Origin of the sequence: Endozoicomonas elysicola (genome assembly GCF_000710775.1) — a bacterium.
Taxonomy (GTDB): Bacteria; Pseudomonadota; Gammaproteobacteria; order Pseudomonadales; family Endozoicomonadaceae; genus Endozoicomonas; species Endozoicomonas elysicola.
Map to the genome: position 1 here is coordinate 2,341,729 of NZ_JOJP01000001.1, position 57,671 is coordinate 2,399,399.

At 46.9% G+C, this 57,671-nt stretch carries 49 protein-coding genes and 2 rRNA genes (2 of these 51 only partly in view); 32 read left to right on the forward strand and 19 right to left on the reverse strand.

Annotated elements, in window-relative coordinates; genetic code table 11:
- The 5 genes from GV64_RS10040 to putP form a co-directional block, all read left to right on the forward strand.
- A 23S ribosomal RNA gene (locus GV64_RS10040) occupies nt 1–1,736 on the forward strand; it begins 1,154 nt to the left of the window's first position.
- 123 nt (nt 1,737–1,859) lie between these two features.
- A 5S ribosomal RNA gene (gene rrf / locus GV64_RS10045) occupies nt 1,860–1,975 on the forward strand.
- Nucleotides 1,976–2,332: 357 nt separating this feature from the next.
- Nucleotides 2,333–3,037, forward strand: a complete 705-nt coding sequence (locus GV64_RS10050; RefSeq protein WP_020582680.1) for a hypothetical protein — start codon at nt 2,333–2,335, stop codon at nt 3,035–3,037.
- 5 nt (nt 3,038–3,042) lie between these two features.
- Nucleotides 3,043–3,441, forward strand: coding sequence for a hypothetical protein (locus tag GV64_RS10055; RefSeq protein WP_020582681.1), 399 nt, complete (start codon nt 3,043–3,045; stop codon nt 3,439–3,441).
- A gap of 167 nt (nt 3,442–3,608) precedes the next feature.
- A complete protein-coding gene (gene putP / locus GV64_RS10060; RefSeq protein ID WP_020582682.1) occupies nt 3,609–5,132 on the forward strand; it encodes a sodium/proline symporter PutP in 1,524 nt (507 codons plus the stop codon).
- Nucleotides 5,133–5,156: 24 nt separating this feature from the next.
- Here the strand turns inward: putP and GV64_RS10065 are convergent, their stop codons facing one another.
- Nucleotides 5,157–5,705: an MFS transporter gene (locus GV64_RS10065; protein WP_020582683.1), complete on the reverse strand. Its 549-nt coding sequence runs from the start codon at nt 5,703–5,705 to the stop codon at nt 5,157–5,159.
- A gap of 85 nt (nt 5,706–5,790) precedes the next feature.
- Between GV64_RS10065 and GV64_RS10070 the strand changes: the two genes are divergently transcribed.
- Complete coding sequence (locus tag GV64_RS10070; RefSeq protein ID WP_020582684.1) at nt 5,791–6,015, forward strand: hypothetical protein; 225 nt, start codon at nt 5,791–5,793, stop codon at nt 6,013–6,015.
- 239 nt (nt 6,016–6,254) lie between these two features.
- On the opposite strand, the gene GV64_RS10075 is transcribed toward GV64_RS10070, so the two are convergent.
- Nucleotides 6,255–6,599 carry a hypothetical protein gene (locus GV64_RS10075; RefSeq protein WP_020582685.1) on the reverse strand — a complete coding sequence of 115 codons (345 nt, stop codon included), beginning with the start codon at nt 6,597–6,599 and terminating at the stop codon, nt 6,255–6,257.
- A 270-nt stretch (nt 6,600–6,869) separates the two neighbouring features.
- On the opposite strand from GV64_RS10075, the gene GV64_RS10080 reads away from it, so the two are divergent.
- The 9 genes from GV64_RS10080 (at nt 6,870) to GV64_RS10120 (ending at nt 17,619) form a co-directional block, all read left to right on the forward strand.
- A complete protein-coding gene (locus GV64_RS10080; RefSeq protein WP_020582686.1) occupies nt 6,870–8,318 on the forward strand; it encodes an isochorismate synthase in 1,449 nt (482 codons plus the stop codon).
- Nucleotides 8,319–8,438: 120 nt separating this feature from the next.
- On the forward strand, nt 8,439–10,235 hold the full coding sequence (gene menD, locus GV64_RS10085; protein ID WP_020582687.1) for a 2-succinyl-5-enolpyruvyl-6-hydroxy-3-cyclohexene-1-carboxylic-acid synthase: 1,797 nt from the start codon (nt 8,439–8,441) through the stop codon (nt 10,233–10,235).
- Entirely contained in the window at nt 10,232–11,083 is an 852-nt protein-coding gene (menH, locus tag GV64_RS10090; protein ID WP_020582688.1) for a 2-succinyl-6-hydroxy-2,4-cyclohexadiene-1-carboxylate synthase, read from the forward strand. The genes menD and menH overlap by 4 nt, the downstream gene beginning before the upstream one ends.
- 143 nt (nt 11,084–11,226) lie before the next feature.
- On the forward strand, nt 11,227–12,066 hold the full coding sequence (menB, locus tag GV64_RS10095) for a 1,4-dihydroxy-2-naphthoyl-CoA synthase (RefSeq protein WP_020582689.1): 840 nt from the start codon (nt 11,227–11,229) through the stop codon (nt 12,064–12,066).
- Nucleotides 12,011–13,117, forward strand: a complete 1,107-nt coding sequence (menC, locus tag GV64_RS10100; RefSeq protein WP_020582690.1) for an o-succinylbenzoate synthase — start codon at nt 12,011–12,013, stop codon at nt 13,115–13,117. The genes menB and menC overlap by 56 nt, the downstream gene beginning before the upstream one ends.
- Before the next feature lie 23 nt (nt 13,118–13,140).
- Nucleotides 13,141–14,559, forward strand: coding sequence for an o-succinylbenzoate--CoA ligase (gene menE, locus GV64_RS10105; RefSeq protein WP_020582691.1), 1,419 nt, complete (start codon nt 13,141–13,143; stop codon nt 14,557–14,559).
- A gap of 121 nt (nt 14,560–14,680) precedes the next feature.
- Entirely contained in the window at nt 14,681–15,322 is a 642-nt protein-coding gene (gene thpR, locus GV64_RS23735; RefSeq protein ID WP_020582692.1) for an RNA 2',3'-cyclic phosphodiesterase, read from the forward strand.
- 270 nt (nt 15,323–15,592) lie between these two features.
- A complete protein-coding gene (gene ubiU, locus GV64_RS10115; RefSeq protein WP_020582693.1) occupies nt 15,593–16,600 on the forward strand; it encodes a ubiquinone anaerobic biosynthesis protein UbiU in 1,008 nt (335 codons plus the stop codon).
- Between the two features lie 149 nt (nt 16,601–16,749).
- Nucleotides 16,750–17,619, forward strand: coding sequence for a U32 family peptidase (locus GV64_RS10120; RefSeq protein ID WP_020582694.1), 870 nt, complete (start codon nt 16,750–16,752; stop codon nt 17,617–17,619).
- A 574-nt stretch (nt 17,620–18,193) separates the two neighbouring features.
- On the opposite strand, the gene GV64_RS10125 is transcribed toward GV64_RS10120, so the two are convergent.
- From GV64_RS10125 to thiM, 11 genes are all read right to left on the reverse strand, one after another.
- On the reverse strand, nt 18,194–19,339 hold the full coding sequence (locus tag GV64_RS10125; RefSeq protein ID WP_026258274.1) for a glycosyltransferase family 4 protein: 1,146 nt from the start codon (nt 19,337–19,339) through the stop codon (nt 18,194–18,196).
- 340 nt (nt 19,340–19,679) lie between these two features.
- Nucleotides 19,680–21,719, reverse strand: a complete 2,040-nt coding sequence (locus GV64_RS10130; protein WP_026258275.1) for an HAD hydrolase-like protein — start codon at nt 21,717–21,719, stop codon at nt 19,680–19,682.
- A gap of 6 nt (nt 21,720–21,725) precedes the next feature.
- Nucleotides 21,726–22,934, reverse strand: a complete 1,209-nt coding sequence (locus GV64_RS10135) for a rhamnosyltransferase WsaF family glycosyltransferase (protein ID WP_020582697.1) — start codon at nt 22,932–22,934, stop codon at nt 21,726–21,728.
- Nucleotides 22,935–22,984: 50 nt separating this feature from the next.
- On the reverse strand, nt 22,985–25,345 hold the full coding sequence (locus GV64_RS10140; protein ID WP_020582698.1) for a class I SAM-dependent methyltransferase: 2,361 nt from the start codon (nt 25,343–25,345) through the stop codon (nt 22,985–22,987).
- Nucleotides 25,339–26,745 (reverse strand): ABC transporter ATP-binding protein, encoded by a 1,407-nt coding sequence (locus GV64_RS10145; RefSeq protein ID WP_020582699.1) that lies wholly within the window; start codon nt 26,743–26,745, stop codon nt 25,339–25,341. The genes GV64_RS10140 and GV64_RS10145 overlap by 7 nt, the downstream gene beginning before the upstream one ends.
- Entirely contained in the window at nt 26,735–27,553 is an 819-nt protein-coding gene (locus GV64_RS10150) for an ABC transporter permease (protein ID WP_026258276.1), read from the reverse strand. Before GV64_RS10150 ends, GV64_RS10145 begins: the two co-directional genes overlap by 11 nt.
- 324 nt (nt 27,554–27,877) lie before the next feature.
- A complete protein-coding gene (locus tag GV64_RS26245) occupies nt 27,878–28,039 on the reverse strand; it encodes a hypothetical protein (protein WP_020582701.1) in 162 nt (53 codons plus the stop codon).
- A 50-nt stretch (nt 28,040–28,089) separates the two neighbouring features.
- Entirely contained in the window at nt 28,090–28,419 is a 330-nt protein-coding gene (locus GV64_RS26250; protein WP_033403065.1) for an ISAs1 family transposase, read from the reverse strand.
- A gap of 1 nt (nt 28,420) precedes the next feature.
- On the reverse strand, nt 28,421–28,630 hold the full coding sequence (locus GV64_RS26255; RefSeq protein ID WP_407919918.1) for a transposase family protein: 210 nt from the start codon (nt 28,628–28,630) through the stop codon (nt 28,421–28,423).
- A 555-nt stretch (nt 28,631–29,185) separates the two neighbouring features.
- Nucleotides 29,186–29,713 carry a ubiquinone anaerobic biosynthesis accessory factor UbiT gene (gene ubiT / locus GV64_RS10165; RefSeq protein ID WP_020582704.1) on the reverse strand — a complete coding sequence of 176 codons (528 nt, stop codon included), beginning with the start codon at nt 29,711–29,713 and terminating at the stop codon, nt 29,186–29,188.
- On the reverse strand, nt 29,710–30,519 hold the full coding sequence (thiM, locus tag GV64_RS10170) for a hydroxyethylthiazole kinase (protein WP_152554000.1): 810 nt from the start codon (nt 30,517–30,519) through the stop codon (nt 29,710–29,712). Before thiM ends, ubiT begins: the two co-directional genes overlap by 4 nt.
- 740 nt (nt 30,520–31,259) lie before the next feature.
- On the opposite strand from thiM, the gene alaE reads away from it, so the two are divergent.
- From alaE to GV64_RS10205, 5 genes are all read left to right on the forward strand, one after another.
- Nucleotides 31,260–31,688 carry an L-alanine exporter AlaE gene (gene alaE / locus GV64_RS10185; RefSeq protein ID WP_020582708.1) on the forward strand — a complete coding sequence of 143 codons (429 nt, stop codon included), beginning with the start codon at nt 31,260–31,262 and terminating at the stop codon, nt 31,686–31,688.
- Nucleotides 31,689–32,253: 565 nt separating this feature from the next.
- Nucleotides 32,254–34,002, forward strand: a complete 1,749-nt coding sequence (locus GV64_RS10190) for a dipeptide ABC transporter ATP-binding protein (protein ID WP_020582710.1) — start codon at nt 32,254–32,256, stop codon at nt 34,000–34,002.
- 121 nt (nt 34,003–34,123) lie between these two features.
- The gene (locus GV64_RS10195; RefSeq protein WP_020582711.1) at nt 34,124–35,692 is read left to right on the forward strand and encodes an ABC transporter substrate-binding protein; all 1,569 of its coding nucleotides are present in this window, start codon (nt 34,124–34,126) and stop codon (nt 35,690–35,692) included.
- A gap of 212 nt (nt 35,693–35,904) precedes the next feature.
- On the forward strand, nt 35,905–36,885 hold the full coding sequence (locus GV64_RS10200; RefSeq protein WP_020582712.1) for an ABC transporter permease: 981 nt from the start codon (nt 35,905–35,907) through the stop codon (nt 36,883–36,885).
- Nucleotides 36,882–37,871, forward strand: a complete 990-nt coding sequence (locus GV64_RS10205; RefSeq protein WP_020582713.1) for an ABC transporter permease — start codon at nt 36,882–36,884, stop codon at nt 37,869–37,871. Before GV64_RS10200 ends, GV64_RS10205 begins: the two co-directional genes overlap by 4 nt.
- A gap of 265 nt (nt 37,872–38,136) precedes the next feature.
- On the opposite strand, the gene dps is transcribed toward GV64_RS10205, so the two are convergent.
- Nucleotides 38,137–38,619, reverse strand: coding sequence for a DNA starvation/stationary phase protection protein Dps (dps, locus tag GV64_RS10210; RefSeq protein ID WP_020582714.1), 483 nt, complete (start codon nt 38,617–38,619; stop codon nt 38,137–38,139).
- A gap of 337 nt (nt 38,620–38,956) precedes the next feature.
- Here dps and GV64_RS10215 point away from each other — a divergent pair, with 337 nt between their 5' ends.
- From GV64_RS10215 to msrA, 4 genes are all read left to right on the forward strand, one after another.
- A complete protein-coding gene (locus GV64_RS10215) occupies nt 38,957–39,559 on the forward strand; it encodes a DJ-1/PfpI family protein (protein ID WP_020582715.1) in 603 nt (200 codons plus the stop codon).
- A gap of 195 nt (nt 39,560–39,754) precedes the next feature.
- On the forward strand, nt 39,755–40,360 hold the full coding sequence (gene hemG, locus GV64_RS10220) for a menaquinone-dependent protoporphyrinogen IX dehydrogenase (protein ID WP_020582716.1): 606 nt from the start codon (nt 39,755–39,757) through the stop codon (nt 40,358–40,360).
- A gap of 352 nt (nt 40,361–40,712) precedes the next feature.
- Nucleotides 40,713–41,513, forward strand: a complete 801-nt coding sequence (locus tag GV64_RS10225) for a M23 family metallopeptidase (RefSeq protein ID WP_020582718.1) — start codon at nt 40,713–40,715, stop codon at nt 41,511–41,513.
- A 69-nt stretch (nt 41,514–41,582) separates the two neighbouring features.
- Nucleotides 41,583–42,227, forward strand: coding sequence for a peptide-methionine (S)-S-oxide reductase MsrA (msrA, locus tag GV64_RS10230; RefSeq protein ID WP_026258282.1), 645 nt, complete (start codon nt 41,583–41,585; stop codon nt 42,225–42,227).
- 393 nt (nt 42,228–42,620) lie between these two features.
- Here the strand turns inward: msrA and mnmC are convergent, their stop codons facing one another.
- Nucleotides 42,621–44,672, reverse strand: coding sequence for a bifunctional tRNA (5-methylaminomethyl-2-thiouridine)(34)-methyltransferase MnmD/FAD-dependent 5-carboxymethylaminomethyl-2-thiouridine(34) oxidoreductase MnmC (gene mnmC, locus GV64_RS10235; RefSeq protein WP_157237003.1), 2,052 nt, complete (start codon nt 44,670–44,672; stop codon nt 42,621–42,623).
- A gap of 152 nt (nt 44,673–44,824) precedes the next feature.
- On the opposite strand from mnmC, the gene GV64_RS10240 reads away from it, so the two are divergent.
- From GV64_RS10240 to GV64_RS10260, 5 genes are all read left to right on the forward strand, one after another.
- On the forward strand, nt 44,825–45,769 hold the full coding sequence (locus GV64_RS10240; protein WP_020582721.1) for a tRNA-dihydrouridine synthase: 945 nt from the start codon (nt 44,825–44,827) through the stop codon (nt 45,767–45,769).
- A gap of 571 nt (nt 45,770–46,340) precedes the next feature.
- The gene (locus GV64_RS10245; RefSeq protein ID WP_020582722.1) at nt 46,341–46,625 is read left to right on the forward strand and encodes an OadG family protein; all 285 of its coding nucleotides are present in this window, start codon (nt 46,341–46,343) and stop codon (nt 46,623–46,625) included.
- 20 nt (nt 46,626–46,645) lie between these two features.
- Nucleotides 46,646–48,451: a sodium-extruding oxaloacetate decarboxylase subunit alpha gene (gene oadA / locus GV64_RS10250; RefSeq protein WP_020582723.1), complete on the forward strand. Its 1,806-nt coding sequence runs from the start codon at nt 46,646–46,648 to the stop codon at nt 48,449–48,451.
- A 28-nt stretch (nt 48,452–48,479) separates the two neighbouring features.
- Entirely contained in the window at nt 48,480–49,778 is a 1,299-nt protein-coding gene (locus GV64_RS10255) for a sodium ion-translocating decarboxylase subunit beta (protein WP_020582724.1), read from the forward strand.
- A 231-nt stretch (nt 49,779–50,009) separates the two neighbouring features.
- Nucleotides 50,010–50,468 (forward strand): methylglyoxal synthase, encoded by a 459-nt coding sequence (locus tag GV64_RS10260; protein WP_020582725.1) that lies wholly within the window; start codon nt 50,010–50,012, stop codon nt 50,466–50,468.
- A 158-nt stretch (nt 50,469–50,626) separates the two neighbouring features.
- On the opposite strand, the gene GV64_RS10265 is transcribed toward GV64_RS10260, so the two are convergent.
- Nucleotides 50,627–51,070, reverse strand: a complete 444-nt coding sequence (locus GV64_RS10265; protein WP_020582726.1) for a hypothetical protein — start codon at nt 51,068–51,070, stop codon at nt 50,627–50,629.
- 662 nt (nt 51,071–51,732) lie between these two features.
- On the opposite strand from GV64_RS10265, the gene pflB reads away from it, so the two are divergent.
- Together pflB and pflA are read left to right on the forward strand one after the other, a co-directional pair.
- Entirely contained in the window at nt 51,733–54,015 is a 2,283-nt protein-coding gene (pflB, locus tag GV64_RS10270) for a formate C-acetyltransferase (RefSeq protein WP_020582727.1), read from the forward strand.
- Between the two features lie 127 nt (nt 54,016–54,142).
- Nucleotides 54,143–54,874, forward strand: a complete 732-nt coding sequence (pflA, locus tag GV64_RS10275) for a pyruvate formate-lyase-activating protein (protein WP_026258284.1) — start codon at nt 54,143–54,145, stop codon at nt 54,872–54,874.
- A gap of 66 nt (nt 54,875–54,940) precedes the next feature.
- Here the strand turns inward: pflA and GV64_RS10280 are convergent, their stop codons facing one another.
- From GV64_RS10280 to yciA, 3 genes are all read right to left on the reverse strand, one after another.
- Nucleotides 54,941–55,978: a GMP reductase gene (locus GV64_RS10280; protein WP_020582730.1), complete on the reverse strand. Its 1,038-nt coding sequence runs from the start codon at nt 55,976–55,978 to the stop codon at nt 54,941–54,943.
- A 465-nt stretch (nt 55,979–56,443) separates the two neighbouring features.
- The gene (gene udk, locus GV64_RS10285; protein WP_020582732.1) at nt 56,444–57,064 is read right to left on the reverse strand and encodes a uridine kinase; all 621 of its coding nucleotides are present in this window, start codon (nt 57,062–57,064) and stop codon (nt 56,444–56,446) included.
- A 16-nt stretch (nt 57,065–57,080) separates the two neighbouring features.
- On the reverse strand, nt 57,081–57,464 hold the full coding sequence (gene yciA / locus GV64_RS10290; protein ID WP_020582733.1) for an acyl-CoA thioester hydrolase YciA: 384 nt from the start codon (nt 57,462–57,464) through the stop codon (nt 57,081–57,083).
- A 178-nt stretch (nt 57,465–57,642) separates the two neighbouring features.
- Here yciA and GV64_RS10295 point away from each other — a divergent pair, with 178 nt between their 5' ends.
- On the forward strand, nt 57,643–57,671 hold the start of the coding sequence (locus GV64_RS10295; RefSeq protein ID WP_020582734.1) for a class I SAM-dependent methyltransferase. It continues 1,039 nt past the right edge of the window; 29 of the gene's 1,068 nt are visible here — the first part of the coding sequence; its start codon is at nt 57,643–57,645; its stop codon lies beyond the right edge, outside the window.

Consider the following 57,671-nt stretch of genomic DNA (forward strand, 5'->3'; position numbering starts at 1 on the left):
TACGTAATTTATTACGTGCGGTAGAGGAGCGTTCTGTAAGCCGTTGAAGGTGTATCGGGAGGTATGCTGGAGGTATCAGAAGTGCGAATGCTGACATGAGTAACGACAAGGGGAGTGAGAAGCTCCCCCGCCGGAAGACCAAGGGTTCCTGCGCAACGTTAATCGGCGCAGGGTGAGTCGGCCCCTAAGGTGAGGTCGAAAGACGTAATCGATGGGAAACAGGTCAATATTCCTGTACCCCTTTTGACTGCGACGGAGTGACGGAGAAGGCTAGGTCAGCGCAGCGTTGGTTGTCTGCGTTTAAGATCGTAGGCTGGGGACCCAGGCAAATCCGGGTCCTCAAGGCCGAGAATTGATGACGAGGTTCTAAGGAACTGAAGTGATTGATGCCATGCTTCCAGGAAAAACTTCTAAGCTTCAGGTCAGAAGGGACCGTACCCCAAACCGACACAGGTGGTCAGGTAGAGAATACCAAGGCGCTTGAGAGAACTCGGGTGAAGGAACTAGGCAAAATGGCACCGTAACTTCGGGAGAAGGTGCGCCGGCTTTGGTGATCGGACTTGCTCCGTAAGCTGAGGCTGGTCGAAGATACCAGGTGGCTGCGACTGTTTATTAAAAACACAGCACTGTGCAAACACGAAAGTGGACGTATACGGTGTGACGCCTGCCCGGTGCCGGAAGGTTAATTGATGGGGTTATCTTCGGAGAAGCTCTTGATCGAAGCCCCGGTAAACGGCGGCCGTAACTATAACGGTCCTAAGGTAGCGAAATTCCTTGTCGGGTAAGTTCCGACCTGCACGAATGGCGTAACGATGGCCACGCTGTCTCCACCCGAGACTCAGTGAAATTGAAATCGCTGTTAAGATGCAGCGTATCCGCGGCTAGACGGAAAGACCCCGTGAACCTTTACTACAGCTTCACAGTGGATCTTGATGTTGCTTGTGTAGGATAGGTGGGAGGCTTTGAAGCGTGAACGCCAGTTTGCGTGGAGCCATCCTTGAAATACCACCCTGGCAATATTGAGGTTCTAACCCAGGTCCTGAAACGGGATCGGGGACATTGTGTGGTGGGTAGTTTGACTGGGGCGGTCTCCTCCCAAAGAGTAACGGAGGAGCACGAAGGTTGGCTAAGTACGGTCGGACATCGTACGGTTAGTGTAATGGCACAAGCCAGCTTGACTGCGAGAGGTACATCTCGAGCAGGTACGAAAGTAGGTCATAGTGATCCGGTGGTTCTGAATGGAAGGGCCATCGCTCAACGGATAAAAGGTACTCCGGGGATAACAGGCTGATACCGCCCAAGAGTTCACATCGACGGCGGTGTTTGGCACCTCGATGTCGGCTCATCACATCCTGGGGCTGAAGCCGGTCCCAAGGGTATGGCTGTTCGCCATTTAAAGTGGTACGCGAGCTGGGTTTAGAACGTCGTGAGACAGTTCGGTCCCTATCTGCCGTGGACGTTGGAAGTTTGAGAAGAGCTGCTCCTAGTACGAGAGGACCGGAGTGGACGGACCACTGGTGTTCGGGTTGTGTCGCCAGACGCATTGCCCGGTAGCTATGTTCGGACGGGATAACCGCTGAAAGCATCTAAGCGGGAAGCCCCCTTCAAGATGAGACTTCCCTGGGCACCAGATGCCCCTGAAGAGCCGTTAAAGACTATGACGTTGATAGGTTGGGTGTGTAAGTGCTGTGAGGCATTGAGCTAACCAATACTAATGACTCGTGCGGCTTGACCATATAACGCCAAAGCGATTTAGAGTGTAGAGATACACAGCCATACGCAAGAGTGTGAAGCAAGAAGCAGCTTAAGACAGGATTCCGGAACTGAGAGCCGATAGGCTTTGAGTTCAACCAGTTAAGCCTGGCGACCATAGAAGGTTAGAACCACCTGATCCCATCCCGAACTCAGCAGTGAAATGACCGATCGCCGATGGTAGTGTGGGGCTTCCCCATGTGAGAGTAGGTCATCGCCAGGCAACAAATAGAAAAACCCGATAGCATTGCTGTCGGGTTTTTTGCTATGTGCGAGAAAAATGGAACCCCTGGTTCTATCCTTCTTCCATTACTGCGATGCAACTGCTTCTGAGTTGCTCTACCTTACAGCATTCAGGTAGTCGTGCATGAATGATGCTTTCTACCAACCCTGATGGGCACCTCTGCAGTGGAAAAGAGTAAGTCATTACAGCCATCAATTAGAAAAACCCGCTAATTATACTGTTGGTTTCTTTGTGATGATAAATCGTAGAAGAGTTGCTTGCTCGGAATGTTTCTTCTTGCGAGGTTCTATTTTCTTAACTATGGTCAAGGGTTTGATTGATTAGGAGGTTGTAATAATGGAACAAGTTTCTCTGCTTGGCAGAGTTGCTCAAAGTGTAAGTCAGGACGTTGGTCAATTAGATAAAGCTGTTTATGGATCGAGAGGAGTGAAAACTAATTCCACCGTGGAAAGAAATTTAGATAACCTGAATACGACATTTTTTACTGACCCTTTGGTTTGGACGGATAGATTGGTAAAACCTTTAAACTGGGTTTGGTCATGTCCACCGAGTTTAGGTGATAGTTGTTCTGATAACAGTGAAACAGAAACTCTAAGACCTGCTTTAGAATTGGTTAATAGTGAATCAGAAGCCTTAGAGCCTGCTTCAGAACTATCAATGTGTGTTTCCGATCATGATAGTGAGCGAAATGATGAGAAAATGGAGCTGCAAAAAAAATCACTTCAGTTAGAAGTACACATGCCTCCAAAGCTTTATTCTCAACTGCAGTTGCGGGCAGGCTTATCATCTACGAAATGTAACTCAGGTCTAGAGTTAGCACTGCCTACGGGTATTCCCATAAATGCCCAATTACTCATTGGTATGTTTGAAGCTTCTTTAAAAATGATACCAAGTTTAAACCAATATAGGGTTGGTGATGATAATAGAAAAGATATTCTGCTTCGTCATAGTGTGGTGACAGCTGTAATCATTAATGCTTTTGAAGGGTTGTTGCCTTTTAATAATGACTACTCAACATTATCAGTTTATTTGAGAAAATAGGCCAGTTGGGTATTTCTAATGATGAGATTAAAAGTTATTTAAGTCAGCAGGATAGCTTAGCTGAGCCGATCAAGACAGTTATTGGTTATCTAAAGGCTTTTATAAAACTTCAATCATTTCCGCTGGCTGAGATAGATAGTTTTTTGACAAACCCATTGGGTTTTCTGAAAGGTAATGAGGTTTATTTAACCTTTTTTGTTGGTGAGAAAATAGTCATTATTCAACTTATACCTGTCATTAATACAAATCGTGAAGTGACAGAATTCATTATTGCAACAAATTCACAGGAAATGAATACATTGCCAGCAGAGGATATTGGAGTGCTTGTAGAAAAGGTTGCAGAATTAAAAAAGTTTTCTTCTGGGTATGAGAAGGTTATTGCATTTATGAGACCATTTCGATGAGGTTTTGAGCTATTTTAAATCGAGTGATATAGGTTTTGGATTTTAGCCGGTTTTTTGACAGTTTATTTTTGATTTATTGTTTTTTCTATTAAGGAAATTAGATGGCAATTGATGATATGCCTATGAACTAACGTTGAAGATATAGCCCTTTAAAGAGTCATGTCTTCGTGGATAATCAAATACAAATAACAATAACATTTCTCATTTATTTCATCGCCATGCTGGGTATTGGCTATATTGCCTGGCTGAGAACAAAAAATTCTTCGGACTATTTTCTGGGAGGCCGCTCTTTGGGGCCATGGTCGGCAGCATTAAGTGCCGGTGCTTCCGATATGAGTGGCTGGTTACTGTTGGGGCTTCCTGGTTATGCATTTGCTGCAGGGCTTGAAGCTGTCTGGCTTGGTTTAGGTCTATTGGGGGGTACGTGGCTAAACTGGCTTCTGGTTGCCCGACGTTTAAGAATATACAGTGCTATTGCTAATGATTCGCTGACCCTTCCTGAGTTTTTTTCAAACCGCTTTTCCGATTTGAAATACATTTTACAGCCGGTAAGTGCTGCATTTATTTTGATTTTCTTTCTTTTTTATACCAGCTCTGGTTTGGTTGCCGGAGGTAAGTTGTTTGAGTCTGTTTTTGGCTTTGATTACGAGCTGGCTGTGATCCTTGGCATGCTGAGCGTTGTTTCCTATACACTTTTTGGTGGTTTTCTGGCGGTCTGCTGGACAGACCTGGTTCAGGGGTTGCTGATGTCCGCTGCACTGTTGATTGTTCCTGTTACGGTGCTTGAAGTGACTGGCGGAGCGGAACAGGTATTTACAGAGATTGAGCAACTCAACCCTCATCTGACTAATATGCTCACGGATGTTCAAGGTGAAGCGCTCTCTATTATCAGCGTATTGTCTTTGCTGGGTTGGGGGCTAGGCTACTTTGGCCAGCCACATATTATGGCGCGCTTTAAGGCAGTTCAGTCCAGCAGCCAGCTAACGCTAGCCCGCCGTATTGCTGTTTCATGGACTGGAATCTGCATGTTGGGTGCTTTGTTGGTAGGCCTTACCGGAATTATTTATACCCAGAGGCAGGGCTTGGTTCTTGATGACCCTGAAGCGATCTTTATGCTGATGGTTAATACCCTGTTTCATCCGGTGATTGCCGGTATTCTGCTTGCGGCTATTCTTGCGGCGATCATGAGTACTGCTGACTCTCAGCTACTGGTCTGTTCCACCGCTGTAGCTGAAGACTTTTATCGGAATATGCTCCGTCCTAATGCCAGTCAGGGTGAAATGCTGATGGTTGGTCGTATCGCTGTAGTTGGAATTGCAGTGCTTGCCACGTTGCTGGCATTAAACCCTGAGAGTTCGGTGCTGGATATGGTCTCCTATGCCTGGGCAGGCTTCGGAGCTGCTTTTGGTCCTGCGTTACTCTTTTCTCTTTACTGGAAGCGGATGAATGGCCTTGGTGCTCTTGCTGGAATAGTCACAGGTGGTGTTACAGTGGTGGTTTGGCGTTCCATGAGTGGTGGTTTTTTCGATATTTATGAAATCATTCCGGGTTTCGTTGCAGCATCGTTAGCGGTCGTTGTATTCAGCCTAATGGGCAAGGCACCTTCTGATGAGGATTCAGAAACCTTTCAGAAAGTGCACTCGCTGTTGAAGTCGCCATCTGTTGGTAATTTAGAAGAAGAGCTCCGTTAAAGATCAGGGTGAGCCGGTTAACTCTTAATTATGCCGGGGGTAGTGCCAGAAGTTGGGGCTAAAAGGGAGTGTTAATGTAGTATCTTCACCGGCAAGGCAGGCTTCAGGATGATATCGGCTGATATGATACCGTACTTTATGTTCCTGCTGCTTTGATACATCGACCATAATCAGATGTTTGCCTTTTACCAGGTCATCGTGAAAGCGGGCAGTCTTATAGTTTTCACGGGTGACGCCTGCTAGACCTCCACTCCAGGCTCCAAACAGAGTAAAAACCCCTGCAATAATTATCAGTGTGGGTAAAGGTGCTGTGATACCAAAGGGATTCCACCACTCAATTAGCGTTGCAAACAATAAACCAATAACCCCACCAATGAGAGCCCCGAGTTCTCCCGAGTGAAGGACATCATTTTCCTGTAACATATTGGCACTATGGACTTGCTTGTGAAACAGGCCTGCTTCATTCCGGCTTAAAACGTGAAGATGCCAATCGGTGATACCATCGTGGTGAAGATCTTCAGTGATTTTGGTTACACTGTCGAGCGAGCCAGTCAGGTAGTAGAGACGTTTCATAGTTAACTCCTGCTTTACTGCGCGCAGAATCTATGAATAGAGTATAGATTATGACAGGCCTCAGGTTGTTTTAGGTGAATTGACGATGAAACAAATAAAAGTTGCAGTCAGAAAGAAAGGCTCCAAGAGTACTCAGGCACTCAGTGACGTGGATAACGAGTTGAAGCAAACGCTGGAGCGTCTGGCAAAAAAGGGGCTGAACCCTATGCAGATGTGCCAGAAGCTTATTGAGCATGGTGTAGAGCACCCTGGTGGTGGGGATTGGACCTACGACAGGGTGGTTGAGGAGTGTGAAAGGCTGAAAGTATAAATCAAAAATTGGCCTCAGAAGGGTGAGGTTGCAACGTATCTATGTAATACCATTTCCACCTTCTAACTATGGGTATGTGCTGCGCAGCCATTATGAACTACTGGCCTGCGTTGACGCTCTTTGCCATAGTACGGCGATGACTCGTCGCTTCGCCTTACCCGGTAGCTCGAAATAGCTTGTTCGCTCTCATAGTTAGAAAGCGGAAATGGTATAAGCAATCTCTCAGTTTTACTGTATAGCTATTTTTTACTGGATTTCAGCAGATTCTGGAAGCGTCGGAGTTTTTCTTCCTGAGTAAGCTGGGGAGCTGGCTCGGAGGGGGGCTGGATGAGCGGGCTGTAGTCCAGTTCAGATGATTCTATTGGAATTTCCTGAGGGACGGTACGTTCCTGAAGCCATCCATCCATCACATCAAGTGCTTCTAAAAGTCCTTGGTGTTCATCCGATACATCCAGGTTATCGGATTCTGCCATTTGGTTAACCTTCTTCACCAGGTTACTGCGTATTTGTAGGATTCGCTCTTCCGTGATCTGTTCCCTGTTCTCTTCAAGCCATTTTCTGGCTGATTCTCCATTGGTGGCCATGGTGAATAGTTACCTGTGCTGATGAGCAAGATTACCTGTTGAAACTGACATTGGGTCTGTTTTGAAAGGTATGAGTTTCAAAATTAAACGGAAGGCAATGATAAAAAGTTAAATCAAAAAATTCATCTACTATTACACAGGGTTGGCTATACCCCTAATACTCACATGGTTTTTCTCGGTAAATACGGTCCAGATACCGGTGGCCAATCTACGTACAATTACGTTATCTTAGCGCGTTTAATTTTTACCAATTTTTAGTGGCAGGATGTCTTGATCAGCTTATTCCAGGCTCAGTTTTCGTTTATGGTGGAACAGTTGGAGAAACTGGTATCTCTGCCTGTGCCTGAAAAGCAGCTTGTCAGAATTGAGCTACCACTGCCTGCTATTCACCTGCAAGGTTTTCTGGCTGCGCAGGCTTGCTCTGAAAAAGCCTTCTGGAGAGATCGGGAAGGAGATCATGCCATTGCGGTATTGGGTTATAGCTGGTCAGAAAAGCTGACCTGCCGTCAGGACATTCCATCTGCGTTTTCCCGTGCCCGTAGCCTTTTGCAAGGCTTGCCGTCGCCTGTCAGTAGCCACTGTCTATGTTACCTGTCTTTTGCGGATAGGGACTCTTCAGTCTGGCCTGCGTTCGGTTATGGTATGGTGCTTCTGCCACTGCTGGAATTAGTTCAGACCCGTAAGGGGCTGATGCTGGGGGTGAACCTCAGGGCGTCCAATGCTTCAGAGTACCTGGAACATATTCGCAAGGCTCTTGAGATTATTGCATCCCTTAAATACAGCCAGCAGCTCCCGGAAAATGATTTTAGTTTTCAGCCTGAAGGCTATAAGCCTGACATAAATACCTGGCGTCAGATGGTCAGTAAGGCTAAACAGGCCTTTTCATCCGGAAAGCTGGACAAGGTTGTGTTGTCGAGGGGGGCGAGGCTGAAACTTGATGGGGAATTCTCCCCATGGGCATTGCTTTATGCTTGGCAGCAGGCAAACCCACACTCCTATCAGTTTTTATTTCAGGGACAGGGTCAGACCTTTTTCGGTTGTTCTCCAGAGAGGCTGGTGAAACGGCTGGAGAATATTATTTCTACCGAGGCGTTGGCAGGCACAATCGTACGCGGGACAAGTCAGCTGGAAGACTCTCAGCTTGAAAGCCTGCTGATGAACGACAGAAAAAATATTCATGAGAATCGTCTGGTGCTGGATGATATCTGCCATAAGCTGCAGCCTTTGTGTCAGTCCCTGGAAGCGGATCGCAGTCACTCTATTGTTAAGCTCCGCCATATCCAGCACTTGCGCTATCAGATTCGTGGTGTGTTGAAGCAGGGTGTTTGTGACGAAGAGTTGCTGAGAGTTCTCCACCCAACGCCTGCCGTGGGCGGGGTTCCGAGAGAAGAAGCTCTGTCGTTTATTGAAACCCATGAGCCATACGCTCGTGGTATCTATGCCGGCGTATGTGGTGTGGTTGGTATTCGAAAGAGTGATTTCAGTGTGGCGATTCGCAGTGCACGTCTGGCTGATGGATCTTTGATGCTCTACTCTGGTGCCGGAATTGTGAAAGACTCTGTCGCTGACGATGAGTGGACTGAGTTGAATAACAAAATCACCACAGTACTGGATATTCTGGACGATCAACAAAACCGTCGGAATGACATTTCGCCATTCCCGGGACAGCCCGGGTTACACACCGAAAACAACATTGAGATGACTGCGCCATTGTCGTAAAGAGTTTAACGGTCCTGCTTGAGAATTCTGAGCACAGAATGCAAAAGAGCAGCAAATGGCTGCAACACTTCACTTAAGACTGGCTGTTTGGGCTGGTATATTTGTTCAACGAGTTAGTTCATGACGTTTAAAACCGACTACGCAAATATCAATGGCATCTGGTCTTCTGTGCTGATTGAAGAGTTGTGGAGGCTGGGTGTCCGGCATTGCTGTATTGCCCCGGGGTCACGTTCAGCGCCATTAACGTTTGCAGTGGCAGAACACGATGGGATGAAGCGTCATGTTCATTTCGATGAACGCGGGCTTGGTTTTTTTGCCTTGGGGTTGGCTAAAGCTACCGGTGAACCTGTTGCCTTGATCACTACCTCAGGCACCGCGGTGGCTAATCTCTTTCCGGCGATTATAGAGGCTCATCAGTCGGGCATACCGTTGGTGGTGATTACGGCAGACCGTCCACCAGAATTGATTGATTGCGGAGCCAATCAGGCCATTAATCAGCTTGGCATTTTTGGTGCCTATACGGGGGCAGCGCTGGATTTGCCAACACCTGATAGATCCATCTCTCTTCGATGGTTACTGGGAAGTGTTGATCAGGCATTTGCCCGTTCCTGTGCTCGGGGGTTGCCATTGCATATCAACTGCATGTTCCGGGAGCCACTCTACCCATTCCAAAAAGAACATTCACGTCAGCCAGAAGAAACGGCTTTGCTTGAAAATAATGTTTATTTTTCGAACATTGAAAAATGGATAGCTTCTCAGAAACCGTATACTGAATACTTTCTACCAGAGCTAACTCGGTTGCCAGAAGTCGAGCAGTGGCAGAACTTTGCTGATGGCAAAGGATTGATTGTAGTAGGGCGAGTGCCTCTCAATGCCGATGTGAAGGTGATCGCGGAACTGTCTGAGCGTCTGGGTTGGCCACTCATCACTGATGTTCAGTCGCAGATGCACGGGCATCCCGCAGCTGTGAAGCATGCTGACCTGCTACTGGCCAGTAAGACAGGCGAAAGTCTTTTCAAACAGACAGAGCGGGTTCTTCAGATTGGAGGCTACCTGACGTCCAAGCGGCTGGACCAGTTTATTGGCAGTCACCACTGGGAAGCGTACTGGATGGTTGACCCAGCCCCGAGAAGGGTGGATACCGGGCAGCGGCAGAGTGTGCGCCTAGTTGGTGATGTAGACACTATTTGTCGTCAGTTGTTGCAACGAAGTGAAGACCTGTCGTCTCGTCAACGATTCCAACAGCAATGGGCTCTACCATTTTGCAATCAGGGAGAAAAGTTGGCTCAGCAGTTGGATGAATATCTCCCAACTGAGCTGAATGAGCAGTGGCTGGGTGCTTCGTTAGGTGAGCTTTTACCATCAGGGAGCAGCCTGTTCCTTGGAAATAGCCTGCCCATTCGCATGGTGGAGATTTTCTCTAAACAGCATCTGTGCAGAGTTTATACGAATCGTGGCGTCAGTGGCATTGATGGCCTGATGGCGACCACTGCAGGGTGTGTTGAGGGTGATCAGCGCCCTATGGTTTTACTGATTGGAGACATCTCTTTTCTCCATGACCTCAACTCCCTGCAGCTGGCAAAGCAGAGTAAAGTTCCATTGGTGATTGTCCTGATCAATAACGATGGTGGTGGTATTTTCTATGTGACCACCAAAGGGTGTACCGGCGATAATGTACAGGTGGCTCACGATTATTTTGTCACGCCCCATGGTCTTTCAGCACAACATGCTGCTGAACTCTTTGGTATTGACTATTTTAGTATTGACCAGTGTGGACCTGAGTCTATTGATGAATTTAAAACTGAATTCAGTCAGGCATGTTCAAAGGCTGGTTGTACCATCATTGAAGTCATGACACCGTCTGGCCAGGGAGCAAAAAGTATTGAGCAGGCAGTGGCCATGGCCAGAGAACTGTGAGTCTTTCTTACCCCGGCCTTGCATACCACACGGATGGTAATGCAGGTGCTCCAGCCCTGCTGTTTCTGCATGGGTTCCTGGGCAATGCCGATGACTGGCAGGCATTGAAAACATTACTGAAAGACGACTATTACCTTATCGTTATTGACCTGCCTGGGCATGGTTCAAGCCAGTGGTATGAAGAGGATGCTCGGGGGCTTGACTATTTCTGTCATCGGCTTGAGCAGACCGTTCAAACTATTGAACAGGTGAAAGGGATTAACCTGGAAAAGTTCAACCTGCTTGGTTATTCACTGGGTGGACGCCTGGCCATGGCGTATACCGTTGCTTTCCCGAACCGAATTGAAAAGTTATTTCTGGAGGGGGCGCACCCGGGTTTAGTCTCTGAGCAGGAAAGGAATCAGCGTTACCAGTCAGATCTTCAATGGGCCCGACGTTTTAAACTGGAGCCGGTGGCTGAGGTACTTCATGACTGGTACAAGCAGCCGGTTTTTTCTGATCTGGATGATCACCAGATACAGTCTCTGATCCATGAGCGTGCTAATGGGAAAGGTCAGCTGTTGGCAGAAGCTTTAATGGCGTTCAGTTTATCAAAGCAACCGGATTACCGTCGGGCGCTGTGTCGGCTCAAGGCTGATTGTCAGCTCAGGGCCGGTTCACCGCCATTCACCTCTGTTCATTATTTTTACGGTGAAAATGATCATAAGTTTGGACAGCTTGGCCAGCATTTGCTGGCAGAGCATGTGATACACAGTACTCACCCTGTGGCAGGGTGCGGACACAATATTCATCGGGAGCAACCCGAGGCTATGGCCCGGTTGCTCAGAGAGTTACAGAGGTCGCCTTAAAAGGGCTGCGCTTGGCAATACAGCGTTAAAAAATGACTCAAAATGCTCATTTACTGACTGTAAACTGCGCTTTTTCGCCATTTTTGCCTTGTCTTGCCTTCGCTCGCTGCCTTTTTCGACAACCTCTGATTAAGGAGTTGGATATGAGCAAACAGCTGGATTCTGGTGTTATCTGGGAAAACCTTGGCGGAGAGTTCGAAGATATTCTGTATCACCGGGCTGAAGGGATGGCCAAAATTACCATTAACCGTCCTGAAAAACGCAATGCGTTTCGGCCACAGACGATAATAGAAATTCAAAAGGCTTTGGAGTCTGCACGGTTTGATGAGTCGGTGGGTGTTGTGATTCTGACTGGCGCCGGAGACCTTGCGTTCTGTTCCGGCGGTGATCAGAGTGTTCGTGGTGACTCTGGTTACAAGGATGATAAAGGTACTCATCACTTGAATGTTCTTGATCTGCAACGTCAGATCAGAACCTGTCCAAAACCAGTGGTTGCCATGGTTGCTGGGTATGCCATTGGTGGAGGCCATGTTCTGCACCTGGTATGCGACCTGACTATCGCCGCAGATAATGCCCGTTTTGGTCAGACGGGGCCAAAGGTGGGTTCATTTGATGGTGGTTTTGGTGCCAGTTATCTGGCTCGGATCGTTGGTCAGAAAAAAGCCCGCGAGATTTGGTTCCTTTGCCGGCAGTATGATGCTAAACAGGCAGAAGACATGGGGCTGGTCAATACAGTTGTGCCTCTGGAAGAACTGGAGCGTACCACGGTTGAATGGTGTCGTGAGATTCTGCAGCACTCTCCACTTGCACTTCGCTGTCTGAAGTCGGCCATGAATGCAGATTGCGATGGCCAGACCGGGCTGCAGGAGTTGGCTGGTAATGCAACACTGCTCTTCTATATGAGCGAAGAAGCTCAGGAAGGGCGTGATGCTTATCTGGAAAAACGTCAGCCAGATTTCAGCCGTTTTGGCCGTAATCCCTGACGCTGTTTTCCATAAGAACTCTATGAAAGAATGTAAGGCCGATATCCTGAGGTATCGGCTGCCTCTAAAGCGCCCACTGCATTTAAAACAGTTCAACCTGAATGAGCGGGAAGGACTGATTTTGCGTTTGAATTTAGGTGGTCGGTTCGGCTATGGCGAAATAGCGCCCTTGCCAGGCTTTAGCTGTGAGAGCCTTTTTGAGGCTGAAACACAACTTCAGGAATTCTGTCGAGCAGTGAATGATGGGCATTTTAAGCCTTTTCCTACCGATGACTCTGAGAGAAGAGCCTCTTACGAGACAGTCTTTGCCTCCTTGCCAGTGCCGTCTGTGTTGTTTGGTATTGAATCCGCACTGTGGTGGCTAAGGCAGGGTGGCTGGCTTTCCCCACCAGTAATGGCACCTCTTTTGCAGGGAGCCACTGAACATATTCTCCTTCGACTTGAGCAGTGGCAGGGCAGTTGGCCAAAAGAGTTCAAGCTGAAGATAGGACGAGACTCAATTGAAGAAGACTGCGTAAGAATTAATAAGGTTCTTGAAGCTTTACCGGAATCTGTCAGCATCAAGCTGGATGCCAATCAGCAATGGACATTGGGTCAAGCCTTGAGTGTGGCCCGCTCAATTGATGTCAATCGGATCGCTTTTGTTGAGGAACCGACTGCCAGCGTAGGCGATTTTTCAGAACTCTATGAGAAAACCGGACTCCACTTTGCCCTGGATGAGACAGTGCAACAACCCGGTTATTTACTGCAAACCATGCATGGGCTGGCAGCTATTGTCATAAAGCCAATGCTGGTGGGCGGTTTATGCCGCTGTCAGCAGCTGGTGACGGCTGCCAGAGCCCAGGGGATAAGAGTCATCTTCAGTTCTTCTTATGAGTCGTCTATCGGGTTACATATTCTGGAGCAGCTCAGTGCGCAGTGGACTCCGGAAGAGTTGCCAGGTCTTGATACGTCTTCTGCCTTTGTCAACAGACTGGCTTGTGAAGACATTATTGCCGGACATCCGGTTTCTATTAACCCTGCTTTTGTCAGCTTGGGAGAGAAGAGCTGAAAAAGCGTTGAAGAAAGCAGTCGATGAAGACGATTTTCCCTGAACTGCAACACTGTCCTTTGCGTCATCGAGCCATTCGGCAATCAACTTGTACCGCGATTCAGCTGGAAGAGGGCAGTGTCACTTTTCGCCTGCTTGATGAGTGGGTTGATGAGTGTTGTCGTAACTATCGGGGTAAGGGTCTGAAAGCAGGTAACCGCCTTCTATTTGTCACCAGTAAGCCATTAGATACTGTGGTGGTTGCTCTCGCCTGCCTCCGCTCCCAGTGGATTTTCTGTCCCGTAAATCCGGCGTTTCCAGACGAACAGCGAAAAGGGTATCGAGCGCGGATAGGGGCAACGCTGGAGGCAGACAGTGCAGGTATCAATTTTTATCAGCGGCTTTTCCAACCGGAAAAAAGGCCTCAGCCAGAGAGCAGTCTTAAGCCCATTGAGATTTCTCCGGAAGATATTTACGACCTGATAGCAACGTCCGGAACGACGGGAATACCAAAGGCAGTAGCGCACAGTTATAAAAATCATTATTTCAGTGCGTTGGGCTCGATGCATACGTTGCCATTAAGTTATGGCGATACCTGGCTATTATCTTTGCCTCTGTTTCATGTGGGCGGGCTGGCTATTGTTATGCGCTGTCTTCTTGCTGGCGCAACCATGACACTCTTTGATAGTAGGCAGGAACGCAAGCTCCCTCTGGAAGAAATGCTGGCCAGGCAGCGATTAACGCACCTTTCACTGGTTAATACCCAGCTGTTCCGGCTGATTCAGTCCGGGTTATCACTCTATGAGGCGGGTGTACGATATATCCTGCTGGGTGGTGGCGTTGCGTCTCCACGGCTGGTGGAGGAGGTGAAAGCACAGGGAATCACCGTGCTGACAACTTATGGTATGACCGAGATGTCATCGCAGATTTGTACCGGGGAGCCATTGTTTACGGACAGTGGTGTTACCTCTGGAAGCGTGTTGCCCTGGCGTGAAGTCAGATTGTCTGAACAGGGTGAGATTCTGGTTCGAGGGGAAACCCTGGCAAAGGGGTACTATGCAGATGGAGCAGTGACTTCTCTGGGCGACTCTCGAGGCTGGTTCCATACCGGAGATAAAGGGCTATGGTTTAATGGCCAGATACAGATATGTGGCCGCATGGATAATATGTTGATATCTGGAGGGGAGAATATTCATCCGGAAGAGATTGAGCAGGCTCTGCTGACACTTCCGGAAATTGTTCAGGCGGTTGTGGTATCTATGACTGATTCTGAGTTTGGAATGAGACCCGTTGCCTACGTTCAGACGGTAGACGGTACCCTGAATGAACCATTTACAAAAGAGAGGCTGGCAGGCAAGATAGCTAAGTTCAAAGTGCCAGTACATGTTCGTTTATTTCCTGAGCAGATAGCAGAATCAGGCATCAAGATTAATCGCCGCTTTTTTCAGGCACTTTTGGAATAATGCTGTCATCGAGGCAGCTTTCTGCTATCAATGTACTAGACTAAACAAACTGAGCCAAACTGAACAGTTGCAGGGTGCAGCCGGTTTGAATTTAGCAGTCAGACGTTGAAGTTAGAATAATATGAAAAATAATCACATTAGCTACAACGCCCCCAGTGAACTGACCTCCCTAGAGGAGCCGCTGTCGCAGAACTCTTCAATCAGAACATTCCTTGCGGTAAAGCTTCCTCTTGAGTTGGCCGCAACGCTTCATAAGAAAGCGATTCATCGGGCAGGAGAAGGCCACGTTCATGACTTGAAATGGGTGGTTCCCCAGCAGCAACACATTACGCTGAAATTCCTTGGAAACAGTTACCCCCATCAGTTACACCAGTTAATTAACTGTCTCCAGAATGATCTTGCTGATTACCATACTTTTGACAGTATGACAGGCTGCTTTCGTTTCTTTCCAACTGGGCGAAAGCCCAGAGTACTTGCCCTGGAAATGCATTCAGGACAGGAGCTGAAGCGCCTTGCCGATATTTGTGAGCGGGCGGCGGTGCAATCCGGTTTCAGTGCTGAAACCCGGCATTTCCGGCCCCACGTTACCCTTGGCAGGTTCAAACACCCTCGGCATGTAACCCATAGCCAGTATTTTAACCTTCCCAGTTTCCGCATGACGGTCGGTGAAGTGGTCTTGCTTGAAAGTGAGAGTAGCTCAGTTGGCACACGCTATAAAACGCTCCATGTTTTCCCACTGCAACCTATCGCCATCAGCGCATAAAAACAGTGCTGGTGGCATCTCAGGCTCTTTCATGAATAAGTAACTAACCATATGAAATCATATATTTCTGATTCCTTGTTCAGACACTCTGATTCGTTACAACTCCGGTCACATAGCTACGGCTATGCTCCCTCCGTTGTGCCTCGCATAGTAACTGCCTAAGTAGCCAGAAATATCCGATTCCATATGGCCAGCTACTTATCTTGATAAGTATCAAGTTGGTTTTTTGTTCAGCATGGTATGCTGCGGAAAAAACTATGGGATAATTCTATGGAATTGGTGTGTCCTGCCGGTAATCTTCCTTCTCTTAAAGCTGCTGTTGATAATGGTGCTGATGCTGTCTATATCGGCTTCCGGGATGAAACGAATGCGCGGCATTTTGCTGGCCTCAATTTTTCCGATCAGAGGGCAATAAAAGCCCTTGATTACGTCAATAAAAATCCTCGTGCTAAAAAGGTTCGGCTGTTTGTCGCTGTGAATACTTACGCCCAGGCAACCAATTGGAATCGCTGGAAAAAAGCGGTCGACATGTGTGCCGACTTTGGTGTGGATGCCTTGATTGCTGCTGATATCAGCGTATTGGACTACGCGAGCAAAAGACACCCAGACCTTAATCTACACCTCTCTGTTCAGGCTTCGGCCACCAATCAGGCTAGCTTGTCTTTTTATCATGATCATTTTGGTATTAAACGTGCAGTATTACCCAGGGTGCTGTCGTTAAAACAGGTTGAGCGATTGGCTCAAAAAAGTCCTGTGGAACTGGAAGTATTTGCTTTTGGCAGTCTTTGTATCATGGCGGAAGGTCGTTGCATTCTCTCTTCTTATGTAACGGGAGAGTCCCCTAATACTGCGGGCGCTTGTTCACCAGCATCCGCTGTGCGCTGGCAGACGACAGCTAATGGCATGGAAACCCGGTTGGGTGGCTTGCTAATCGACCGCTTTGATAATAATGAACAAGCGGGTTACCCGACGCTTTGCAAGGGGCGGTTCGAAGTGAACGGTAAGGTTAGTCATGCCATCGAAGAACCGACCAGTCTCAACACGCTGGATCTTATTCCTGAGCTGTATCAGGCAGGTATTAGTGCTGTGAAAATAGAAGGTCGCCAGCGGAGCCCGGCCTATGTTGCTGAAGTAGTGAGAATCTGGCGTGAGGCGATTGATCACTATCAGACTAATCCAACCAGTTTTTCTACCCATGAACGTTGGATGAGCGGGCTAGCAAAATTATCTGAAGGTAGTCAGACAACACTCGGTGCTTATAACCGTCCCTGGCAGTAACGTCGGCTGTTGTTGACATCTTGTATTGATGTATTTTTTGAACCACAAAGACACATAGGAAGCTTTAAATATTCGTGGCTTTGTGTCTTTGTGATGAAAATAATAAAGACGCTTCTATAAGCACAATAGGAGCGAACCTGGAAAGAGTTATGCAAATTACCCTTGGCCCATTACTGTTCTTCTGGCCGAAAAAAGAAGTTGTTACGTTTTATGAAAAGGTTGCTGAGTCATCGATTGATCGAGTCTACCTGGGAGAAGTCGTCTGCTCCAAAAGGCGAGAGCTGAAACTGGATGACTGGCTAAACATCGCGAAAATGTTGCAGGCAAAAGGGAAGGAAGTCGTTCTTTCAACTCTGACGCTGATTGAGGCTGAGTCGGAGCTGAGCCAAGTCAGCAAGGTTTGCGAGAATGGTGAGTTTGCTGTGGAAGCCAATGATATGGCGGCTGTTCACTATCTCTCAAAAGCGGGTATTCCCTTTATTACTGGTCCTTCTGTTAACCTCTACAGCGCTGAAGCCCTTCAAGTCCTGCATCGAACAGGTTTGAAGCGCTGGGTACTACCGGTTGAACTCTCCTTTGATCATTTGAAGATGATCATGAGCCGCTTGAAAGAGCTGGGTATTCATGACTTGGAAACAGAAGTGTTCAGCTATGGTTATCTGCCACTGGCATACTCTGCCCGGTGTTTTACAGCACGTACTCATGAGCTGAGCAAAGACAGCTGCGAGTTCAGCTGCATCAAGTCATCCGCAGGTATTCCCCTGGCCACCCAGGAGGGCGATGCACTGTTCACCATTAATGGTATCCAGACCCTGTCTGGCAGCTGCCATAACATTCTGGATCAGTGGCAAGTAATGGAGAGTGCAGGGGTGAAGGGTATGCGTCTTTCCGGACATTCAGGGGATATTTTGAAAACTGCTGAAGAGTTTGCAGAGGCTATGGGAAGTGGCAGTTCAGGAAAATATATAATGGGCTGCAATGGTTATTGGGTAGGAGAGGCTGGGATTAACCATCGGTAGATTTATGGGGTGCTCGCTTTGATAATCCCCCAGCTATGCTGGGGGGGCGCATAGGTTTGACCGTCGCGACGGTAACCAAATACGAGATTACAAGAGTTTGGGGGTACGAGATGGGATTGTAAGTATCACCTTGTCTTTATTTATTTCAAAGATGCTGTGTAAGCTTATATATGGAAAACTCTGGAAGAAACTTGGGGAGATTTTTCATAAACTGGCGAGAAGACAAGGTTGCAAGATTTTGGAGGAGTATTTGATGCTAGGCCATGTGCATATTTGAATTACATTCCATCTAAACATCCAGTTTCTCAAGTGGTTGGCTTTCAGAAGTGAAAGTGTGCGATTGAGATTGCAAAGAACTTCAGAGGCAAGGAGAAATCATGAAAGCACTCGTGATACCGAGCCTTCTATCCGATAGTGGCTGCTGACAAAGGCTGCACTTGCCGTACATGAGTTTTTAACTCTTTTATCGCTGCAAGCTCCGAAATAACTGGAGTAACGACCGGCAAGTCTAAAACCGCTGAAGATATGAGTATATAAAACTTCAAAAGGCTTGGGTTTCTTGTAAGTTATAACTTTAAAAAAAACAGTGCGTTGATAAAAGCGCGTCGTAAATTTTTTGTGTACTCTCAAAAACATGTTCTTGCGCAAACTCATTTATGACCTTACGTCGCCCATTAATTCCATAGGCTTTCATGATTAAGTTATTTGCAAGCAAAGTCCTCAGAGATTTCGCTAGTGCTTGAGGATTGCTGGGAGCACACAAAAGGCCATTCACACCATGATCAACTATTTCTCTGCAACCGGCTATATCTGTTGCTACTATTGGTCGCTGTGAAGCGGCAGCCTCAATTAATATCCTTGGAACTCCTTCACCATAGGTTGTCGGCAGGCAAACTATATCACAGGATTCAATCAGAGAAGGCATATCATGAACTTGCCCCAACCATTCTATTTTTCCATTGTTATGCCAATATTGAATTTGATGTTCAGATATAGCGAAGTGTACGTCACCATCAAGGATGCCGGCAACACGAATAATAAAGCTGATACCATCAGCTGCTAGGATTTCCCTTGCCTCTATCAGATCATTTAATCCTTTATCTTTCAAAAGACGGGCGGCGAAAAGAACAATGGAGCGACCCATCGGGACAGATGGGTAAAATTTTTCTATATCAACTCCAGCACCTTTAATAAGAAAACCATTATTATTTATTATTTTCTCTGCTATGAAAATTCTTAGATCATCACTGTTTTCAAATATAAAATAAGAGTTCTTGGTAGATATTAATCTATAAAGTAATATAGATAGTTTCCTGAATAAACGAAAAATCGCTGTTTTTGAAGAAAAAATAATACCTAAACCAGTTATGTTATAAATAACAGGGAATTTTGATGTGATCTTACGAATCAAGCCGACATAAATATTTGGCTTAATAGTGATTGCATGTACTATACTAGGTGAGATTTTTTTTATTGTTTGATGAATCGATAATATTGAATGTATTTCATTGAGTAGATTCAGGCTTTTTCTTTTAAGGGGAAAGTGATGACAAAAAAAACCTTCATTAATCAATTTGATTTTAAAGTCACTGTCAGTGAAATTTGTAAGTATATGAACCTTGAATCCAGAACTTCTAAAGTGCTTGGCTCTATCAAGCCAATGCAGCCGGAAATACCAATCAACATTGATCACATAAAGTAAAATTTTATCACTCTTCATATATGCCTCGAAATTATGTAAGATCTTCAAAGGTCTCGTGCTCTATTTATTTTTGTGAATTAGATCCAGTATTTTGTCTCATTTAGAGAAAGCGATAAGCACTGAGCAAATGAAACTATATATGCTGATTCAAGGTTTAGGTCTTCCTGGCAAGGCAATTCCTCGTTGCTCTATTTTCTGGATCCTTGTAGTAGTGAAGAGTTGCAATTCTGGTCACGAAGCCTTATTGCGAGTCCTTAGATGTGCTTTTTATAGAACCTTTCCAGTGCACCAGCTATATTCGATTTCATTTGCAAAGTATACTTAATACCTACTTACCTATTCTTATTCACTTGAAGTTCTAACGATAGTTCAACCAGTATCTAAATCGTTTATAGCCCCTTCCCATCAGTAACACCGAAGTCAGTAAAATCCTGTGGGATAGGCCTAAATCTTTACGACTCGAAATACCTGCTATCCATTGATTCTGGCGAATATAAAGAATAACTTCTTGTCGAACCTTTTTTGAGAAAATTCCATGAAATAATTGCCAAGGAGAGGGTACAGCACTCTTATTGATAAACTCTCCAACACCAAATATCTCGTTATGTCTGAGTGAAGCATAAGCCTTAGCTACATCTTGGCTGGGCTTGGCCACCAGTTCATGCCAAATTTTACAGGATGATTCTTTCAACTCTCTACTGGCAATAACGTGGCTATCTATATAATCTGACCAGCTGCGGCTGGTGAAGAGCACGCCTTTTTGAAAGTACGTAACAAATGTTTTATACACGGCATTTTCATCTTCATCTATGATTCGGCTTGCGATCATGCTTCCATCTACGGAGCGAATGTAGCCACTTACAGAGCCATTAGGAGAGTTACATAACATTTCGATCAGGGATACCGCATCCAGCAAATTTATATAGTTGTTAGAAAGGTTGGCATCCACGCAGAAAGCCGATTTGCTGCAATTCAGGGGTTGGTCGTTAAGAAAGCATTGCAGTCCCAGATAGTAGCCATAGATGTGTATATCAGGAAATAAGTAGGCTAGATTATCTTGAATCGTACCGCGCCAACCAATATCAACAATGCCCACTTTAGCTAAATTTTGCTGCCAGCCGTGTTGATCAAGGTATTCCAGCAAGTTGGTACGATCGGAATTTATCTTAGCCCGCACGGGTTCTATAAAGAGAGGGTTTTTAAACAAAGCTTGTACTCGTGCATCTTGCCAAGGGTTTACCAGCTTTTCCTTTGGGTTCAGCCCGTGTGATTGGCAGACTTCAGTAAACTTATCAGCTTTCAGTCCCAAGGTTTTAAGGAGAGCAGAAATTGACTGAGTAGAATATAGGTTCCATAAGCGCATCAACTCTTCAGTACTTATTTCTCTCAAGGAGGCACAGAAGGTTGCAATACGGCTGACTTCGAGAATGTCTGGTAACGGTAGTTTTTGTCCCGCTAAACAGTTGTTTGGGAAGATAGCTCTCCATACTTGAAGCAAGAACTCACCCTCACGAGTAAAAAAGTACAAACGTTCTACTCTATCCAATAATGCACGTTCGGCAATCTGCAATATAAAACCGACTAGCAGTGGGGCTGTGTGAATGCCAAGCAGATATGCAGGTTGTGCCTCCGCTTCTAGCTCCTTCGCTTCGTCTGTAGCCAGATTCTTAGTGTCTTCAGCTATATGGCGGAACAAAGCATAGCGGTCATGGATGAAGGCTGCTTGCTCTTGACGCTTTCGATGTTCTTCCTCTGGTAAGTAGTGCACTGTTTGAATACCTAGTTTTTTGGGCATTTCTACATCAGCATGAATGTTGTCACCGATATGGACGTGATCCCGAGGAGTTATGTCGAATTGGTGGTGGACATGTTTGAATAATTTTCCAGAACGTTTGTTCAACCTGACATCGCAAGAACTGATACCCTGACTCACTAGCGTCTCCAAACCATGGTGTTTCAACAGTCGCTGTAGACTTGCGGAGGACATGTAAAAGTCAGATAAAAATAAGCTTTGTTGTGCTGGGTATTCCTGACTGAAATTTAAAAATTTAGGATCAGGATAAGTGTGTCGAAGTTCAAATTGCAGTTCCATTTCCGCCAACCTTCCCGCTAGAACGGCTAAGTCCATTTGGTCTTGATTATTAATGAGAACCCGGCTTAACAATCTAGTTAGAACATCGTTAACTTCATATTCGCCACAATGAGAGGTAGTACTGGCTAACTCATCCTCTACTGCACAACGTTCACGGAAGATTGCCCAATAATCCTCAAACGGTATAGCTAATTCCATCTTATGCGTCAGGCTAAGGGCTCGAGCTGAAATTAACTTAGAAAAATCCGGATGCCCCTTTCTTCTTAAAAGAGTATCCCAGACATCAATAGTACGGAGTTTATACATGGTAGGTTAATGATTGAGAAATAGTTTACGCGCTGTACGTGCCCCCCAACCAAGAATACCGCGGATTGGTATAGGTAAAGAATTAAGGTTAGCATTAGCAGGTAATACCAAGCGCTTTCGAATATTGGTAGGCAAGGTCATACCATAACCCTCGGCAGAAATAGGAGGGCGATCATACAAAGGGGGTGTTACCACTAGCTTTGGCTTTTGTCCTTCGAGAATACTTTTTACGCAGGTCTTGAACCCCTCAGACTCATCTTGTAGAGGGCGATCTGACATGAAAGTAACGCCAGCCCTAGACATACGTTCTCTCTCATCATTATCAGCCAGTAGGCGCAAAATATTCTTCGCCAAACTCTCAGGAGTTTGCTCGCTGAGGCTAACAGCATCCGGTGGTATGTCATAGAGGTTGTTCTCGCGCCAAAATTCAACTACCGGCAATCCAGCGGCCATCATTTCAAAGGGAATTCTCGACGGGTTTGAAGAACTTAAACATAAACCAACAGCACAACGGTTATAAAGTGCATTACAGTCTTCCAGCTTAAGTAACCCTAAGTGCTCGTGCTCATACCAGATGTCACCTTTTTCGCTGGGTGGTGATCCGTATAAGTAGATGTTAACCTCTGGTCGATTGTGCTTAACAATACCTAAGGCCTCTACTCCAAAACGACTACACCGGCGAGGTTTGTCAGGTTGATAGATGAAGCAGACTGATAACTCCCGATCTATATTGAGTGGGTGATAAATACGATTGTCCACACCGAAATTAATGTGAAAAGCGGGTACTTTAAACCGATTGGCCAACTCGTGCTTTAACCAAGAACCGATGGTGATGGGGGTCAATCCGTAACGATAAGAGTTTTCGGCCGAAAGATAGGCATCGCCCATGGGATTGAACATAGCTTCATAGTCTTGGACAAAATAGCCCTTGTAGCAATTGAAGGGTAAATCTCTCACTATAGCGGCTGAATACCAAATGGTTGCCATAACTAGGTCGGCGGGCTGAATCTCATCCCAACCAAAGCGAACACTGAGAAAGCGATTACCAAACAATCGCTCCACGGTAGCAGCTGCTTTGGCCTGATTTCCTGTACCTTCAATATAGATGGGGCATTGATATCCAGCCTGCTCTAAGGCATAGGCATGCTGTAATATTGTTCGATGACCACCTGAACCTTCTATTAAACGAGGAATAACCCAAGCAATGGTACTCATTGGTTACAAACTTTAGATAATAATAACAGGGAGGAGTTACGTGCATTCTCTTATTGCGAGAGTCTAGACAAAATTGATTTAGCCTGATGCCTAAATGAAGATTTCAGCGCAGAGATTAATACACGCATTGATTGTTTCGTTGTGAGGCGCTTTTCGAGCATATACTTTTGTGTACCAATCTCCGCATCCCGATCACGAATCATGGACTCCATCGATTGAATAGCTGTCCACCGATCCTCTAGCATACGTGCCTGGCTAGCGATGACCTCATCACGATCACGAATCATGGACCCCATGGACTGTATAGCTGTCCAACGCTCTTCCAGCATGCCCTTCCAGTTTTCTCGCGTCAGTTCATGCAGTCGAGCGAGAGGCACGAGACTATTCTTGCTGGTAATTTGCAGTGCTTTGACACAGCGAACCGAAGAGTCTAGGAACTCTACTGCTTCGATTGTGGGGAATTCGTGGGGATTGTCGATATCACCGACGAACTCCTTCACATCAACAGAGAGCAAGGTGTAAGCCCGTTCGATACCAAGCTTCCAATTGGTTCGAGCAGCATTGATATCCCCTCTACCAATCTCTAGTAACCCTGCTTCAAACGCTGCACTAATCACTTTGGTACCTAAAGTAGGGCTATATTGTGAAATGTCAGCGCATGCAACCTGTTTGAGCACCGACAATGCATCGTCGAGTCTTCCAATTTTTACAAGCAGTCTCGCTTTTAGGTATGCCAAAGAAACATAGAAGCGCTGAAGATGAGGGGCTTCGAATGGTGATGAGACGTAAGGCTCAATGTTTTCTATAAATCGTTCAACCTCTGTGCTTGTGGCCCAGTTGTTGGCTAGGATCTGGTACCCAATGACGGCAAGTGCAGCGCCCTTATCAGCTGTAATGGTTTCGCTCTCATGCTCAAGTACCCGACAGGCAATCTGACTGAGCACTCCTTTGTTGGTTGCACGAAAAGGCATTGCCAGTAGAGACCGAACCAGCCACGGATTTTTGTAGTCACGTTCGAATTGTAACAGGTTTTCAGGTGGTGCAGAGTATCCGTGGATACTCTCTCGATACGGCAAAGTATTGGTAACAGGATCTTTCATTCCCACCATCAACCACCACTCACTGGGGGGGGGGCTGTCAGTATCTATATCGATGCTCTGCAACGTTCTAGGCATACGCTGCCAAGAATCCCAAGCTGGAGTCATTTTGCAACTGCTAGCAATTTGTTGAACTAGGACTTCCGGAATGAAGTGTTGCTTAATCTGTGAGCGCAATTTATTCAAGGTGTAAGTATGCAGATGAAATGGATTGGGGTCTTCACCTGTTTCGTCACTCCAATCGTTGGGAACGCTCACAATGATGCGCCCCCCTGGCGATAAAAGACGACAAAATTCTTTCAAAAGGGCTGTCGGTTGCTCGACATGCTCTAATGTTTCGAACGAGACGATCACATCAAAGTGACCGTCCGGATACTTCTCAAGACATTTTGGCAAATAACCCGCAAAAAAATCCAGCTTAGAGATTAAAGGAGAGAAGTTCTCACGAGCGTAAGCGATGGCATAGTCGCTACCATCAATACCTGCTATAGCCTTTGCCTTGCTGAGTTCAGCAAGAGTGTAGCTCCCATAACCAAGGCCGCAAGCTGCATCCAGAACTCTGTCACCTGGTCGAATGAAGCTCTCTGCCCATAAGTAGCGAGCAACATGGGCATCCGAACGCTCTCCTCCTTCACGCAACATGTCCATATGCAGGTCGCGTTCCTCCGCTAGAGCGGTGATCGGGTAATTTTTGTTTGCGTATTCTGGAATTTTCTCGAGAACTATTGTGATTTGCCACCCATCTTGGTTTAGAGACTCATACGGATTAACTCTGTAGTAAGTTGGATGCTTGCGAAAACCAACTTCAAAGCATTTCTTTTCCCACCAAGCTCGCCCTTCAACCGTCAAATGCCAATGCCCATCCCGATCTGCAGTCGTCGCTAGCTGTAAAAAAACATAGCGCCCGGCAACTCGATGAATTTCTTTCAGTGCTTTAGTTACATCCTCAGGTGCAAGGTGCTCCATACAATCTGTTGAAACTACCGTCTGGAATGATGCATCCTCGAATGGCAGCTCAAGCACAGAGCCATGAGTGAAGCGGTCAGGCATACGCTGATTACAACGTGTGGTAACGACTTTTGATACGTCCAATCCGTATGCTTCTATTCCACGGTTCAATAAAGATGCTACTAACAAACCTTCACCAGAACCAATATCCAAGGTGCGTCCTACACCACAAGATAAAACAATCTGCTCAGCGATGCGTTCCATGTCTCCACTTGATTCGCCGATTCGGTCATCAGATTTCCAATAATCATCATATTGGGCTTGGTAATCAGTAGCGTTATCTATATCAATCATTTCTTTTAGCATGTTGCACTCATTTTCAAATCAGTAACCCCTCCAAAGAAATATTCATCGCGCTTTGTTACAACTTGGAAGAAAGCGGCCTCATCTACCCAGTGCAATACTCGCTGGGACTGATAGTCCATCGTTTCTTCAAAGGATACACAAGCCTGTACTTCATATAAGTCCTGTCCCAAGTCGCAGCCACACTCGAACAGTACCGGAAAAGTGTCACCAACTTCGAAATGCCTCTTCCAAAAAAGCGTTCTATCAAGCCCTCTGGCATGAGTAGTCATATCCTGATTGAGTGTTCCCCATGAATAGATCTTAATCCCTTGTTTATTTCTCAAACGCAGAGCAATGTTTAATTTATTTATTCGAGTATAAGATTCACAGGTAACTCGGATGAGTAGCCGGTCACCCGTAAAATACACAGAACAAGGTTGCCCTTCAAAATTAAGCGTTTCGACTTTGATGACCTTTACCTCGCTATCACCAAACGTCAGCTGTTCAGAGCGGGTGCAGGTGTTTTTCTCAGAAAGAGTATTATCTGCAGGCTGCAGCTCGTTAGAATTACCAGTTTGCGATTCAGCCACCTTATCTATGTGAGCCTGTTTTGCCTGATCGAACATATTTTTGGTGAGGCTGCTGTAATATGATATTTCCTCATCATGGAGCAGTTTGCGATACTTAAGTACTACTACAGAAGAAGGCCCCCATTCAACGGGATGACCTTTATTCAATAAGAGGGCACGGTTGGTAAGCGTGCGAACACTTTCTTGGTCATGGGATACAAAAAGTACCGTAGTGCCATTTGAGACTAGTTTTTCTATACGCTGGAAGCAGCGTTTCTGGAAAAGAGCATCTCCTACAGCAAGAGCTTCATCTACAATTAGAATTTCTGGCTCTACTTGCACTTGGACAGCAAATGCAAGCCGAACAAGCATTCCGCTGGAATAAGTTTTTACTGGTTGATCAAGGTATTCTCGTACATCGGCAAAAGCTGCAATTGCATCGAATTTTTCGTCAATCTGCTCTTTGGAAAAACCAAGCAAAGCGCCGTTGAGATAAACATTCTCTCGTCCGGTAAATTCTGGGTTAAAGCCCGAACCCAATTCCAGCAGCGCTGCAATGCGGCCTTGAGTTTCCACTAAACCGCTCGTGGGGGTTAATGTGCCTGTTATAATCTGCAGTAGAGTACTCTTGCCACTTCCATTACGACCAATGATTCCGACTGTTTCACCTTTATTGACTTCGAAAGAAACATCCTTTAATGCCCAGAAGCCTTGGTAATACTGGCGAGGAGGTTTTGCAACCATTCGCTGCAGACACGGAAAGAAAAATTGCTTGAGACGATCAAGGGGCTGGTCATAAACTTGAAAGCACTTGCTGAGGCCTTCAACTTTGATTGCGTTTTCAGAGGACATCAGCAAACCCCTTTCTAGTCTTCTGAAACCAAGCAAAACCGAGCCAGGCAATTACTGTGGTAATCAGCCAATAACTAAACAACACAGTAACGTTAGGCAGCTTACCCCAGAAGAGCACGTCACGCGTCATTTCAATTACTGAGGTCAGTGGGTTAAGGTAAAGCAAGTGTTGATAACTTTCTGGCAAAGAGCTTGTTGGATAAAAAATAGGGCTCATAAACATTAGGACGGAGGTTGTAACACCAATAATTTGTGATACATCTCGTAAATAAACACCCAATGAGGCTAGGGCCCAACTTAGCCCCATAATGAGCATCATGAAAGGTAATACGATCATAGGTAAAAGCAAGACTGTGAGATGTGGCACACCGAAAAACAGGGCGTACGTAAAAAGCCAGACGCCGAAGCTGATTAGGGCGTGGAACAAACCGGACAGTAAAGTGATAGCTGGTAGGATTTCCAGGGGAAATATTACTTTTTTCACGTAGTTGACGTTTGAGAGGATCAGCTCAGGCGCTCTATTGATACACTCGCTAAACAGGTTGAACATCATCAAGCCAGCAAACAGCACTAAAGCAAACTCGACTTTTGAATCGCTACCAGCACCCCAGCGAGCCTTAAACACTACACTAAAAACGACAGTGTAAACTGCGAGCATGAAGAGAGGATTGAAGAAAGACCATAGGATGCCCATCACTGAGCCGCGATAGCGTCCCAGTATTTCTCGTTTTACTGAAGCTATGATGAGATTGCGATTCCGCCAAGGGCTAACTATCATCTCGCGTGGAGACGAAGACCAGTAACGCATCAGTGAGCTACCTTCGCATGCGAAGTGTTAAAAAAAATAGCTGTGCAAGTAATCTTAATCGCATTGCAAATAATTCCATAATTCTCGCTGTGTTGATATGAGTTAGTTCTGACCTGATCGTACAATTATCACGGCAAGATTCTGAAACCCCACAGACTGCCAGTACCTCAGAGAAATGGTGGGTACTCATCGTAGCCTTCCTTTGCTTCCGTTTGAGGCCTGCCTTAAACGTTGTTGTATTGTTCAAAAAATTGACTGCAACGTGTCTGATACCCGATATCATTTCTGGAGCATTGCCTCTTCTAATTCGGAAATCATCTTCTTTCAATGGAGTTTTTTCTCTATAAACCAATGCTCTCTCGTAGCCTTTGCTAACTTCTCTGCGGTTAATTCAGCAGGTGAAGTGTAATAACGGATGCTGATGTCATCGGTATTAATGCCACCGGCCTCTAACCGGACTGAAACAGCAATGCCCAGTTTTTTCATTACTTTCGAATCGGATGAGAAATTAACAAACTCATCAAATATATTGCTTACTAGGTAAAGACGGCTTTGAGCTGTAGAAGAGTCAGTAACTCTGGGGTTTCAGTTACCTCATTGTTTTTAGCATCAGTTTTAATTGAACCCACTAACGCATCATTAGCAGCGGAGAATGTACTGACCATATGAATTGCACTTTTATTTTTTCCTTTATTATACGAGCCGCTTGCATATTTCCCATCAATGGCAACAATTTCATCATCTGTTATTTTATGGTACACATTCATCCATTCAATAAAAAAGTGCTGGAAATTCTTAGGGTCAATAATGTTAATAACTATTCGCAATAGTATCGTGTGATGGGATTCTGTCGTTAAACTCACCATACTATTTTAACCAGTCCAGTCGTTCCAACCCGAAGTCTTCAATTTCCTCCCAACCTTCTGCGCTAGCAATGACAGCACAAATGATTAATAGCAACAAGGTGTCTGAAGGTTTATGTTCAACTCTTCCTGATTGCCTTGGGCCATAAATAATTGAAAAATTTTCCATCAGATTGAAAACGTTCATTTGATTGTCATATTCGGTAGCAATCATAGAGGTATGATAATGGTTGTGTGTTTTAATCTATACGTAAATGTATCTATATCTATACCGTTCTAGCCCGTTGAGTTCAGGCATTGCCATGCGTTTTCCCTGTAGAGTGTCCGCACCTCAAACCTACTCCAATAAGCCAACCGTGTAGCTTAGTGCTCTTGTCGAACCCACGCTACCGCCCATCCCCTTCTTGGCTGTCTTATGTTTCAAACTTTAAACGAGAGAAACTTCTGGCAATGGTGGAGGCCAACCAAAACAGCAAAGCGCATTTTGTGGCAAAGCGTAAAATTGACTAACTTTTGAAAGAGAGCAGATCAGTTTTCTGACCTGTATCTTTTGCAACCCTCAAATACATAGATAACTTGAATAGACAGTGTCGTCTCATTTGATGTGAGGAAGATTAGAGGGGGTTTTAAGATTTCGCTAGCAAACGTCGTGTAATTTTTAAGAACTTTCTCTTATAACAAAAAAAAGATACTCAATAGGAAGATTGAAGTAACCGCTCATCCATTTATTATCAAGGCTGGATGAACAGTTATACGTCACATGTTTCTTTTAATGTGGGCTGGCCATTGGAATTTTTTTCTGAACTTGTTGCCCAAGCCAGACAAGTTTCTGTGCAGGAATGGGCAGTTGCTCCAACTCCAGACTATCCAGCAGGTTTTTTACCCCAAGACCCAGTTCTGTGTCGCCTTCAATCATCAGGCTGCGCTGGAAGAACAGGGTGTCCGGGTCTTCCTGTCTGCTGGCCAGCGTCAGGAATGCTTTGCTGTTTCCCTGAAATTCGACATCAAAGTGTCGTGGGCTGGTAGCTGTCAATTGTTCACCATCAAAACTGATGTAGAAGCTGACGTCTAAATCCGTGATATGAATTTTCAGGCAGCGGTCTTCAATAAAGTCAAAATCACCTTCTTCAACCGGGGTGCGGAAGATATGGTTAATGGCTTTGGTCAATGGTTTGTTTATCATGGCTGCTGGCAGCAGCTTTACCGGCAGGCCGAGTAATTCGATACCGGGTTTTTTGAACCTTTCCCGGACGTTAATGCCGGGCAGGGGAAGTCTAAAAGATGGCAGCAGACTCAATGACAGCTCCTTCGCAAGTTGCTCACTTTTTCGAATTTTTGAATGGTGCTCTGGTCAAGGCGGTACAGTTCATCCAGCATGCGCAGCTGCAGTGATCCGGGGCCAGGGCAATCCATACTGGCCAGTTCACCGGCAATGCCCAGGCAGGTCAGGCCAGAGACGGCCGCCATCAATGGTGTATCACAGATGGCAAGAAAGGCACCAATGATGGCGGTAGCCGTACAGCCAGTGCCGGTTACTCTGGCCATCATTGGGTGGCCATTATTGATTTGGTAGACTTCATAGCCATCGGTCACATAATCAGTAGCACCGGTTACGGCGATGACCAGCTGATGTTCCCGAGCCTTTTCCTGAATAAAGTGCAGAGTGGATTCACTGCTACTGCTGCTGTCGACCCCTTTTCCTTCATTCGCACCAGTAAATAGCGCTTTGATCTCGGAGGCATTGCCTCTGACCACGGATGGTTTGTACTCGAGTAGCTGTTTGTTGCTTGTTAACCTGAAGGGGGTTGCACCCACGCCTACCGGGTCGAGAATCCAGCGCTTGTCCAGATTGTGAGCAGTTTCTGTTGCCAGAATCATGCTTTCCAGACTACTGCGGGTCAGCGTTCCACTATTAATGACCAGACTGTTGGTAATCCCAACCATGTCTGCGACTTCTTCAATTGCCTGAGCCATGATCGGGGAGGCACCAATGGCCAGAAGAGCATTGGCGGTGGTGTTTGTCACCACATCGTTGGTGATGTTATGAACCAGCGGCTGCTTTTCTCTCAGCTCGCCAAGTGACTGAATAATTTTTTCTTGCATAGAAAAGGCCTTTTTATCCATGTTCAATAATAATGATGTCCGCTGGACGGTGAATTGACTCGAGTCACTGTTTCAGACTCTTTTGTTGCTTTTTTGAGCACACAACAGGTCTGGCCTGGATATTTCATCAACATGCTCCCGTTCTCGCCTGTCCTTTGCCGCTTTATGGGAGCTTTGCTCGGTCGATCGTACTCCCTGGTATTTATGCCCTGCGGGTACGGTGCTCCTTTGCAAAATCCCATATAGCGATAAAGTCCTCGGCTTTGGCATCCTGCGTCGCCCTAACTCCCACATCCTTGTGGTCGTGCGCGAGATTCGGGGCAGTTTATAAAATATCTGGGCTAAGTCTCTGACAAATGATTTCAATAGTAGATCATTTGTTATCATGGTTTTTAAGTGTGGCTATTATTTCTGTATTATATTTGTTTTGTGGGTCTATATCCTGTTAATGGTGCAAATATGGATTTATAAGCTATTGTTTTTTGCTAAGTCTAGCGATATTTTTTACTACGAAATTACTGCTCTGTTTGTTCAGTTTTCTGCTCATCAGTTACCCAGTCAAATCTAATGATTTCAGCTCCGGAAGGGTCTTCAGAACCTTTTCCTGAACAAGGCTGGTGGGCTCATTTTAACTTCAAAAGAATTTGCCGGTTTCTACTGTCGAGAACCGGTATAGAGATTTTTTTGCTCTTTTATCTGCCCTTAATGAGTCAGGGCTTTTTGTTTCAGGAGCTAGGGAGATGATTTTTAACCGGGATATGCTGGCAGATACCTTTGCCATGATCACCTTTGGCATTGTGGTTGGTATGAGTGTTGAGCTGCTGGCTGGGCTGAGTTTTGAACAATCAATGCAATCCCGCCTGATGAGTATTCCGGTCAACCTGTTAACGGCCAGAGCATATGGTTTATATCGTGACTGGTTGATTCGTCGTGGCAGTTTTATCGGGAATGGTTTCATTCAAATGACATTGCTTGATGCCCTGGCATTTTTGTCATTCCAGATTCCATTGTATGCGTCGTTGGTCTTGTCTACGGGTGCCAGCATTGAGCAGTTATTGATTGCCTGTGCAGGGCAGGTGGGTGCGATGCTGATCATGGGGCGGCCCTACGGAATATATATGCAGTTTTGCCGTAACTGGTTCAGGCCTGCCACTCTTACTGCTGCATAAATACCCGTCAAAATGCATGAATAAAGCCTTGATTCGTAAGTAGTTTCCGAATCAAGGCTTTTTATTTTTATTTCCTGACTGTATAGTTATTTTCCGAAGCATGTCGGCATGAGCTTATGCCATTGTCGATGTATGCCCGATGAAGAGGTACGGGCGCTGCTGTATGCCAGCTGCAATTCCTGTGTACAGGATTTTGCCCTGCGTCTTCTCTGGAGTATCAGGAAATTACTGCCTTACCCGGTGGTTTTATCTTGAAAGGAAATTACTAACTGGTTTGGATACCCTCCACCAGAATAGCATTAAGAAAAAAATCTCCATGCACTCATGTTATCCATGAGTTAAGCCAGAACATTCTACTCATTTTGTGATGGCTGTTATGGAGTATAACAAGCTGTATCACGTATCGACCTGTATCTGTAGTAAGTCAAAACCGCTCTGTTCAGAACCTTTATTGGTTCAAAACGTCCTTCAGTGTTTTTACCAGCACTGTAGAGCCATGGCTTGTGAGTTCAGAAACTGACGGTCAGCTTCTGAAGATACCGACTGAGCATTTCAAGGGGGGAGCATGTCCTTACTGGAAGTTGAAGGGCTGCGCATCGAGTTTCCATCTCGTCATGGCACCGCTGTCGCTGTTAAAGGGGTTTCTTTTACCCTGGAGAAAGGCGAAATTCTTGGGCTCGTGGGTGAGTCCGGTGCTGGCAAGTCGACAGTTGGTAACGCTGTCATTGATTTATTGAGCCCTCCTGGCATTGTGGCTGGCGGCAATATTAAGCTGGATAACCAGACCATCAGTGGCCTTCATGGAGAGGCCATTCGTCAGATTCGTGGGCGCCGGATCGGATTTATTTTTCAGGATCCGATGACCTCTCTCAACCCTTTGTTGACCATTGAAACCCAGATGGTAGAAACCATCATGGTCAATCTGGGGTTTGACAAGGCTTCAGCCTATAAAAAAGCCATTGGGCTTCTGGAAGCCGTCGGTATACCAGAGCCTGAGTTACGCATTAAGCAGTACCCGCACCAGTTTTCCGGAGGTATGCGACAGCGAGTCGTTATTGCTATTGCTCTGTCTGGTGACCCGGAACTGATTATTGCGGATGAGCCTACTACCGCTCTTGATGTATCCATTCAAAACCAGATTCTTGAACTGATCCGCACACTCTGTAAAGAGCGGCAGGTTGGCTGTTTGTTGGTCACTCACGATATGGGCGTAATCGCCAATGTGACTGACCGGGTGGCTGTAATGTATATGGGGGATCTGGTTGAGCTGGGTTCAACAGAACAGATTCTATGCCGCCCTGAGCATCCGTACACCCAAAGTCTGATCAGTGCCGTGCCGAGAACGGATGTCAAACTTCATCGTTTTCCGCGTGTTGAGTATATCGAGAAAGAGAAAGGCCGCCATATTGATGTGAAGAATCATTGGTTGGGCCAGAAAGAGAAACTGTCGGATTTAAACGCACAGTTTAGCGACAATGCTTTACTGAAAGTGAAGGATGTCAATCTTCGTTTTGAAACCCAGTCCGCCTTCTTCGAGAAAAATCGGCGTTATGTTCAGGCATCCAACCAGGTATCTTTTGAGGTTCGTCCTGGTGAAACCTTTGGTCTGGTTGGAGAGTCAGGTTCAGGTAAATCAACCATCGCCCGGGTTATTGCCGGGCTTTATCCGCCAGACTCCGGAGTGATTGAATTCGCCGGTCAGGATATTACCCGGTTAACCGAAAAGCAGCGAAAGCCATTTCGCCGGCAGATCCAGATGGTGTTTCAGAACCCGTATTCCAGCATGAATGCCCGAATGAACGTTCAGGACATCATTGCCGAGCCTATTCGTTTCCATAAGCTGGCTGAATCAGAGCGCCAGGTTAATAGTATTGTGGCTGATCTGTTGGATCATGTCGGCCTTGGTCGTGCGGCCGGGGTCAAATATCCCCATGAATTTTCCGGTGGCCAGCGCCAGCGAATCTCCATTGCCAGGGCACTGGCAACCCGGCCCAGGTTCCTGATCTGTGATGAGCCAACATCGGCTCTGGACGTTTCCGTACAGGCCCAGATTCTCAACCTGTTAAAAGACCTGCAGGAAGAGCTCGGCCTGACCATGCTGTTTATCAGCCATGACCTGCCGGTCATTCTTCAGATGTGTGACCGAATTGGGGTTATGAAGATGGGTACACTGGTTGAGGTGGGGGATACCGATCGTATCTTCAGCGACCCTCATCATGAGTACACTCAGCATCTGATCAATATGATGCCAAGAGTAGAGAATCTGTCCCGTAGTGGGCTGGATATTGAATCGAGCATTGCAGCGCATTCTTAGAATTATGGACTGTTTTTTACACGGAGTTGGTTTCGTTCCCGGGCAGAGCATCGGAGCGAGACGTTCGAAAACGTAAACAACGAAATAATAAACAGTGTGAAACACCTGTAATGGGGGAACGATGAAAAAAACCATGAAGCTCTCTATCAAGAGACTGGCTGGAGCAGTCCTGGCCGCGTCACTGGCGGTAGGTGCCCAGGCTGCCACCTTGAAAATGGCATACGACTCAGATCCGGTATCCCTGGACCCGCATGAGCAGCTGTCTGGTGCGACACTGCAGCTGTCTCACCTGGTATTTGATCCGATTATCCGCTGGGATCAAAACCATCAGTTTGAAGCACGTCTGGCTGAAAAGTGGGAACGGGTTGATGAGAAGACCGTTCGCTTTACCCTGAGAGAAGGGGTTAAATTCCACAGTGGTAATCCATTGACCTCTGCGGACGTCAAGTGGACAGTGGATCGATTGATTGATAGCCCGGATTTCAAGGCGATTTTTGAGCCTTTTGCCGAGGTTAAAGTGATCGATGACCGAACCTTTGATCTTGTGACCAAAGAAGCATTTCCGTTGCTTCTGAACTCCGCCACCTACATCTTCCCGATGGACAGCAAGTTCTATTCGGGGCTGGATGCAAAAGGTCAGGAAAAGGCGCTGTTGAAAAAGCATGGGGATACCTACGCCTCTAAAAATGCTTCCGGTACTGGTCCTTTCATCGTTACAGAGCGTCAGCAGGGAGTTCGGGTTGAGTTCGAACGCTTTGATGGTTACTGGGATAAAAAATCACCAGGCAATGTGGATGAAATTATCCTGACCCCGATCAAAGAGGGCCCTACCCGGGTAGCAGCACTGCTGGCCGGTGATGTGGACTTTATTTATCCAGTGCCGCCCAATGACCATGATCGCATCAGAAAGTCTGGCAATCTTGATCTGATTACCCTGAGTGAGTCTCGCATTATCAGCTTCCAGCTGAACCAGGAGCGTGTGGAAGCGTTCAAGGATGCCCGGGTTCGTCAGGCCATTAACTATGCCATCAATAATGAGGGCATTGTTAAAAAGATCATGAAGGGATTTGCGACACCTGCCGGTCAGCAGAGTCCTGAAGGTTACGTTGGCTATGTGGATGATCTCAAGCCTCGTTATGATCTGAAAAAAGCGAAGCAGCTGATGAAAGAGGCCGGTTATGAAGATGGTTTCTCCATCACCATGATGGCGCCTAACAACCGTTACGTAAACGATGCCAAGGTTGCCCAGGCTGTTGCCTCCATGCTGTCAAGGATCAACATCAAGGTGGATCTGAAAACCTTGCCAAAGGCCCAGTACTGGCCAGAGTTTGATGAGCGCTCTGCCGATATGATGATGATCGGCTGGCGTTCGGATACGGAAGACTCTGCCAACTTTACTGAGTACCTGACCGCCTGTGCGGACTCTGTGTCTGGTTGGGGGCAGTACAATTCTGGCAACTACTGTAATGAAGCCATTGATACCCTCGTGAAAAAAGCCGGTTCTGAAACCGACCCTGCCGCTCGTGCACAACTTCTTCAGGATGTAGAGCGTCAGCTCTATTCAGAAGCAGCGTTTGTTCCTCTGCACTGGCAGAACCTTGCCTGGGGTGTGAGCGAGAATGTTGCTGCAGCAGAGGTGGTCAACACCATGAACTTCCCTTACCTGGGTGACCTGGTGATTAAGGAGTAAACGGTTTAGCCCAGCTCCCCGTTTCCACGCAGGAGTGTGTGAGCGTGGAGCTGGAGGCTTTCAACAAACGCTCTGCGTGAAAATTCGGGGGAATGGAATAAGTAGCTGGCCGCGTGGAGTCAGAAAAATATGATTTCATGTAGTTAGCTACTTATTCTGCCCGGAAATGAAATCGCTTCGCTATTGCTTTTGTCAGGCATCCAAGGATATTTATGCTGTTATTTTTAATGCGCAGGCTGATGCAAGGGCTGATAGTGATGTTTGTCATCAGCATTATCAGTTTTTCCATACAGGACAATTTGGGGGATCCGCTTCGTGAGCTGGTGGGGATGTCAGTTTCCGAAGCAGAACGTGACGCACTGCGTGATGAGATGGGGTTAAACGACCCGTTTCTTACACAATACGCAAGATTTATGGGCAATGCCCTGCAGGGGGATCTTGGGCAGTCCTACTTTTTCAAAGAACCGGCCCTGGATGTAATCCTTGCAAAGATGCCCGCCACCCTTGAGCTGGTATTTGCTGCATCGCTGATCATTATTCTTATTTCTGTTCCTGCTGGTGTTTACTGCGCCATCAAGCCGGACAGCTGGCTGACGAAACTGATTCTCGGGTTCAGTATTCTCGGGATTTCAGTACCGGTATTCCTGACTGCTATTTTCAGTATCTATTTTTTCTCTATTGAACTGGGCTGGTTACCGTCTTATGGCCGGGGGGATGTGGTGCCAGTGTTTGGTGGGCTGGAAACCAGCCTGCTTACCCGAGATGGCCTCTCTCATTTGATTCTGCCTGCCATCTCGCTGGCCAGTATTATGCTACCGTTGTTTATCCGCCTGATCCGCTCTGAGATGTCCGAAGTGCTGCATACCGAGTATGTAAAATTTGCCAGGGCAAAAGGGTTGAAAAAAGCTCGTATCTATTTTCTCCATGCATTGAAAAATACCATGCTGCCGGTAATCACCGTGGGTGGTGTACAGATCGGAACCATGGTCGCTTATACCATTCTGACGGAAACCGTTTTTCAGTGGCCGGGCATGGGCTTTCTCTTCCTTGAAGCGGTTAACCGGGTCGATACCCCGCTGATTGTTGCTTACCTGATTGTTGTCGGAGCCATTTTTGTGGTGGTAAACACCCTGGTGGATCTGCTTTATGGATTGATTAACCCAACGGTACGTCTGGCGAGGAGTGGCCAATGAGCGAACTGACAACCACTGTGCCAGCCAGTCAAGAGGCGCCTGAAGTTAAAGATGTGGCGGTGGCAGAAAGGACCCGCTGGGAGCGCTTCAGGAACTCAGCGTTCTGGTACAGTTTTACCCGTGATCGGGTGGCTATGGTCTGTGCACTGATATTTGCCTTGTTTGTGGGCGCAGCATTGCTGGCTCCGATGCTGGCACCCACCAACCCTTATGACCTTTCAACCATTGATATTATGGATTCGGAGATTCCGCCTTCCTGGGCGGAAGAGGGGGATGAACGTTTTCTGTTAGGTACTGATGATCAGGGGCGTGATCTGTACAGTACCATTCTGTATGGTATGCGGATCTCGCTGGCGATCGGTCTCTTTGCTGTGATGTTGCAGGCTTTCCTGGGGATCGTTCTGGGACTGACTGCAGGATACTTTGGTGGGCGTATTGATAGCTTCCTGATGCGTGTTGCGGATATTCAGCTGTCGTTCTCTACCATGATGGTCGCGATTATCGTGCTGGCAGTCTTCCAGGCCTCTTTTGGTTCAGAGCTTTACAGCAAGCTGGCCATGTTGATGCTGATTCTGGTGATTGGTATTGCTGAGTGGCCTCAGTATGCACGAACCGTCAGGGCATCGGTTCTGGCCGAGAAGAAGAAAGAGTATGTTGAGGCCGCCCGGGTAATGGGGTTTGGTTCAGGAAGAATCATGTTCCGGCACATCCTTCCTAACTCACTGTCGCCTATTCTGGTGATTTCAACGGTTCAGATTGCCAATGCCATTATCAGTGAAGCGGCGCTTTCTTTCCTGGGGTTGGGAATGCCGGTCTCACAACCTTCGCTGGGGTCGCTGATTTCCAGCGGGTTTGAATATATTTTCTCCGGAAGTTGGTGGATTACCGTGATTCCGGGGATTGTGCTGGTGGTTTTGGTACTGGTGTTGAACCTGCTGGGTGACTGGCTAAGGGATGTATTGAATCCGAAACTGTATAAAGGGTAGCGTTGAAGGGCATGCTTCCATGTAATGTTAGCCTGCCCTGATAGCGAGCTAAAGAATGAAACCACAAAGGTACAAAGAAAAAAGGCTCTGCTTGCTCCATGGGCAGTGGAATACCAATTTAGTTTTCTAACCCCGTTATGAGCTATGGCGAGGAGCTTCAACGCAGAATTTCTGTCCAGCTCGGTAGCGCAATAGGGATTTAGAAAATGCAATTGGTATAAGAACAGCGCAGAAGACTTTGTGCCTTTGTTGGTTTTAAAAAAAACTATTTTCTCTGAGGCAGGTGTGACTCAACCAGCCAGGTCAATTTATCAATTTCACGTGTTCTTGCCGTTAGTAAGTCGACAGAAATAGGGTCGCCATTTTCTTCCATATTGGCCATCGCCTGAAGTGCCTGGCTGGTCACAAAGGCCAGGCGTTGACCAATCACTTCAATATGTTCATCGATTGAACTGAATGATTTTGGGTAAGTGGGCAGAGAGCTCTTCTCCGCTACTTTCTGCAATGTGCCTTCTGGTTTATGACCAAGTTGAGCGATCCGTTCAGCAATATCATCAACAGTATCCTCAATAACTTCCGCCACTTCATCGAACAGGCGGTGAACAGAAAGAAACTCCCTGCCAGCCATGGTCCAGTGAGACTCTTTGATTTGCATATTCAGGTCTATCGTACTGTAGAGGAGCTTCTGAAGTTCCTGTGCTGAGTACTGCTTAACGTTTTCAGGCAAGGTTTCGTAAGTATGGGACATCGTGTGACTCCAGTTACTACTTTTCCCCAGGGAATTCATAGACAAGGGTGTGGTTGCCAGCGGTAACCGATGTGTTTCTGTTCCATAAGGCAGTGGACAGATAGTCTGGCAAACTAATAAAAGAAAATAGGAGAGAAATATCGTTTTGTACAAAAATGCTGGTTAAGCCATGCTCAGGCAGGACTAAGTTGACATTTATTGCCTTATGTCTATCTAACCGTATTTTTTACGTCTTTTTCTTTGCTTTTGCGTTTATCGCTTTCATAACCTTATGATACTCTTGTTTTTATCTCGATTTGTTAATGAGTTCTTTCAAAAAGGGTGAAAGAGAAACTCCATGATTAAAGATGTAGCGATGAGTAAACGTGTTGCTGTTTTGCTGGCAGATGGCTTTGAAGAAGCTGAGGCAGTTGCTTTTATAGATATCATGCGTCGCCTGGATATCAATGTAGATGTTCTTGCCTGTAAGGATGAGTTAAAACTCAACAGTTACTTCAAAGTTAACATCACTGCAGACTACACCCTGAGTGAAAAATTTGAAGAGAACTACGATGCAGTGATGATGCCGGGTGGTCCAGAGGGAACCGCTAACCTCACCAGTGACAAAATGGTGATTGATTTCCTGAAGCGCCACATCGACATGGGCAAATACATCTGCCCACTCTGTTCATCAGGAGCTAAAGTGGTTGCCGCTAATGGTCTCTTTGGTAAGCACAAGTACGTTTCTGGCCCAAACCTTTATAAGAACTTTGACGATGGTGTCCATGTTGACCAGAAAGTCGTTGTTGATGGTCAGTTCATCAGTGGCAAGGGATTGGGTGTTGTCTTCGATTTTGCCTTTATTGTGGCAGAGCACCTGATCGGTCAGGGTACTGAAAAAGGTTCAGCTCGCTGGCAGGCTCAGCATATTGATTACGATGGCTGGCCTTACGCAGAATAAGTTTTAGGGCCTGGTATTCCGTTCTTCCATGAAAAATACCACCTGTTCATATAGGGCGGGTGGTATTTTGGTATTTGAGGATCCCGGTACGGGATTATCCGCTTTCCACTGCTTTATTGATCTGAGTTAACAATACTGACTTATAAGTTGGTTACTATCTGTTCAATGTTTTCCTGCTGAGATCCTTTTTTTGATATGTCTCATTTAGCCTTGCTGTATATGGGGTGTGAAGGGCAGACCCGAAAAATTACTGAAAGAATTGACTATTGCCTGACCCAGTCAGGTCATGACACGGTGGTCATTTCCATTGCAGAGCTGAAAGATGACTTCTCCCTTGAGTCATTTGACGGGGTAATTTTGGGGAGCTCTATCCGCTACGGCAAGCATCACCGGGAGTGCTACCAGTTTATCGAGAAGTACAGTGATCAGCTCTCCACGATTCCCAGTTATTTCTTCTCCGTCAATCTGACAGCCAGGAAACCTGAACGACGGGATCCTCATAATAACCGTTACCTGCAGAAGTTTTTGAAGCAGATTTCATGGACTCCCGATAGAGTTGAAGTGTTTGCAGGTGCGCTGTTGTATACCCAATACCACTGGGTTGATAAGCAAATGATCCGGCTGATCATGAAACTGACCGGTGGCCCTACCGATATCACGCAGAATACCGAGTTCACAGATTGGAGACGTGTAAAGGCTTTTGCGGAACAGTTAAATCAGGATCTTCAGAGAGTAAGCCGCCCGGTGGCGACTTATGGGAAGCAGAGTGTAGAGCATGGCTCAGCCATGAATGTCTTTTAAATCCGGGGCGTTGCCTGTGAGCAGTGAAAAAAGAATACTAAAGCCATAGATCACAGGCATGATAAAGGCTGTACCCAGAATTATATAATCCATAATGACATCCTGTTCTTATTATATGAGTGGACGGGGAAGACTGTTTTGGAGTTGAGTGGCGCGACTATACATTTATCCCTCCAAAAAGTAGGTTACTTGAAAGTCAGTATAGTCATGATCCTGTCCTTTAGTTTTGTCTGTTCTCCCGATTTATTATTCCATTCTTATCGGGTGGATTTTCATACTATTCCATGGTTTTGGTAAAAGTCAAAATGCCGATAATATGAGGTATAGCAGGTTAACAGGGGAGAAGCTTTCAATGCGCTTCGTTACAGGGTTTATTGTTCTGATGTGGTCGCTGGTGACCAGTGCTGAGGGATTACAGAGCCAGCTTACGCCAGGAGGGATTTTTGTTGGTCAGGCTTCACCGGGCAGTAAAATTATATATAACAATCAGGAAGTGAGGGTTGCAAAAGATGGCCGCTTTGTTCTTGGTTTTGGCCGTGATACAGAGCTTGAGCACTCTTATATTGAACAGTATGCCAGCGGTGAATTAAAAACGAATTACCTTCAGCTGAAACCTCGGGAATATAATATTCAACGACTGACCGGTATTGCTAAAAAGTATGTTACACCGGATGAACGTTTTTTATCCCGTATTCGAAATGAAGCACAGAAGGTTCGTGAAGCAAGAGTTCCTGACACAGAGCAGGTTGATCTCTTTAATGGTTTTGGCTGGCCGGTAAAGGGCAGGATCAGTGGCGTGTATGGTAGTCAGAGAGTTTATAACGGCAAGCCGGGGCGCCCTCATTATGGTCTTGATATCGCAGTTCCAACGGGAACACCGGTCGCCGCACCTGCTGATGGCATTGTCAGGTTGGCTGACTCAGATCTGTATTACTCAGGTGGTACAATCATTCTTGATCATGGGCATGGTATTTTTTCCAGTTTCCTTCATTTGAGCAAGGTGGCGGTAAAAGATGGCGCTACGATTAAGCGGGGGCAAGTCATTGGTGAAGTCGGTGCCACCGGCAGAGTCACTGGTGCGCACCTTGACTGGCGTTATAACTGGTTTGATCAGCGGTTGGATCCTGCGCTATTGACTCTGGGGGAGCAATAAATATTCTTGATGTTCTTTGCTGGGAAAAAAACGGATTCTGTTATGATCTCTGTCAGGGAGGACAGTATCATGACATTCTTTCGCAAAGACCCCGATAAACAGCAGCTTCCATCTGTCGACAAAGCCTTGCCAGGCCGCTCGGAGGGCATGCCAGTTCCTGCGATGCATTTTGTTAACGGGCATCCACTGAAGCCTCCTTTTCCAGATCCTTTGCAGACTATCTATTTTGGTCTGGGCTGTTTCTGGGGGGCAGAGCGATTGTTCTGGCAACTGCCAGGGGTTTATACAACGGCTGTTGGTTACGCTGGGGGATATACTCCTAACCCAACGTATGAAGAAGTATGCTCTGGAGAGACCGGACATACAGAGATCGTGATGGTGGTTTATGATCCTCAGGCAGTATCGGTTCATGAATTATTGAAGCTGTTCTGGGAGTCTCATGACCCAACCCAGGGGATGAGACAGGGCAACGATGTGGGTACCCAGTATCGCTCGGCTATTTATACAACCACCGAAGAACAGGCTGAGCAGGTACATAATTCCAAAGAAAGTTTTTCAAGTTCTCTGAAGCAGAAGGGCTACTCAGACATTACAACAGAGGTCTGTGATGCTCCTGCTTTTTATTACGCAGAAGAGTATCATCAGCAGTATCTGGCTAAAAACCCCGGAGGTTACTGTGGCTTGAAAGGTACGGGAGTCTGTCTGGGAGGATGATGAATATACCCTTCGCCTTTGAAGTTGCTAGGTTATAGGCTGCGCCTACTCCCTTGTCGCTACATGGCAATTCCAAATACGTTGAGGGATAAATGCTCACCGCAAAAAAACGGGCAACTTAGAGAAAGATTAAGTTGCCCGGACGCAGTTTGCTGAATGGATTGAAACAGGAGCTTCATGAGCAGGCAACAGTGTGTTGCCTAAGTCATGGTTAATAAGATAGACAGCTGTTGCTAATTCATCCTTGCGTATTGCTACCTGTTTTGCTGCGATATTTACTTAGAGGTCGGGCTTGTCACTGACTAAGTCTGGTTTCTCTCCCTGCGGCCGGATGGATCCGACAGGCTTCTGGCGTCGCTTTCAGGTCTATTGCTCTCCTCCCCTGAGAGGTATCTAAACCTTGTTCCGAATCAGATCTCGGATCAGAAAACGGGAAGGGTGAAGTGCCTCCAGAAGTTTTGTACTCATTGATGGGCTCTGTTCGTTATCAAGTGCTTCTGTCTCCATACCTGTGATCATGGTTGCCAGAGTTTCCCCGGCTATCGGGCAGGAAATCATACCTCTGGAGCCATGGCCTGCCGTAATATAAAGTCCATCCAGATAGTCAGGTGTTTCGGTGATCAGTAGCTTGCTGTTCTTACGCAGAGGCGCGTATATCTCCAGAAAACGATCAGTGTTTACAACGGGGCCGACTACAGGAAGGTAATCTGGTGTCGTACACCGGAAACCAGTTCTGCCACCAGTGACGGTTGCCTCACTGCCCCCCAGAGACTGATACATTGCGGGAAAGTGTTCCGCTTGCATTGCCAGATTTTCTTTGTGGTCTGCTTCACGAACTTCTGTGCTGTTATCTTTAAAGTGGAAGGTTGCTCCCATGGTGTGTGCATCATCAATAGCGGGTGCAATATAACCTTCGCCACAAACACAGCTCGCCAGTTGCTGACTTTCAGTGGTTGCTTTTACTTGAGTGATCTGGCCGCGGATTGCTTTAAGAGGCAGGTAATCCAGTAATGGCAGTTGATGGCTGGCGGTTCCCTGGGCAATGACCACTGTTTTGCATTTGAGCGCTTCGTCTCTGGTGTTAATGATCCAGCCCTGCTCAGAAGCTTCGAGCCCTGTAACGACGGTATTGGTCACGACCTTGATGTTCGGATGGTTGGCCAATGCACGACAAAAGGCGGGCGGGTTAACCCAGCCGGCTTCTGGGAAGTAGAGTCCGGGAGAATTGACAGTGAGCCCTGCTATTTCCGACAGCTGCTGATCGTCAAGGTATTTCAATAACGTGTCAGGGTGCTGTGTATCCAGAGCCTGGTATCGCCGATTGGTTTTCTCATCAATTGCTAGCTGAATGACGCCGCACTGTTGCCATAAAAAAGAGGACCACTCTTGAACCTCCAGTGTTTTCAGCAGGCTGAGGGTGTAATGGTATCCTTTAACGATAAACTGGCTTAGAGGCGTATTATCTGCAGAGAGTTTGGCATAGAGCACGCCTTGAGGATTTCCGGATGCCTCTCTGGCCAGGCTGTCGTGTTGCTCCAGTATGGTAACCTGCCAGCCACGTTTGGCTAGGGACCGGGCTGTGCTGCAGCCAGCGAGGCCGCCACCAATGATAATGGCATTCTTATCGGGGTTCTGATGTCGAGCTGGAGCAAACCAGGGTTTGGTTGCTGTGGGTAAGCCGGAAGAAGGAATAAGCTGACCTGAAATCATATCTCTTTTCTTGCCAAAGCCGGGTTGTCTGGTTACGGAGAATCCAGCGTTGGTAAGACCGTCGCGGACCAGTCTTGCTGCTGTAAACGTTGCATAGGTTGTCTGCTCATGACTTTTTGCCTTCAGGGTTTGAAATAGGCCCGGCTGCCACATATCCGGGTTTTTTGCTGGGGAAAAACCGTCCAGAAACCACGCGTCGACCTTTTTATTGATGCGGGGAAGCGTGTCGAGCACGTCACCAATCAGCACGCTTAAATGAATGCTTTTGTTTGATGCACTGTCAAAGAATTGCAAGTTGATGTTTTCTGGGTCTAGCTTATACGCACTGACCATTTCATGGGTCAAATGGGATAATTCCTCAAATGCCCCAAGCGCCTTATGCATGTCATCCGGTTTCAGTGGGTATTTTTCGGTGCTGATAAAGTTCAGAGAACAATCATTTGGGGCATTCTCTAAAAATAACTGCCAGGCACACAGAAAATTCAGACCAGTTCCAAAGCCGGTTTCTCCGATGGTGAAGGTGGCTCCGGGCGTTAATGTCTGAAAGCGTCCAGTCAGCTGGTTCTGCTCCAGAAAGACATGGTGCGACTCGGCAACACCTGAAACTCTGGAAAAATAGAAATCATCGAACTGGGTGGAAATGGGCAGGTCATTTTCCCAATGGATGGCGGCGGTGCTGAGCTGACTCTTGTTATGAGAGGGTGATTGACGATCGGGCACGGTTGTCTGTTTCAAGGCTGAAAAGCTGCAAGCATAGTGAGTGCGGGCTATTGGGTAAAGCGTCATTCTCTTTCAACAGAAGAAGGGCCTGATTGGGAGTGCTCCTTATTTTGATATCGGGTTCACTGACGGTAGAATCTGCTCCTTTACCATTCAAGAGGCATGCCATGCGGCTGATACTGGCGCCGATGGAAGGCGTTATGGATCATGATATGCGTGATCTGCTGACCGGCATCAATACCTTTGATCTCTGTGTTACCGAGTTTGTGAGGGTGACCGAAACCCTGTTACCAAACCGGGTGTTTTATCGTACCTGTCCGGAACTGCTGCAGGGCGCCAGAACTTCCAATGGGACACCCGTTCGTCTTCAACTGCTTGGCAGTAGCCCCGAGTATATGGCGTTAAATGCGGCCCGGGCGGTTAAGTTAGGTTCACCGGGGGTGGACATCAATTTTGGCTGTCCGGCGAAAGGGGTGAATAAGAACCGTGGTGGTGCGGTGTTGCTGCGTGATCCGGATGAACTCTTTAGCATTGTAAAGGCTGTGCGTGATGCCGTGCCTGATGAGTTTCCAGTGACCGCCAAAATCCGCCTTGGCTATGAAGATAAGTCTTTATTTCTGGAAAATGCCAGGGCAATCGAGCAGGCCGGAGCTTCAGAGCTGGCTGTCCATGCCCGTACCAAGGTTGAAGGCTATCGTCCGCCCGCGTATTGGGAGTACATCGGTAAAATTCGTGAGAACCTGATGATACCGGTGATTGCCAATGGTGAAATCTGGAATCATGACGATGCCATGCGCTGCCAGAGTGTTTCTGGTTGTACTGATTTAATGGTAGGGCGCCCCTCACTGGTGACACCGAATATTACGGCTATGATTCGTGAGGCTGTTGGTCCGATGAGCTGGCCATCGGTATTGCAGTTGATTTTGCAGTTAAGTGACCGGGATCGCAAAAATGGGAAATGGCAATACCATCCTTCGCGATTGAAGCAGTGGCTTAATTATCTGCGGAAAGCCTACCCACAGGCGCAGAGTTTATTTGAGCGCATCCGGGCTCTCAAAGATGCCGATGTCATTCTTGAAATCATCTATTCAGATCTGGCAAGGGCGGCTTAGTTAAGGGCTTTTCCTGGGCCGCGTGTATGCTTTTGGAACCACAGAGAGCAAAAAGGAAAAGAAAAGTGCTTCTTCGTGTTCTTTGTGATCTCTGTGGTTCAATCTTTAAGGAAGTAAATGCTAACTGTTATACCTTGTGAGAGGTAGTTGACGTTTATTTTATCCATCTTTCACGTTTTTTTTGTTTAGCTTTCGCTCACTTGTATCAAAGGGGGGGAATGGCTTGGTTTGCTCACCAACGAGTAGTGATCTGGTTCAGTGAAACACTGGCCGGTTTTCATTGATTTGCGTCGGTGTATTTTTTTTCGGGTTGGGGCAATCTTGCTGACAGTACAATGCTGTCCGAGGCCTCTGGTCCAGTTCACATAGTCTGGATGACTGATTGCTTATTACTCAGTGTTCAGTAGAATAATCGCGCGGCCACGGGAAGGCATAAGACAGTCATGAGCTAAGAAAGAAAAAAGCCATGAGCCTGTTCATGGAAATAATAATCAAGAATGGTCCCGGTAAGAACATCTGCAAGTGAAGACTTACCGGACCTTCAAGCCTGTACCAACAAAGGACTTACTTGATGACTCCATCGGACCTTATCTCAGAAGGTTCCAGCCTGATGCTCTTTGGAATGGGCTTTGTTTTCCTGTTTCTGACGCTCTTGGTGCTGGTAACCAGCCTGATGTCAAAAATTATCGATCGGTATTTTCAGGAGCCGGTACCGTCGGGTGCACCCGCTCCCAATCGCACATCAATCAATAACCAGCCTGTGTCATCCAATGATCAGGGTGAGCTGGTTGCTGCCATCAGTGCAGCCATTCAGATGCACAGAACAAAAAAAGCTCAAGCAGAAAAACGCCAATAACCGGGGGATAAATAAGGGTTATGTCTGACGTAAATAAGCCTTTAGCCAGTAAAAAGCCGCTGGGTATTACTGATGTGGTATTGAGAGATGCCCATCAGTCACTCTTTGCTACCCGTCTTCGTATTGAAGATATGTTGCCGATCGCAGAGCAGTTGGATCAGATCGGTTACTGGTCTCTGGAAACCTGGGGAGGGGCCACCTTTGATGCCTGTATTCGCTTTCTGGGTGAAGACCCGTGGGAAAGGCTGCGTGAGCTGAAAAAAGCCATGCCGAATACCCGGCAGCAAATGTTGCTGAGAGGGCAGAATCTGTTGGGGTATCGCCATTATGCGGATGATGTCGTCGATAAGTTTGTTGAGCGTGCTGTAGCGAATGGTATGGATGTGTTCCGGGTATTTGATGCCATGAACGATCCCCGTAACCTGATGCAGGCCATGAAGGCTGTCAAGAAACAGGGGGCTCATGCTCAGGGCACGATCTCTTACACGACCAGTCCTGTTCATACGATGGATAGCTGGGTCTCTCTGGCTAAAGAGGTCGAGGATCTGGGGGCGGATTCTCTGTGCATTAAGGACATGTCAGGCATTATTACGCCGACTGACGTTTATGAGCTGGTTTCCAGGCTCAAGAAAGAAACCGATCTGGAAGTTCAGTTGCATTGCCATGCAACCTCCGGCCTTTCTTCCATGTCACTGCTCAAAGCGGTTGAAGCCGGTGTGGATCGAGTCGATACGGCCATCTCTTCCATGTCCATGACCTATGGACACTCTCCAACGGAGGCAATCGTTGCTGCATTGCAGGGCTCGGAGCGTGATACGGGCCTTGATCTGCATAAACTGGAAGAAGTGGCTGCTTACTTCCGGGTGGTGCGGAAAAAATACGCGAAATTTGAAGGTCAGCTGCGTGGTGTCGATTCCAGAATACTGATTGCCCAAGTGCCTGGCGGCATGCTCACCAATATGGAAAGTCAGCTGAAAGAGCAGGGCGCCAGTGATAAGTTCGACGAGGTGCTGCAGGAGATTCCCAGAGTTCGTGAAGACCTGGGCATGATTCCACTGGTAACACCCACTTCCCAGATTGTTGGTACTCAGGCGGTCCTCAACGTATTGACGGGTGAGCGCTATAAGACAATCTCCAAAGAGACTCAGGGGATTTTAAAAGGTGAATACGGGGCAGCTCCAGCTCTGTTTAATAAAAGCCTTCAGGACAGAGTTCTGGATGGTAAGGAAGCGATCACCTGTCGTCCAGCTGACCTGCTTGAATCTGAGTTCGAAAAACTGACTGCTGAACTGAATGGCCTTGCAAAAGAGAAAGGGATCAAGCTTGCAGAGCAGACAGTGGATGACGTTCTAACCTACGCTTTGTTCCCCCAGGTAGGCCTTAAGTTCCTGCAGAATCGCGGTAATTCCGACGCGTTTGAACCTGCACCGGGTACTGAGACTGTGGCAGAACCTGCGTCTACTGTGTCGGCAAAGCCTGGTGATGATTCTGTTTATACCGTCAAAGTGAATGGTAATGCTTATACCGTTCAGGTGTCTGAAGGTGGTGATGTTACTCAGTTGGTTTCGGCCTCCACTCCTGTGGCTCAGGCTGCCAGTACGTCAGCCGTTTCCGGTGAGCCGATGCCCGCTCCTCTTGCTGGTAATATCTGGAAAGTTAATGTCACTCCTGGTCAGAGTATTCAGGAGGGGGATGTTCTGCTGATCCTGGAAGCGATGAAGATGGAAACGGAAGTTCGTGCTCCGCGTTCCGGACAGGTGACGTCGGTCGATGTACGTGAAGGTGACAGTGTAGCGGTGGGTGATACCCTGCTTGCCCTGGCTTAATAAAAAGCGGTTAAAGAGAAAAAATGCCATGGAAAAGCTTATAACGCTCTGGGAGGGCTCCGGGTTATATAACATCACCACCGGAGAGTTCGCCATGATTCTGGTTGGCTTTGGTCTTCTGTACCTGGCCATCCGGAAGCAATTCGAGCCGTTGCTGTTGGTGCCTATTGGCTTTGGTGGGATTCTTGCCAATATTCCCCAGGCAGGGCTGGCGTTCTCTGCCATTGAGCAGGCGCTTCATGTTGCCAATCCAGTGGTGGTGCAGGCCATTTCAGAGGCGCTGGGCAGTGCCTCTGCAACCCCTGATCAGCTCTATAGTCTTTACAATGAGGCTAATGCAGCGACACGCACTCTGGTTGGTAATATTGTTGCTGATGCTGGGTATGCGAACGGTGTCCTTTATCAGTTTTACAGTGTTGCCATTGGCAGTGGAGTGGCTCCGCTGGTGATATTCATGGGAGTGGGCGCGATGACGGACTTTGGTCCGCTGCTGGCCAACCCGAAAACCCTGTTCCTTGGTGCGGCAGCCCAGTTTGGTATTTTTGCCACTGTGTTTGGTGCCATTGTGTTGAGCTCAATGGGGTTGATGAATTTCAGTCTGGCTGATGCGGCGGCTATCGGAATTATCGGTGGTGCCGATGGTCCGACAGCAATCTACGTTTCCAGTGTGCTGGCTCCACATCTGCTGGGTGCCATTGCTGTGGCTGCCTATTCATACATGGCTCTGGTTCCATTGATTCAGCCGCCTATTATGAAAGCACTGACCACTGCTGAAGAGCGGAAGATTGTCATGACACAGCTTCGCCCGGTGAGCAAAACGGAGAAGATAGTTTTCCCGATTTTGCTGCTGGTGCTGGTGGCTCTGTTATTGCCTGATGCCGCACCGCTGCTGGGTATGTTCTGTTTTGGTAATTTGATGAAAGAGTGTGGTGTGGTTGAGCGCTTGTCCGATACGGCTCAAAATGCCCTGATTAACATCACGACTATTTTCCTCGGATTGTCTGTCGGATCTAAGCTGAGTGCTGATAAGTTCCTGCAGGTGGAAACACTGGGAATTCTTACCCTGGGCATTGTTGCTTTCTGTATCGGTACCGCCAGTGGTGTCCTGATGGCGAAGCTGATGAATCGGTTGTCGTCTACCAAGGTAAACCCGCTGATTGGTTCTGCTGGTGTGTCGGCTGTACCAATGGCTGCGAGGGTATCTAATAAGCTGGGGCTTGAGGCGAATCCACAGAACTTCCTGTTGATGCATGCCATGGGCCCTAACGTGGCAGGGGTCATTGGCTCTGCAGTTGCTGCAGGTGTAATGATTAAATATTTGTCGTAATAATTAGCCTGTTGCTATTGATAAATTGAAATATTTATTGAGCCTGACCAATGCTGTTGCTTTTCTAAAAGGCAACAGCATTTTTTTTGTTGAAGCGATGCTTGTTTTTCAGCGAGAATAAAATCATTCAGAAAACATCCGCTTTGGTGTTTTAAATAACTGTAATGCGTAGCTTACCGTTTAGTAATGGTTTATATCTTTTATTGCTGAAAAGAAGAGTAGAAGTACTTTATGATTTATAAAGAATATAGCGTTTCTCCAAAAAAGAGCATTGCTCTGGTTGCTCATGATAATAAGAAAGGTGAGTTGGTGCATTGGAGTCTGCGCCATAAAGATAAGCTGGATGGGCATAACCTTTTTGCGACTGGAACCACGGGGAGCCTTCTTGAAAAAGAGCTTTCCATGCCAATTACTAAATTTATCAGTGGTCCACTGGGTGGTGACCAGCAGATAGGTGCTTTGATTTCTGAATGTAAACTTGATCTGCTGGTGTTCTTCTGGGACCCATTTGAACCAATGCCTCATGACCCGGATGTTAAGGCATTGCTGAGAATTGCCGCAGTATGGAATATTCCTGTTGCCTGCAACCAGAGTTCAGCAGACTATATTTTCTCTTCAGACTTATTGGGGCAGTCTCATAATCGACAGATCCCAGATTACGAAAGTTATTTACAGGAAAGAACGCTTTAATTCTGATTCATTAACTGCCAGCAACAACGCACCTGACAATTCACCAGCACCTGTTAGAACAGGTGCTGGTGCAATCATTATCCTGGGAAATTCTAGCGAATGAGCTTTAGGTAGTTTCAGTATAAAGAAATGATCAGATTAAAATTCAAAAGATGTGATCAGTAATCGGAGCTGTCGCTCCCATCTCTGCCCATAGAAGAACTAAGGCCAAGGCTGGACGGGCCATATTGGCGACGCTTTTTGTAGGTCACCTTAGGTTCAGAGTTGCCGTGTCGATCTTCAGGCATCGGTGTGTGGCTGCTCATGGTGCTGTTGCTGCCACTGCTGCGATAGGCCTGGTTTCCTGATGTAAATCTGCGAACGGACTGTTTTTTCACCGTTGGCTGAAAGACAGAAACCTGCGCCTGTTCGAAGACATCTCTTTCCGATTCGTGTGAAGAGGAAAGGAGCTCACTGCCCTGGGCCGCATTTTCCTGCATATTTAAACGCATACGATACGGATGGCCAAAACCTCTGCGTCGGCGAGGCTTGTGATCTTTTGGCTCGGGTGGCTTAAGACCTGTGAATTGTTCGTAAATGGTTGTGTAAATATATTTGCTCATAACTACCTCCTGTTCATCCTCTCCCAGAAATGGATAAAATGTCTTTATTTGGTTAACGATGGTAGACAAACCCATTTTAGGTATGAATAGGTAACACTACTTAAACTATTTGTTAAAACCGCTTGAAAAGCTGCAACAATATATTATGAGTGTCGTTGGTTTTTTGAAAAAGCGAAGTTAAAAAGAATTAATAGAAACAAAGGATAGCATTCATAAAAATAGATCGTTGATTGGTTTCATAATTTTTTTGAATGTCTGACTATTGGTAATAACTATTTTTTGCTAATTGGTAGATTATTAATAAAATTAAATCGTTTTTCTTTTTTGTTAATTCTTGTTTGAGTTTGTCTTTTGTTTTTTTATGATTAATAGGTATTAGCACTGATAGTGGAATTGCCGTACATACGATACTTTGACTGCAATTATTTCTTATTATCGGGTTGGCCAGCTTTAAACGTGCGGTATGACCATATAGGGCATGAGATATCTGTGATGTGTCATCATGATGTCTATGTCCCCGCGAGATAGGCAAACAATACGCCGACAATGATTTTCTTACATTGATGTAGATCAAGTTGGTGTTACAGCTATCCAGATGCAGTCTGCCTGACCCGAGAGCAGCATTCCCAAAGAATTCTCCAACTTATCAGGAGCCTCTTAGTATGACTGTAACCACCAGCGAGCTGCCAGCAGCATGGGAAGGATTTACTTCCGGCGATTGGTCCCAAAACGTTAACGTTCGTGACTTTATCCAGAAAAACTACACGCCTTATGAAGGTGACAGTTCTTTCCTGGCCGGTTCTACTGAAGCTACAGACCGTCTGTGGGCTGATGTTATGGAAGGTATCAAGGAAGAGAACCGCACTCACGCGCCTCTTGATTTTGATACTGACCTGCCATCCACCATTACTTCTCACGATGCCGGCTATATCAATAAAGATCTGGAGACCATCGTTGGTCTGCAGACTGAGAAGCCATTGAAGCGAGCTATCATCGCTAACGGTGGTATCCGTATGGTTGAAACTTCCTGCGAAGTTTATGGCCGTAAGCTGGATGATACCGTCAATAAAATCTTCACAGACTATCGTAAGACCCATAATGCGGGTGTTTTTGATGTCTATACTGCCGACATTCGTAATTGTCGTAAGTCTGGTGTAATCACTGGTCTGCCTGATGCCTATGGTCGTGGCCGTATCATTGGTGACTACCGTCGTATCGCGTTATACGGTATTGATCGTCTGGTCGTTGATAAGAAAGCCCAGCATAAGTCTCTGGATGCTGTTCTGGAGTCTGGTGAAAATCTTGAGCGCACTATTCAGCTGCGTGAAGAGATCATGGAGCAGATCAAGGCTCTGATGCAGATCAAAGAGATGGCGGCCAAATACGGTTGCGATGTCAGTGGTCCTGCTACCTCGGCCCGTGAAGCTGTTCAGTGGACCTACTTTGGTTATCTGGCCGCGGTTAAATCCCAGAATGGCGCAGCCATGTCACTGGGCCGTACTGCTACATTCCTGGATATTTACATCCAGCGTGATATCGAAGCGGGCAAGATCACTGAAACTGATGCCCAGGAAATGATCGACCATTTCGTCATGAAATTGCGTATGGTTCGCTTCCTGCGTACGCCTGAATATGATCAGCTGTTCTCTGGCGATCCAATCTGGGCGACTGAATCCATCGGTGGTATGGGTCTTGACGGTCGTACGCTGGTGACCAAGAACGCATTCCGTTTCCTGAACACCATGTACACCATGGGACCATCTCCAGAGCCGAATATCACGGTTCTGTGGTCTGAGCAGTTGCCAATGGGCTTCAAAGAGTACTGTGCCAAGGTTTCTATCGATACCAGCTCCATCCAGTACGAAAACGATGATCTGATGCGTCCGGATATGGACAGCGACGATTACGCGATTGCCTGCTGCGTATCACCAATGGTCGTAGGTAAGCAGATGCAGTTCTTTGGTGCTCGCGCCAACCTGGGTAAAACGCTGCTGTACGCCATCAATGGTGGTATTGACGAGAAGTTGAAAATTCAGATTGGTCCAAAGGCTGACAAAATCACTTCTGAGTACCTGGATTACGATGAAGTTTATGCAAGCTTTGACAAGCTGATGGACTGGCTGGCGACTCAGTATGTCACTGCACTGAACTGCATACACTATATGCACGACAAATACTCTTATGAAGCTGCCCAGCTGGCACTCCATGACCGTGATGTCATTCGTACCATGGCTTGTGGTATTGCAGGTCTGTCTGTTGCTGCTGACTCTCTGTCTGCTATCAAGTACGCAAAAGTTAAGCCGGTTCGTGACGAAGACGGTATTGCCATTGATTTCGAGATCGAAGGTGATTTTCCGAAGTTTGGTAACAACGAAGAGCGCGTGGACACGATTGCCTGTGAGCTGGTAGAAACTTTCATGAAGAAAGTGGCTTCTCACAAAATGTACCGCGATGCGATTCCGACCCAGTCAGTTCTGACCATTACCTCTAACGTGGTTTATGGTAAGAAGACCGGTACTACCCCAGACGGTCGTCGTGCAGGTCAGCCATTTGGCCCGGGTGCAAACCCAATGCACGGTCGTGACACCAGTGGTGCGGTTGCTTCTTTGAGCTCTGTTGCTAAGTTGCCGTTTGCCTATGCGAAGGATGGTATCTCTTACACCTTCTCTATCGTGCCAAAGGCGCTGGGTAAGGATGAAGATGGTCGTCGCAAGAACCTGGTAGGCCTGATGGATGGTTACTTCCATCATGAGAAGGGTCATGAAGGTGGTCAGCACCTGAACGTGAACGTTATGAACCGTGAAATGCTGGAAGATGCGATGGAAAACCCTGAGAAGTATCCTTCTCTGACCATTCGTGTTTCCGGTTACGCGGTGCGCTTTAACTCTCTGACACCAGAGCAGCAGCGTGACGTTATCACTCGTACCTTTACCGGCTCGCTGTAACGGTAAACACGGGTATTTAAATATAAAAGGCCAGCTTTGCTGGCCTTTTTTTGCTCATGGCATTCAGGGTTGCTGGGAGAGGGAGATCCTTTTGCAGCAACTCTTTTGGGTTAACAGGAGAGTCGCCATGTCCCTTGGTCGTGTCCATTCCATGGACTCATTTGGAACGGTAGATGGGCCGGGTATCCGTTACGTTGTGTTTATGCAGGGCTGCCATATGCGGTGCCGCTATTGTCATAACCGCGATACCTGGGATCTGCGTGATGGTGGAGAGGTGCTTAGCCATGAAGAGGTTCTGGAAAAGATTCTCAAAGTTAAGAACTTTCTGACCGGTGGTGTAACGGTGACAGGTGGAGAACCGCTGCTTCAGGCGGAGTTTGTTGCGGACCTTTTCAAGGCATTAAAAGAGCATGGTATTCATACCTGTCTTGATACTAATGGCTTTACCAAGCATATTACTCCGGATATTGAACGTCTGCTGTCATACACAGATCTGGTGTTGCTGGACATCAAGCATATGGATGAGGAAATGCACCAGAAGCTGACCTATGTCACCAGTAAGTACACCCGTAATTTTGCCATGTATTTGCAGGAGCTGAAAAAGCCGACCTGGATTCGCTATGTGGTGGTGGAAGGGTATACCGTTGATCCACTGTATGCCGCCATGCTGGCAGAGATGGTGGAGAAGATGGATTGTGTTGAAAAGGTGGAGATTCTGCCTTATCACAGCCTGGGTGTTCATAAGTGGGATGCGTTTAAGGATGGCTATGAGCTGGAAACGGTAAGACCGCCATCAACTGAACAGCTGGATGCGATCAAGGCTGAGTTTGATCAGCGGGGGATTTCTGCGGCTTATTGATGTTTTGAGCCACAAAGCTCACAAAGGAAAAGATTTCTTTTTGTGAGCTTTGTGGTTAAAGATGCATTAATTGAAAATGCGGTTTTCCTGTTCCTGAACCCGGATAAACGTGGTTCGCTTGGACAGCTCTTTCAATTGCGCTGCGCCTACATAAGTGCAGGTAGAGCGTACACCTCCCAGGATGTCCTGAACCGTTTCCAGGATTGGTCCGCGGTAAGGCACCTTAACGGTTTTGCCTTCAGAGGCGCGGTAGTTGGCAACGCCACCGGAGTGTTGATCCATTGCTGTTGTGGAGCTCATGCCATAGAACAGACGGAACTGTTTGCCATCTTCTTCCACCAGCTCACCGCCGGACTCATCGTGACCAGCAAACATGCCGCCGATCATGACGAAGTCTGCGCCAGCGCCAAACGCTTTGGAGACATCGCCAGCACAGGTGCAGCCACCATCAGAAATAACCTGACCGCCAACACCGTGAGCAGCATCAGCGCACTCGATAACAGCGGACAACTGAGGGTAACCTACGCCGGTTTTAACACGGGTGGTACAGACGGAGCCAGGGCCAATACCGACTTTAACAATATCAGCGCCTTTCAGAATCAGCTCTTCAACCATTTCACCGGTCACCACGTTGCCAGCAACGATGACTTTGTTCGGGTGGCGCTGACGGACACGGGAAACATACTCAACGAAGTGCTCGGAGTAGCCATTAGCGACATCGATACAGATAAAACGGAGCTTGTCATTCAGTGACAGGATTTCTGCCATCTTTTCGAAATCGCTGTCAGAAGTACCGCTGCTGACCATAATGCGGTCTTCAATGCCTTCAGGTGCATCGTCAAGGAATGCTTTCCACTCTTCTACGGTGTAGTGTTTGTGCACGGCGGTCAGCATCTTATGCTCAGCCAGCGCCAGCGCCATTGAAAAGGTACCTACCGTATCCATGTTGGCGGCAATGACAGGAACACCTGTCCACTCCTGGTCGGTGTGAACAAATCGGAAAGTGCGCTCCAGGCTAACCTGGGAACGGCTTTTCAGGGTTGAACGTTTAGGGCGGAACAGTACGTCTTTAAAACCCAGCTTGATATCAGCTTCTACGCGCATAGTAACTCTTCATCGCAATCATGCAGCGCTTCACTGAACCTTATGACCCGGGGGTAGTACAGTCTGAAGCACTTACATCTGCTCTGGTTATACGGAAAATGTGATGTACAAGCGGCCGGACAGCCAGGACGATCTGGGGAGATCCACCTTCAGAGAAGAGAAGGTTGCGCCGGACCCAGTGTGTTTTCTAAGGGCGAAAAAAAAGGGCGTGTTTGACGCTTATACGGCTGAAGTATACATAGACGACCATTGAAATGGAAGGCTGGTTGAAACGAGAGTGTGATCACTGGCCTCATGGTTAATTGTGCTCCCCCTCCCGGCAACGGGGTCGCAGGGATTTTTTGAACCACAAAGTTCACAAAGAGCACAAAGGAAAAGAAAAGCGCTTCTTTGTGAACTCTGTGGTTCAATCTTTAACCCATTAAAATAAGGAATAAATGCTGAATGTCCACCCTGAGAGCACCCTTAGTCAATCAGGTTGCGGATCTGGGTTTTGATCAGATCAATAGCAATCCGGTTTTTTCCACCATGAGGAATAATCAGGTCCGCGTGCTGGCGTGCTGGCTCGATGAACTGCATATACATTGGACGAACTGTTTCCAGGTACTGCTTAATGACGGAGTCTACATCGCGGCCACGGCTGAGGATGTCCCGCTTCATCCGGCGGATCAGACAGATGTCCAGAGGGGTGTCCATAAAGAAGCGAAGGTCAAAGGCTTCCCGGATAGCCGGATTGGTAAAGAGCAATATTCCCTCGTAGATAACGACCCGTGCCGGATTGACCTTTCGGGTGTCTTCACGACGATTGTGTTGGGTATAATCGTAGAGCGGTACGTCGATTTCTTCACCATTTTTCAGCTGAATCATCTGTTCCAGCATCAGGTCATGATCCATGGACTCCGGGTGGTCATAATTGGTTCGAACCCGTTCTTCCATGCTTAAGTGGCTTTGATCCTTATAGTAAGAATCTTCTGAAATAACACACAGATGCTCAGACTGGAGTTCTTCAACCAGAGTGTCCGCCAGAAGGCTTTTACCTGAAGCGGAGGCGCCGGCGATGCCGACAAGAATGGTCTTCTGTTTCATGAGATGGGTCCGGTTTTCAGTTTCTTTCTACAGGTACAGGGTTTCCGTTGTCGTCTATCGCAACGTATGTGAAAAATCCCTCAGTGACCTTATGACGCTCTTCTGATTTGAAAGGGTGAGAAAGAATCCACACTTCAAGCTTAATGCGCATAGAGGTGTTGCCGACGCGAATAATATCAGCATAACAGCAAACCACATCACCGACCTTGACCGGATGAATAAAGCTCATGGACTCAACAGCTACGGTTGATACCCGGGTATTACAGCGGTTTTTGGCGGCGAGACCTCCGGCAATGTCCATCTGGGACATAATCCAGCCACCAAAAATGTCACCATTGGGATTGGTGTCAGCAGGCATAGCCAGTGTTCGCAGAACCAGATCACCCTGTGGTTCAGTCATCAGAAAACTCCATACTGATCGTCATTGGCGGCGAATGCTATGCTTGCAGCTTTGCCTTGTAAATCCGTATTTCCATGAAAGCTTTTATGGGGGTGGGCATGGAAAGGGCGAGGCTATTAATGTATAAGTGCCTGATTTAAGTGCATCTGTTACCCATCCGTTACCAACGTTGAGATCTATGACTTTCCTCCCATTATCCAATCCATC

Bases quoted from the DNA above. Each gene is read 5' to 3' on its own strand.
- GV64_RS10065 (WP_020582683.1), bottom strand. From the start codon at position 5,705: ATGAAACGTCTCTACTACCTGACTGGCTCGCTCGACAGTGTAACCAAA.
- ubiU (WP_020582693.1), top strand. From the start codon at position 15,593: ATGGAATTGGTGTGTCCTGCCGGTAATCTTCCTTCTCTTAAAGCTGCT.
- GV64_RS10200 (WP_020582712.1), top strand. From the start codon at position 35,905: ATGCTGTTATTTTTAATGCGCAGGCTGATGCAAGGGCTGATAGTGATG.
- GV64_RS10215 (WP_020582715.1), top strand. From the start codon at position 38,957: ATGATTAAAGATGTAGCGATGAGTAAACGTGTTGCTGTTTTGCTGGCA.
- GV64_RS10150 (WP_026258276.1), bottom strand. From the start codon at position 27,553: ATGCGTTACTGGTCTTCGTCTCCACGCGAGATGATAGTTAGCCCTTGG.
- GV64_RS10240 (WP_020582721.1), top strand. From the start codon at position 44,825: ATGCGGCTGATACTGGCGCCGATGGAAGGCGTTATGGATCATGATATG.
- GV64_RS10145 (WP_020582699.1), bottom strand. From the start codon at position 26,745: ATGTCCTCTGAAAACGCAATCAAAGTTGAAGGCCTCAGCAAGTGCTTT.
- alaE (WP_020582708.1), top strand. From the start codon at position 31,260: ATGATTTTTAACCGGGATATGCTGGCAGATACCTTTGCCATGATCACC.
- GV64_RS10120 (WP_020582694.1), top strand. From the start codon at position 16,750: ATGCAAATTACCCTTGGCCCATTACTGTTCTTCTGGCCGAAAAAAGAA.
- menB (WP_020582689.1), top strand. From the start codon at position 11,227: ATGAGCAAACAGCTGGATTCTGGTGTTATCTGGGAAAACCTTGGCGGA.
- GV64_RS10225 (WP_020582718.1), top strand. From the start codon at position 40,713: ATGCGCTTCGTTACAGGGTTTATTGTTCTGATGTGGTCGCTGGTGACC.
- GV64_RS10050 (WP_020582680.1), top strand. From the start codon at position 2,333: ATGGAACAAGTTTCTCTGCTTGGCAGAGTTGCTCAAAGTGTAAGTCAG.
- GV64_RS10255 (WP_020582724.1), top strand. From the start codon at position 48,480: ATGGAAAAGCTTATAACGCTCTGGGAGGGCTCCGGGTTATATAACATC.
- GV64_RS10190 (WP_020582710.1), top strand. From the start codon at position 32,254: ATGTCCTTACTGGAAGTTGAAGGGCTGCGCATCGAGTTTCCATCTCGT.
- GV64_RS10260 (WP_020582725.1), top strand. From the start codon at position 50,010: ATGATTTATAAAGAATATAGCGTTTCTCCAAAAAAGAGCATTGCTCTG.
- menC (WP_020582690.1), top strand. From the start codon at position 12,011: ATGCTTATCTGGAAAAACGTCAGCCAGATTTCAGCCGTTTTGGCCGTA.
- GV64_RS10245 (WP_020582722.1), top strand. From the start codon at position 46,341: ATGACTCCATCGGACCTTATCTCAGAAGGTTCCAGCCTGATGCTCTTT.
- GV64_RS10075 (WP_020582685.1), bottom strand. From the start codon at position 6,599: ATGGCCACCAATGGAGAATCAGCCAGAAAATGGCTTGAAGAGAACAGG.
- GV64_RS10280 (WP_020582730.1), bottom strand. From the start codon at position 55,978: ATGCGCGTAGAAGCTGATATCAAGCTGGGTTTTAAAGACGTACTGTTC.
- pflB (WP_020582727.1), top strand. From the start codon at position 51,733: ATGACTGTAACCACCAGCGAGCTGCCAGCAGCATGGGAAGGATTTACT.
- menE (WP_020582691.1), top strand. From the start codon at position 13,141: ATGAAGACGATTTTCCCTGAACTGCAACACTGTCCTTTGCGTCATCGA.
- GV64_RS26245 (WP_020582701.1), bottom strand. From the start codon at position 28,039: ATGAAAAAACTGGGCATTGCTGTTTCAGTCCGGTTAGAGGCCGGTGGC.
- GV64_RS26255 (WP_407919918.1), bottom strand. From the start codon at position 28,630: ATGATTGCTACCGAATATGACAATCAAATGAACGTTTTCAATCTGATG.
- udk (WP_020582732.1), bottom strand. From the start codon at position 57,064: ATGAAACAGAAGACCATTCTTGTCGGCATCGCCGGCGCCTCCGCTTCA.
- GV64_RS10265 (WP_020582726.1), bottom strand. From the start codon at position 51,070: ATGAGCAAATATATTTACACAACCATTTACGAACAATTCACAGGTCTT.
- GV64_RS26250 (WP_033403065.1), bottom strand. From the start codon at position 28,419: ATGGTGAGTTTAACGACAGAATCCCATCACACGATACTATTGCGAATA.
- msrA (WP_026258282.1), top strand. From the start codon at position 41,583: ATGACATTCTTTCGCAAAGACCCCGATAAACAGCAGCTTCCATCTGTC.
- GV64_RS10125 (WP_026258274.1), bottom strand. From the start codon at position 19,339: ATGAAGAGTGATAAAATTTTACTTTATGTGATCAATGTTGATTGGTAT.
- GV64_RS10135 (WP_020582697.1), bottom strand. From the start codon at position 22,934: ATGAGTACCATTGCTTGGGTTATTCCTCGTTTAATAGAAGGTTCAGGT.
- yciA (WP_020582733.1), bottom strand. From the start codon at position 57,464: ATGACTGAACCACAGGGTGATCTGGTTCTGCGAACACTGGCTATGCCT.
- GV64_RS10070 (WP_020582684.1), top strand. From the start codon at position 5,791: ATGAAACAAATAAAAGTTGCAGTCAGAAAGAAAGGCTCCAAGAGTACT.
- oadA (WP_020582723.1), top strand. From the start codon at position 46,646: ATGTCTGACGTAAATAAGCCTTTAGCCAGTAAAAAGCCGCTGGGTATT.
- GV64_RS10140 (WP_020582698.1), bottom strand. From the start codon at position 25,345: ATGCTAAAAGAAATGATTGATATAGATAACGCTACTGATTACCAAGCC.
- GV64_RS10205 (WP_020582713.1), top strand. From the start codon at position 36,882: ATGAGCGAACTGACAACCACTGTGCCAGCCAGTCAAGAGGCGCCTGAA.
- thpR (WP_020582692.1), top strand. From the start codon at position 14,681: ATGAAAAATAATCACATTAGCTACAACGCCCCCAGTGAACTGACCTCC.
- GV64_RS10130 (WP_026258275.1), bottom strand. From the start codon at position 21,719: ATGTATAAACTCCGTACTATTGATGTCTGGGATACTCTTTTAAGAAGA.
- hemG (WP_020582716.1), top strand. From the start codon at position 39,755: ATGTCTCATTTAGCCTTGCTGTATATGGGGTGTGAAGGGCAGACCCGA.
- pflA (WP_026258284.1), top strand. From the start codon at position 54,143: ATGTCCCTTGGTCGTGTCCATTCCATGGACTCATTTGGAACGGTAGAT.
- thiM (WP_152554000.1), bottom strand. From the start codon at position 30,519: ATGCAAGAAAAAATTATTCAGTCACTTGGCGAGCTGAGAGAAAAGCAG.
- dps (WP_020582714.1), bottom strand. From the start codon at position 38,619: ATGTCCCATACTTACGAAACCTTGCCTGAAAACGTTAAGCAGTACTCA.
- menD (WP_020582687.1), top strand. From the start codon at position 8,439: ATGACGTTTAAAACCGACTACGCAAATATCAATGGCATCTGGTCTTCT.
- GV64_RS10195 (WP_020582711.1), top strand. From the start codon at position 34,124: ATGAAAAAAACCATGAAGCTCTCTATCAAGAGACTGGCTGGAGCAGTC.